The following is a 57,671-nucleotide window of genomic DNA, read 5'->3' on the forward strand; positions in this document are numbered from 1 at the left end:
TTTTTCAAGAAGATTCAAGAGCGGGATCCCCGCTGCGCGAGGATGACGACTCCCAAATTAATAAGCGATTTTCGACTCACCCCGATCAGCAGATATTTATTAATCCGAAATCGCTGCTAACTGATCTGCTTGGTACTCATTCGACAGCGGCTGGATAATGCCATCCAAATCGCCTTGCATTACTGCATCGAGCGAATACAAAGTCAAATTAATACGGTGATCTGTTACGCGGCCTTGCGGGTAATTGTAAGTGCGGATGCGTTCAGAACGATCTCCACTGCCGACAAGACTTTTACGCTCATCCGCCATGGATTTATGCGCAGCTTCTTCTTGCATGGCTTTCAAGCGCGATGCAAGTACACTCATAGCACGTGCACGGTTTTTATGTTGCGAACGTTCGTCCTGACATTCAACAACCAAGCCCGTAGGAATATGTACGATACGTATAGCCGAATCGGTTTTGTTAACGTGCTGACCACCTGCGCCCGATGAACGGAAGGTATCAATACGTAAATCCGCTTTGTTGATATTGATCTCTTCCATTTCATCCGCTTCGGGAATAATTGCTACTGTGCAAGCGGATGTATGAATACGGCCTTGAGTTTCTGTTGCGGGTACACGTTGTACACGGTGAGCGCCCGATTCAAATTTTAATTTTGAGTAAACACCGTTACCTGTAACCAAGGTAATAATTTCTTTGTAACCGCCGTGCTCGCCGTCGCTTTGGCTTAGCACTTCAACACGCCAACCTTGCGATTCAGCGTATTTGGAATACATGCGGAATAAGTCGCCGGAAAAAATAGCCGCTTCATCGCCGCCCGTACCGGCGCGAATTTCCAGGTAGCAGTTTTTCTCGTCGTTGGGATCTTTAGGTAAAAGTAATTTTTGCAATTCGAGTTGTGCAGGCTCAAGTTGAGCTTCACAATCGCGCAACTCTTCTTCCGCCATTTCTTTCATGTCGGCATCGCCATCCACAATTAAATGCTTGGCTTCTTCCATATTATCCAGCAGCTGCAAATAATTTTTGTAGCCAACCACAACCGGTTCCAGCTCAGCATATTCTTTAGAAAGCTCGCGGAATTTATTTTGGTTGTTAATCACATCTGCCTCAGACAAGAGCGCGCTCACTTCTTCGTAGCGTTCTTTAAGGCGATCTAACTTTTCTAAAATCGATGCTTTCATTAAGAATTATGTTCCGTTCCGGTATCGTCTAAATCGTTCGGATTAAGGTCGAACAAAGCGTGGGCCAATTGCACGACCTGAGTTTGGCCGTTGGCACTCGCTTCTTTTAAATGACTGGTGGGTGAATGAATTAATTTGTTCGTGAGGTTGCGCGCCAGTTGCTGCAATACCTGCTCAGGATTTGTGCCTGCTTCCAACGCGGCCATGGCTTTTTGCACTTCGGCATCGCGCAGGGTTTCGGCTTTTTTGCGATAGGCTTTTATAGTTGCCGTCGCATTCAAGGAACGCTGTTGGCGGCGATAAAGCTCTACACCTTCCGCAATAATATCTTCAGCTTTGTCGGCGGCAGCAACGCGGGATTTTTTATTCTCGTCAATCACCGCGTGCAAATCGTCCACGGTGTAGAGATACACATCATCCAACTCACCCACTTGTTCTTCAATGTCGCGCGGTACGGCGATATCGAGCATAAACATGGGTTTGTGTTTGCGCTTTTTCAGCGCTGTTTCAACCGCCCCCTTACCTAATAAAGGCAACTGGCTTGCGGTGGATGAAATAACTATGTCAGCGCGGTGCAAATGCTCTGGAATATCGGCTAGCAAAATCGCCTCACCGTTAAATTCGCGCGCTAAGCGTTGGGCGCGATCGAGCGTACGGTTGGCGACAATAATGCGGTGAATGCCGTGCTGCGCTAAATGACGAGCAACCAGTTCAATGGTTTCACCCGCACCAATCAAAAGCGCCGTGTCTTGTTTTAAATCCGAAAAAATTTGTTGCGCCAAACTCACCGCTGCATAAGCGACGGACACCGGGTTTTCGCCAATGGCCGTTTCAGTGCGCACGCGCTTGGCGATGCTGAACACTTGTTGAAAGGTAGCGTGGAGCTCACCGCCGATGGTGCCTGCATCGCAAGCGACCGAATAGGCAGATTTCATTTGGCCGAGAATTTGTGGCTCGCCGAGCACAAGCGAATCCAATCCGCCCGCTACTTTCATCATGTGGCGCACGGCTTCATCGCCTTGATAGCAGTAATAGCAATGGGCAAGTTCGTCGGGCTTGATTTGGGTATGCGCCACCAGCCATTCCGTCAGCTTTTCCAGCTCTGCGTCTGTTTTGGCGTAGATCTCGGTGCGGTTGCAGGTGGAAAGAATCGCTACTTCGGCCAAACCCGCTTGCTCCACCGCTGATTTCAGCGAGGATTCCACCACCTCTGGCGCAAACGCCATACGCTCGCGAACTGATAGCGAGGCCGTGGTGTGGTTAATGCCAAAAGCGAGTAACGTCATAGGGTCTAAATGAGGGCAGTAGCGCAAAGGGCGGTATTGTCCGGCTCCAGCCGGACTATGACAAGGGGGAATTGGGCGCTAGTGATAAAAAGGGAGGAGGAAATCCAGATCATTGAATTTCCGTATCTTTAGCAAACAGCTCTTTCAATTCCCGGCGACCATCTTCGGCGACTTTAATCATGGCCGCCAAATCGTGCTGTACCACGGACGATTTTTGCAGCATTTGCTCGTCATGCTCACGGAACAAGTCAATGGTGTTTTGCGATTGTCCCTCGGTAAACCCAAGCTCAATCAAGGTTTGGTTGGCGGCCACCAAGCTGGATTCGTATATTTCACGAATGGGGTTTTCCACCCCCAACTCAAGCAGTTGATACACGTGTGCACGGTCGCGCGCCCTTACAATCAGTGCCACATCCGGGTACTTCTCCTTCACCAAGCGAACCACCTTGAGTGATTCTTCAACCCCGTCAACCGCCACCACCAAAACCTTAGCATCGCGGATACCCGCCGCCTCCAGCAAATCGAGTCGCGCTGGGTCGCCGTAATAGCTTTGCACCCCAAATTGCTTGAGGAATTCTATGTGGTCGGCGTTTCTATCCAAGGCGTTATAGGGAATGTTATTGGCTGTGAGGATACGGCCAATAATCTGGCCAAAACGACCGAAGCCGGCGATGATGACCTCGGGCTTATGTTCCTGTGGTTGCTCCAAGGCGGCGAAGGATTCCTTGTGTTTCTCCATATCAGCCAAGGCCTTTTCTTGCAGAGTCGTACGCTGAATCAAGCGCTCAAAGCCAATCACCAATGGCCCGGTTAGCGCCATGGAAATACCCACCACCAGCACCACATAGTTGGTAATGCTTGTCGGCAGGAAGTTAAGCTCCTCGGCGGATGCCATCAATACAAACGCAAACTCACCGCCCTGCGCCAACATAATCCCCAGAAAAATGCCTTCGCGAACCACGCATTGGCGGAATTGAAGGATCAAGGCGATAACGGCGACCTTCACCGCCATCAATGCCAAGGCCAGCGCTAACACTAAAAATGGATGCTCGAACAACAACTTCAGATTCAAGGACATGCCCACAGCGATAAAAAACAACCCGAGCAGCAAGCCTTTAAAGGGTTCTATATCCGCCGCCAGCTGGTGGCGATAGCTGGATTGCGCCAAGAGCAAGCCCGCCAGAAAAGCCCCCAAACTCATGGACAAACCAACGGTTAGCATGAGGAGCGATACCCCAAGTACGATCAATAATCCCGCCGCCGTTAGAATTTCGCGGCTGCCGTATTTGGCGGCCAGTTTTAATAAGGGATTGAAGAGCACACGGGCGGCAACTACCATCCCTAAAACCGTAAGCACCCCCACCCACCAAGGTAAGCGTTCGCCGTGGTTGTTGGCCACCGGCGCCCAACTGGCGAGCAGAAGCAAAATGGGGATGACCGCCATATCTTGCGAAAGCAGTATGGAGAAGCCTTTGCGCCCCAGCGGCAAACCCATGATTTTTTGTTCTTCCATCATAGGGACTGCGAAGGCGGTAGATGACAAAGCCAAGGTCAAACCCAACACAAAGGCTTGTTGCTTGGTGAGCGACATTTCGGACGAAAACGAAAATATCAGCAGAAGTAAAGCAGCAATCGCCAGTGCGCTGAGCAATATTTGCGCACCACCCAATAAACCCACTTCGTAACGGCTCTTCCATAATTGCTCTGGGTTGAGTTCCAAACCAATGACGAAGAGCAACATCACCACACCGAATTCAGAGAGGTGCATGGCGGTTTCGGTTTCAAAAATCAAACCCAAAACCTGTGGGCCAATCACAACGCCCGCCACCAAATACCCCAAAATGGCGCCCAAACCCCAACGCCTGAAAACCGGTACTGCAACAACTGCCGCTAACAAATAGTAAATGGCATGCAGCAAAGTTTGATGATGATCCACCAATGACTCCCAATTCGTTTATAGTGAGAAAGGCTACAGAATATATCACTCGCGCTAAATCGCACGGATGTTTATTATGTGCGCCCTGTTCCACAGCCGAATTCGCACGCACCTGTGCAGCGCTTTTACGGCTTGCTGGCATTTGAATTCAGGTTGAAAAGTCTTCACATATTTCGATGAAACTGAGCCCAACGACATTGCTCACCTCGCTGCTCGGCTATGCCTGCGCATATAGCTTTAGTGCGGCAGTTTACGCGCAAACCGGTACAACACCTGTTTCACCCAGCAAACCCATCGAACGCAAATTTTCAGCCGATACGCTTTACTCCTTACTCGCTGCTGAAATTGCAGGTAGCCGTCAGCAATACGATCTAGCGCTCGCCAATTACACCCAGCAAGCCCGCGTCACACGCGACCCACAAGTTGCCGCACGCGCCACCATGATTGCCCGCTATTTAGGTGCAACACAAACCGCGCTGGAAATGTCACTGCTTTGGGCCGAACGCGCACCCAAAGATAAAGAAGCTTTAGCCAATGCATCACTCGGGCTTATGCAAACCAATCGTTTGCAGGAGGCCTTTGAAATGTCGCGTCGTTTGTATTTGGCGGGTGGCGAGCCGCTGTTTCAAAATATCGCAGCCAATGCAGAAAGTTTGACCAAACCCGCACGTGAACGCTTGTTGCAAAGTTTTAAAAATTTATTACCGCGCTACAACCGGGATGAACAATTGCTGGTTGGCATCGGCGTGCTTTTACAGCAGCAACATAGCTTTGACGAAGCTATGACTTACACACAAAAAGCGCTCGCACTTTACCCGCGCAGTATTCCGGCTGCTGTCTTAGAAGCTAATTTGTTGCACGAATTAAAACGCGACCGCGAAGCCATCGCAAAAATGGCTGAGCTGTTAACCTTTTATCCCGACAATATCAGCTTGCGCAATCAATACGCGCAGATTCTTACGCATTACGATTTAGCGCTCGCGCAGCAACAATTTGCCATTATTGCCAAGCAGCAACCTAAAAATGCCGACGCGGTTTTATCGCTCGGCATCATCGCCATGGAGCGCAAAGATTACAAAGCCGCGAGCCGTGCGTTTGAAAAGCTGTTGGATGAAGAACAACACTCCTCCACGGCGCATTATTATTTAGGCCGCTTGGCGGAAGCTCAGCAAAATTGGCAGGAAGCGATTTTTAATTATCTTCAAGTTGAACGCGGCAATGATTTTTTGTCAGCGACAATTAGTTTGTTGGATATTTTTATCAAACAGGGCGATTTCATTAGCGCGCAACAACATATAAACCGCGTGCGCATACGCTTCCCCGATCAAGCGGAAAGCTTGTATTTGCTGCATTCACAAGCGCTGATTAAACGCAATTATTGGGTAGAAGGCGAAAAAACATTAAACGACGCTTTAGCAACTCTGCCGAACAACAGCAAATTACTTTATGCGCGGGCGATGCTGTATATCCAACGCAATCAACGCGCGGATGCCGAGCGAGATTTACGCCAAATTTTACAAAACGAACCTGATAACGCCGTCGCACTCAACTCACTGGGTTACATGCTGACCGATGACAGCCAGCGCTACCGCGAAGCCGAAGAGTTACTCACCAAAGCGCATAATCTCAAGCCGGATGATCCGGTCATCATCGACAGCCTTGGCTGGCTACATTACCGTTTGGGCAATTACACAGACGCTATTCGCGAATTGCGTCAGGCTTACACCAGCTATCAAGAACCTGCCGTTGCGGCGCACTTGGGCGAAGTGCTCTGGGTGACGGGCGCGCGAGAAGAAGCGCGCGCCATTTGGCAGGAGGGCATCAAACAAGCGCCCGACGATCAAACCATTCCCGCGACCATGAAACGGCTTAAAGCCGAATAGAGTTATTAATGAAGGCTTTTTCCTCTTTCGCGTATCTGTTATTCATCTCTTTGCTTATTAGCGGCTGTGCGCACAAAGCACCACGCCCTATGCTCAGTGAAGATTGGCAAAGCCATGTCGAACAATTGTTACCGCTGCAAAAATGGCAACTCACCGGAAAGCTGGCTGTAAAAGTGCCCAACGATGGCGGCAGCATGAGCCTTTTGTGGCAACAGCAACCCAAAGAGTTCAGTTTGGATTTCACGGGTCCGTTTGGGCAAAACCTTCTGTCTATTAAAGGTCAGGGCAAAACCGTTACCCTCAGCGAGCCAGACCACGCACCTATCACCGCCGGAACCGCCGAAGAACTCATTCGCCGCAATACCGGCTGGCACATTCCCGTTAGCCAACTGACCTATTGGGTGCGCGGGCTGCCAGACCCAAGCGCACGCGTTCATTCGTTCGAAACCAATGCCCAAGGCCTGCCCGCGCAAATTGAACAGTTAGACTGGAAAATTACCTACAACGAATACATGAGCGTTCCTACGAGCAAGGGCGAAGTAACAATGCCCAAACGGGTTGTGGCTGAATACAAAGATATTCGCCTAACCATGGTTATCCGCGACTGGCAGATGGAAGCTGCGCTATGAGTCACGCCAATGTCTCAAAAGGAACGCTCGAACTGCTCTCCCCCGCCAAGCTCAACCTGTTTTTACATATTACGGGCCGGCGCCCGGATGGTTACCACAATCTGCAAACCTTGTTTCAACTGCTCAACTACGGCGACACCTTGCGTTTTAAAGTGCGTACCGATGGCGAAGTCACACTGACGCCTGCCATTCCCGGCGTTGCTTTTGAAGACAACCTCATTATTAAAGCGGTACGCATTTTTCAAAAATACACGGGATCAACCCAAGGGGTGGATATAGAGCTGGAGAAACGCTTACCCATGGGCGGAGGAATTGGTGGCGGCAGCAGCAACGCCGCCACCACTCTGGTGGCGCTTAATTACCTGTGGCAATGCGGTTTAACCGGCACCCAACTTCAGCAGCTTGGCTTGCAGCTGGGAGCCGATGTTCCCGTGTTTGTAAACGCGCAAACTGCATGGGCGGAAGGCGTTGGCGAAGCACTCCAACCCATTGAAATGCCTCAAAATTGGTTCTTAGTTGTGCAACCTGATTGCCATGTATCCACGCAGCAGATTTTTTCACATAAAGATTTGACAAGAGACTCGCCGAACATTAAAGTGGCGGCCTTTCTTGAGCAGGGTGGCGAAAATGCCTGCCAAGCCTTAGTTAGAAGGCTTTATCCGCAAGTTGATGAAGCACTAAACTGGTTTGCAGAACACGGCCACTCAGCAAAGTTAACGGGAACCGGCGCGTGCGTTTTTACGCAGTTCGCAACGGCAGAAGAAGCGCGAAAAGTGCTTCAATGTTTACCTAAACATCTGCCCGGTTTTGTAGCCCAAGGCGTAAATCAATCGCCGCTCTACAAACTGCTTCCCGGCAACGATTAATCAAGTACAACAGGGGCGTCGCCAAGTGGTAAGGCAGCGGGTTTTGATCCCGCCATTCGTAGGTTCGAGTCCTTCCGCCCCTGCCATTTTCTAGAGTCATTGTTCGGTATATACCCGTTCATCATGAAGCAACAACAATGATCTCATCATCTATATTCACCTACTCCAATTCAACATACGCAACTGAATTAGCGAGTAGCTCCCTGGAATCTCCAAGGGTAAAAAACTCTGATTCGCCTATGGCATTTCCTATGGCGATCAAAGCAGCCTCCATCGGCATAGCTATCCAATTCAACTCCAGCAATCACAAAGGTGTCTGACGTGACTGACTTCATGGTCTTTACCGGTAACGCTAACCCTGATTTGGCTCATAAAATTGTTAATGAACTCGGCTTAACGCTGGGTGATGCCTCGGTAGATCAATTCTCCGACGGTGAAATTGCTGTTGAATTAAATGTAAATGTGCGTGGTCGCGATGTGTTTGTGGTTCAACCCACCTGCGCGCCAACCAACGACAACCTGATGGAACTGATCGTGATGGTGGACGCACTGCGTCGTGCCTCCGCTGGCCGTATCACCGCTGTAGTGCCCTACTTCGGTTACGCCCGTCAGGATCGCCGCGTACGTTCAGCGCGTGTACCCATTACCGCAAAAGTGGTTGCGGATATGATGGTTGGCGTTGGTGTAGATCGTGTTCTGACTGTTGACCTGCACGCCGAGCAAATCCAGGGCTTCTTCGATGTTCCTGTAGATAACGTCTACGGCTCACCGGTTTTGCTCGAAGACATAGAGCAACAAAAATTTGAAAACCTGATTGTGGTATCACCCGACATCGGCGGTGTAGTTCGCGCACGTGCGGTAGCAAAACAATTAGGCATTGATTTGGCGATCATCGATAAACGCCGCCCACGCGCAAACGTGGCCGAAGTCATGCACATTATCGGTGAAATTGAAGGCCGCACCTGTTTGTTGGTTGACGACATGGTGGATACTGCAGGCACTTTGTGTAGCGCCGCTAAAGCTTTGAAAGAACACGGCGCAAAACGCGTAGTTGCCTACGCAACTCACCCGGTGCTGTCAGGTAAGGCCGTTGAAAATTTGAATAACTCAGTGCTGGATGAATTGGTCGTTACCGACTCTATTCCACTGAGTGATGCGATAAAAAGCTGTGCCAAAGTGCGCCAGCTGACTTTATCCAGAATGCTCGCGGAAGCTATGCGCCGCTTGAGCAATGAAGAATCCCTGAGCGCGATGTTTCGTTAAACTCCGCTTCGGTAAACCACCGCAAGACATTCGTCGCGCGGTTTTTAAAACCTGCCAAGTTCTGGTCGCGGATTTGGCAAATTGAGGAAGTAACCATGTCTCAAGAAGACTTTAAATTAGATGCAACAGCCCGTAACGACTTGGGGAAAGGTGCGAGCCGCCGCCTGCGTCGTTTGGCTGACCAAGTTCCAGGTGTTGTATACGGTGGCAATATTGCCCCAATCAGCATCAGCGTTTCTCACAACGAATTGTTGAAGCACTTGGAACACGAAGCGTTTTACTCACACATCATCAGCCTGAGCGTTGATGGCGTTGCGCAAGACGTAATCCTGAAAGACTTGCAACGTCACCCAGCCAAGCCAGTTGTATTGCACGCAGATTTCTTGCGTATCGATCGCAACACTCGCTTGACCACTCACGTACCTCTGCACTTCATCAACGAAGCAACCAGCAAAGGCGTGAAAATCCAAGGCGGTAAAGTTGTTCACAACATTACCTCTATCGACGTTTCTTGCTTGCCACACAACTTGCCTGAGTACATCGAAGTTGACTTGGCTAACGCTGAAATCGGCACCATCATCCACATCTCTGATCTTAAATTGCCAAGCGGCGTTACTTCTGTTGCTCTGTCTCACGGCGCAGATCACGATTTGGCTGTTGCCACTATCGTTAAGCCGAAAGGCGCTACTGAAGAAGCTGCTGCAGAGTAATTTTTCGGTTGCAGAAAAAGGGGCAGAGGATTTATCTTCTGCCCCTTTTTTTATGTAGAAAATTGGCGAGAAATCACAATGACCAACACCCCCATCCAACTTATTGTCGGCCTTGGCAACCCTGGTGCCGAATACGATCGCACTCGCCATAACGCCGGTGCGGATTTTGTTGCAGAGCTTGCTCGCCAAGCCGGAGTCAATTTGGTTGCAGATGGAAAATATTTTGGCCTTACCGCTCGCATTAATTACCAAGGCAAAGACCTTCGCCTGCTAATCCCTACCACTTACATGAACCGTAGCGGGCAATCTGTGGGAGCCATGGCAAACTTTTTCAAAATAGAACCCGCCGCAATTTTGGTCGCGCATGACGAATTGGATCTCGCACCCGGCGTAGCACGTTTTAAACACGGCGGTGGCCACGGCGGCCACAATGGTTTGCGCGATATCATCAGCGCCTTGGGCAATAACCAAAACTTTCCGCGCTTACGTTTGGGCATTGGCCACCCGGGTGCAGCACCGCTCGTTGCCAACTTCGTGCTAAAACGCGCACCGCAAGCCGAGCAGGAATTGATTGACGATGCCATCTACCGCGCAACCAAATGCTTGCCAGACGCCGTTAAAGGCGACTGGAATAGCGCCATGAAAAACCTGCACACAGAACCCAAAAAATAGCACCATCCAAAACCGGGGATTTTGAGCCAAGGGTTTCAATAATCCCCTGCCAACCATGTATAATCGCGCCCTCTCGTTTTACCCCCTTTTTCATTTCATAGCGGATCAGCATCATGGGCTTCAATTGCGGCATCGTCGGCCTTCCCAACGTCGGCAAATCAACACTGTTTAACGCACTTACCAACGCGGGTATCAGCGCTGAAAACTTTCCTTTCTGCACCATTGAACCTAACGCGGGCATTGTGACCGTACCCGATCCACGCATGGACGTTCTGGCGGATATCGTTAAGCCTGAAAAAGTCATCGCCACCACTATGGAGTTTATCGACATCGCCGGGATTGTGGCGGGCGCATCCAAAGGTGAAGGCTTGGGCAACAAGTTCCTCGCTAACATTCGCGAAACCGATGCAATTGCGCACGTTGTGCGCTGCTTTGATGACGATAATGTTATCCACGTTGCCAACGGCGTTAACCCAGCTGCCGATATTGAAGTGATTAACACCGAACTCGCGCTCGCCGATTTGGAAGCCGTTGATAAAGCACTCAACCGCTACGCCAAAGCCGCCAAAGGTCAAGACAAACATGCCATGGCAATGAAAGTGATTTTGGAAAAAATTCTGCCGCATTTGAATGAAGCAAAACCGCTGCGCTCTTTCCCGCTCGATAAGGATGAGATCGCCATGCTGAAAGAAATTAATTTGCTCACACTCAAACCAACCATGTACATCGCTAACGTATCGGAAGATGGTTTTGAAAATAATCCGCATTTGGATGTGGTGAAAAAAATCGCCGCCGAAGAGAAATCCGTTGTGGTTCCCATCTGCAACAAATTAGAGGCAGATATTGCCGAACTTGAAGGCGACGACAAAAAAGAATTCCTAGCCGAAATGGGCATGGAAGAACCGGGCTTGAACCGCGTAATTCGCGCAGGCTACCAATTATTGGGTTTGCAAACTTATTTCACTGCAGGCGTTAAAGAAGTGCGCGCCTGGACAATCCCTGTTGGCGCAACTGCGCCACAAGCAGCTGGTAAAATCCACACCGATTTTGAAAAAGGTTTTATTCGCGCGGAAACAATTGCATATGAAGACTTTGTGCAATACAAAGGTGAGCAAGGCGCTAAAAACGCGGGTAAAGCGCGTAAAGAAGGTAAAGAGTACATTGTGAAAGATGGCGATGTAATGCACTTTCTTTTCAACGTGTAATGATTTTCGGAAGCCGCACCTAGTGCGGCTTTTTTGTAACCGCTATTTTCATCACCCTATCCTGTTTTATTTATATCGGTGATTTTTTGAAACTCCTCGACGCCAGTCTCGCACAGCACATTGACTACAAACGCTTTTGGTATAGCCAGATTTTGTCGTTTATGGCCAACCAAATTGTAATGATGGCTCTGGGCTGGCATTTATATACCCTCACCCACAGCGCATTGAGCCTTGGTTATTTGGGGCTGGTGCTTTTTTTACCGCAAGTCTTATTGGTTTTAGTGGTAGGGCAAGTTGCCGATCGCTTTAATCGTCGCAAAATTATTTTGATTACCCAGTTTTTAGAAGCAACGATTTCATTAACACTCTGCGCGAGTGTTGTCTTTGGTATTGAATCCTCTCGCTGGATATTTGCCGCTGCTTTTTGTATTGGCAGCGTGCGCGCTTTTCAAGGGCCGGCGCTGCAAGCGCTCTTGCCTAACTTAGTGGGATTGGACTTGTTACCTAAAGCAATCGCGCTAGGTTCCGCTTCACGTCAATTCGCCACCATAGCCGGGCCGGCATTGGGTGGTTTGTTATTTTTAGGCGGCATTACTTTTGTTTATGCGTCGAGCGGTTTGTTTTTTATCATTGCCTTTACGCAAATATTTTCCATCAAGTATGTTGAACAACGCCCCCAAAACGCGCCCGTAAGGTGGCAAGTGTTAACCGCGGGCATTCAATTTATTTGGCAGCGTAAAGTTGTTTTGGGTGCGATATCGCTGGATTTATTTTCGGTTTTACTCGGCGGTGCAACGGCATTGCTGCCTATTTATGCCGAGCAAATTTTACACGTCGGTGCCGTTGGCCTCGGCTTTTTACGCGCTGGGCCTGCCATAGGTGCGCTGTTTCTCGCTGTGTATTTATCGCGCTACCCGCTGCAAAAAAACGCAGGCAGAACCATGTTTATTTGCGTGACGATTTTTGGAATCACGACATTAATTTTTGGTTTGTCGGAATGGTTTCTCCTATCGCTAACAGCGCTGATTGTTATGGGTGCCGCAGATATGGTGAGTGTTGTGATTCGCTCAACACTCGTTCAACTACAAACGCCTAATGACATGCGTGGACGCGTAGGCGCGGTGAATTCCATTTTTATTGGCGCATCCAATCAACTTGGGGAATTTGAATCTGGCGTAACGGCGGAATGGTTGGGCGTTGTACCCGCTGTGGTGGCGGGAGGAATTGGCACCCTGTTGGTGGTGGCTATGTGGCTTAAATTATTCCCCGAGCTTTATGCTTGGGGAAAGATTGAAGCCTCAGATAAAGCGAACTAGAAATGCCTTAGTTCACCTTTCTCTGATTATGACTCGATAGTAGTGGCTTGCCCTTCTGACTCCATTAACGCAGCAATTACCTCCGGCACAAAGGGGCGGCCGCGTTCATTCAAAGACGTACCTGTAATCTTGCCCGACAACATCAACTTGTGGTCTTTTTTGCGATAGATGTTTTGCAGAAAATCAAAACGCACACGCGATGATTGCACCACCACCGTGTCTACATAAAACTCATCACCACTCACCAGCGGCGCTTTGTAATCCAACTCGGCGCGCAGTACAACCAAATTAATTTTTTGACGCGTCAGCTCCGCAAAATCCACACCGCGCGACAATAAAAATTCGTGACGCGTGTGCTCCAAATAATTTTGGTAAACGCTGTTGTTCACTATGCCCTGCATATCGCATTCATAGTCGCGCACTTTAAAATCAAGGGTAAATATTGCCATTTTTAACACTCCTTTATAGCCAGGTATCGGCAGGAATAAAAACGGAGGCCGCAGCCTCCGTTAGATGTTGCTCATCAATATTTAACTAACGACAGATGCAAACACATCAAAATAGGTAGGGAAAGTTTTTGCAGTGCATTTTGGATCATTGATTCGCACTGGCACACCACCAAAAGTCGCGAGTGAAAAACACATTGCCATGCGGTGATCGTCGTAAGTATCAATCGCCGCATTGGGGGTTAATTTTTCTACCGGCGTTACACGCAGCCAATCCTCACCTTCCTCGACGATCGCACCCAACTTGCGCAGCTCGGTTGCCATAGCAGAAATGCGATCCGTTTCTTTCACGCGCCAACTGGCGATATTGGTGAGACGCGAAGGGCCATCGCAAAAGAGCGCAACAACAGCGAGCGTCATTGCCGCATCGGGAATATGGTTGAAATCGCGATCAAAGGCTTTAAGCGGTAAAGATGGTGCAGAAGCTTCAATCCAGTTTTCACCTTTAGTGATGGTCACGCCAATTGCTTCCAAAGCATCAGCAAAAGCAACATCGCCTTGAATACTGCTAGCACCCACACCTTGCACACGTACGGGGCCACCGCCTAGAGCGCCTGCGGCAAGGAAGTAAGACGCAGAGGAAGCATCGCCCTCAACAAACACAGTACCCGGAGTTTTGTAGCCTGCAGCGGCGGGAACCGTAAAGCGCTCCCAACCCTCACGCACCACATTTACACCAAATTGCGCCATCAACTTGAGAGTGATTTCAATGTAAGGCTTAGAGATAAGCTCGCTCACCATTTCAATGTGCGTTTCTTTGCCAGTCATAGGCAGCGCCATCAAAAGCGCAGTCAAAAATTGGCTGGAAACATCACCGCGAATTTTGATCACGCCGTTAGCAGCGATTGTCGCGGGCTTGATCAGCAATGGAGGAAAACCTTCTTCACCCAGATAAGTAATATCCGCGCCGATTTGACGCAATGCATCCACCAAATCGCCAATGGGGCGCTCGTGCATGCGCGCCACGCCATGAAGCTTATAAGTGCCACCACTCAAGGCCAAGGCCGCAGTCAGCGGGCGAAACGCCGTGCCCGCGTTGCCTAAAAACAAGTCGATTTCTTTATTGGGGACGCCACCGGCGCTTTTGTTAGGAAAGCTGCCGCCAGTACCCACGATGGAATAATCATGCTCGCCCGTTTTGGTCACGCCCACGCCCAAGGCTGTCAAAGCCTCAAGCATACGGTCGGTGTCGTCGGATTTAAGCAGGTCGCGAATTTCCGTGGTGCCTGAAGCCAAAGCCGCTAACAGCAAAGTGCGGTTAGAAATACTTTTAGAGCCGGGTAAATGAACCAAGCCTTTCGCTTTGCTGGCAGGATTTAAATCGAGAAATTCCATCGTGAGCCTCACCGAGTATGACGATTGATCATCCCCTCTGGAGAGTTCTACATGCAGGCTTGAGGGGCATAAAAAAAGGCCTGCCAGTATAACCAAGCAGGCCTTTTCCGAATATGGTAGCTAGAGGCGGACTTGAACCGCCGACCCCAGCATTATGAGTTCTGGCAACTAGGCCATGCTCCGCCATAATCGAATAAAAACAATAGGTTGCAACCATGATACCACACGGTAAACCACATAAAAACTCAAAATGTAGAGATTTTTAGGTGATTTTAATTGAATGGTGTTCCTGCGTCTCTGCATGCGTTGTTTCTGTGGTACATGTCTCCTGTTAGTTTTGATTTGTTATATTCTTCAATCCAAAACCTGCATGTTTCTGCTTTTTTTCGTTGGGCTTCTGCTGCGTTCTCGCTTTTTATTCTGTTTTCTTCTGCTATTCGTTTTTGTTGTGCTTGGTATTGTTCTTGTTGTCTCGCTATTTCAGCGTTTCTAGCTGCTAGGTTTTCTGCTTCTTTTTTCATTCTGGCTTCGGCTAGTGCTTCCTCCGCTTTTAGTTTTTTTTCTAATTCCTTGGCGGCTACTTCGCTTTTATACGTGACTATTTCCCATTCTATCCAGTCGCTAAAAAGGTGTGAGGTTGTTAGCGCTATAAATAGTGCTATTCCAAATTTTAGATAATTAAATTTTTCGGTTTTTTTAATGAGTTCGTCTAATTGAATTTCTGTGTAGCTGCTCATTTTCCCTTCCTCCATCGTGTGGCAACCTTGGCCGCTATTTTGTAGCCTTCCCTTGTTTTCCTAAGCTCTCTAATGACTTCTTTGTCATTGGGCTTATTTGTCCTGCTTCGGGTATTTCTTCCCCGTACGCTATCCAAAGCCTGAATTCAGGCCATGCTTTTCCGAGTGCTTCTATTTCTTCATGTCTGAGTTTTGCTTTTCTTTGTAGCGCATTCGTCCACCTCGTGTAATTGATTCCTGTTTTTTGGCTTAGCTGATCTCTACTTATTTTTTCGAGTTCAACTAATAAATTTATTCTGTCTATTACGTCTGTATTTTCCATAAGTATTTATTACTGGTAATAATTACCAGTAATTGTTACCCTTATATCGTAGAAAGTGTGGTTCATTGTGGCGCAACATGGTTTAAAAGCCAAGCCATGAACATAAATACGATAGGTCAATATATGGCTACTCCTGAAGTGATTTTATTAACCGCTGATGACGTAAAAATCCGCTTTACCTTTCAATCTTGTGGCTTCTTCACTGCTTCGCTTGTTCCTTCCTCTTTCGGTTGCGACCCCATTACTATTATTTCTGACGTTGCCCGAATTCAGTCTTCTACTGCTTCCCGTTTTGAAATTTATTTCGATAAAGCGCTGTTTGAATTTCCTCATTCTGAGTTAGAAAAATTTAAAGAGTTTTTATCAGTTGTAGAAGCTGTCAAGGATGCTGCGTAATGTCCTTCGATCATCTAACACCTTTGACTCTTTCTGTTATTCCTCCTGTTTGTTCTCAGGAACAATGCGCCGTTTTTCTCGGTGTTACTAAAGATACTATTCGCGGCTTTGTTGAAACCGATGCGCTTCCTACTGTGAAGATTGGTCGTCAGCGTTTCATTAATTTTCAAAAGCTTCTTTCTGACCTCCAAGCTGGAAAAACTCAGTTTACGCGGGGTGACTATGAATAAGTCTTCCGTCTTTGGCCGCTCACTGCATATGGACAATATGCGGATTGTTCGCAGTGTCGCGGCCTCTTTTTTCAAATTTGTTTTTTTAGCGCTCCGCTTACTCGGTGCTATTGCTCCTGCTGTTTTGATTTTCGTCGTCATTTTTTCATTCGGCATGGCTTATGCCGATTACACCTTAATCACTTCACTTTCTGAGCTTACAAGTCGGGGCTCCGAATTAAATCTTTGTCCGACTTTTTAATTGAGGATTTAAAAAATGCTACCTGATTCTGTAATGACTGTTGAACTTTATGGCGCTTCTTATTTTAAAGCTGAGAACGGCGAAGAATACGTGTCCGTTTTCCTCGGCCAACAAGTTCAAGACGAAAAATCCGAAAACGCTAAAGGCATCAACATCATGAAAATGCCTGCTGACTCTGGCGTTTACGAAGCCTTGAATTTCAAGTCTTACCCTGTGGTTGTTGATTTGTCGTTCCGCTTGAAAAAAGCAGGCGGCGGCAAGCTCGGCCAAGTGGCTACAAAAATTGTAGCGAAAAACCATTCTGTTGCTTCCGCTGCACCGGCTCCAAAGGTGTAAGCAGTGGCAACTTTTTTACGGTGCGAAGGTGAAATTCTAATCGTCGATGGTCAACCTTCGTGCTCCGCATGGCAATCCGTAACTGAGGAAGAATTGCTAAACCAAGCGCTCGCTAATCACTTGTTATCGAGAGATGACTTCAACCAGTTAAGTGCTTGGATACTAGCAATAATGATTGCAGCAATGGGGCTGCGATTGATCTTAAAAACCTTAAACATCGGAGAAAAACCAAATGAAAAAAATTAATTTTTCATTCATCAACAAAAAATTGGCCACGGCTTCTGCGGCTGTGGTTGGCGTTGTAGCGTCTGCGGGTGCTTCTGCTGCCTCTAACCTTCCTTCAACTTTTGCCGCCGATATGGGCGACGTAAAAGCTGACGTGTTGTTAGTGGGCGGTGCGTTGATCGGCTTGGCGTTGGTTGCTGTGGGTATCAAGTGGGTTAAAGGAACCATCCTTTCTTAATTCCCCTTGTGTCGCTAGGGGGCTTTCGCCCCCTTTTTTATTGGAGGCTTCCCCATGTTTTATGACCCGTATTTTTTAATGCTCATCGTTGAAATTATCGCGCTCAATATTATTGCGGGTGGCATCTAATGAAAAAATACCTTTTTTTAATTTTTGCGTTGTTATCTTCTATTGCTGTTGCTGATCCAGCTCTCCCGCCTGCTAATTTCGAGTGGCGCACTCAATTCTATGTTGTTTCTATGGGTTATTACGAAACTAATCAGGAATATAGAAATAATATTAATAATGCAGCTGATAATTTTAGTTGTTCGGGTGGTGAGACTGTTTTTATTGGTGTTGATCCCGGATATAACCAATACGGATTTTATTGTGATCACAATTCCTATTGTGCGGCTGATGAAGAAAAGATCATGCAAACTAATATCGGGCCACCTAAAACCGTTCAAGCTGTTTGTAGAAAAAAGTCATCCTCAAGCTCTTCTAGCTCAAGCTCCTTGCCGTGCGAATATACAGAAAGCTGTTCTTCGTCATCGTCCTCATCATCTTCTTGCCCTTCCGGTTTTATCCCCTCAAATATTCAGGGCAATGCTACGTGCGTTCCCGATTTAAACCCGTCTTCATCTTCTGCTGCATCTGCCTCAAGTGCGTCGTCGAGTGATACAAGTACTTCCAGTTCCCCTAGTTCTTCTGGTAGTGCCTCGTCCGTTGCGTCCGTTGGTAATTCCAGTTCTGCCTCTGGTGGTGACACTGGTAGCAGTGGTAGTGGTAGTAGCGGTGGGAGTTCTGGCGGTGGTGATAATCCCGCGGTTACTGCAATGCAAAATTGTGAATTAATTTTTGGCTCGGGCAAATGCTCCGTTCAAACTTCTCAAAATGCTTGTCCTAATTCTTATACTTCCGGCGGTGTTGTTTTTTGTGTTGCCTCTGGTGCTGGTTCAGGCTCGGGTAGCGGTTCTTCGTCTGGCAATGCTTCTTCTACGCCTTCAACGGCTACACCGTCTAATTGTTCATCCGCTCCTGCTTGTTCTGGTGATGCGATTCAATGCGCTCTTTTAAAACAAGCGTGGATAAACAATTGTGATGGTATTAATTCAAAAGTGGATATTAATGCCACTGCTGATAACACCGATATACAAGCGCAATTCGATAACTTAATTAATAGTTCACCTGTTCAAACAGAAGCTGATGGTTCAATTAAAGATATTCATAAAAATATCGATATCGGCAACATGTCTGACGTACAGGATTTAATGAACTCATTGGATTCTGCTGCATCCACACCATCCCATGGTGTTTGTCCTGCTCCGCGCCATATCCAATTGCATTTGGGTAGTTTCCAGCTTTCTTATCAACCTTTCTGCGATTTCGCCACCCAAGTTTCTTATCTCGTTTTATTTTTCTTTTCCCTTTCGGGTGTCTTAATTATTTATCGCACTGTTGAACGTGCGTAAGGAGTCGATGAAATGATTCAAGTCATTATGGTTGCCATTCAAGGCCTATACCTTCTCCTGCGAGTTTTCTTTTCAACCTTGTTCACACGGCTCTGGGCATTTATTTTGTTTGCCCTTCCTGTATTGCTCAAAAAAATATTAGGTTACTTTGGCTTAGGCTTCGCGTCATTCGTGGGATTTAATTTCCTACTGGGCAAACTCTCAACATTTTTATTCGCTCGTTTCAATTCTATACCTGCTGACGTTCTCAATATCCTGTTGTTAGCCAAAGTCGATATAGGCCTGTCGATTTTATTTTCTGCCATGAGTGTGGCAATTGCTATCAAGATTGCGACTCGTTCTGTATCTGTGGTTAAACAAGGGAGCATGACTGCATGATCCACTTAATAACGGGTATACCAGGCGCATCGAAAACCTTAAATACAATCGCCTACATTGATAGCAATCCAGACTTTGCCAATCGCCCAATTTATTACATACGAATTAAGGAACTCACCTTACCGTGGATTGAATTAAACGAAGACGGGATAAGAGATTGGCAGTCATTACCAGATGGCTCCATTATCGTTATCGATGAAGCTCAATATATTTTCCCGACCCGCGACCCAAAGAAACCTTTACCAGAATTCATCCTCGCGTTATCTGAGCATCGTCACCGTGGTTTTGACTTCTTTGTCATTACCCAATCCCCAATGCTCTTAGACGCGGGTTTCCGGCGGTTTGTCGGCAAACACACGCATTATGAACGTGTGTTTGGTATGCAATCAGCCAAGCGCTTTGAATGGGAAAAATGTCAAAGTGATGTAGACGATTTCTTTATTCGTAAATCGGCGGTGATCAGTCGTGTTTCCTTTCCCAAAAAATATTTTGGCGTTTATAAATCCGCTGAGATTCACACGGTTAAACGAAAAATCCCTTTTAAGGTATTCGCGCCATTTTTATTGTTGGCTTTGATCATCGGTGTTGGCTGGTATCACTTCCATGATCGCTTCGACCCGCCTTCTGTTGAACCTTTGAAAGAAAAGGTGAAAGAAATAACTGACGTTAACGCCTTCGCTTCAAACTCCATGAACGGCTCAAAACCAAAACGTCCCTTAACCCAGCAAGAATATATCGAACTACGCACACCTAGAATCGCTGACGTTCCTTCTAGCGCTCCAATATATGACGAACTCACTAAACCAAAGTCCTTCCCCAAAACGCAATGTATGCGCTCTGAGGCCACTCACATTTGTCAGTGCTACACCCAACAGGCTACCAAGCTCAACATCTCTGAATCGGTCTGCAATTCGATTGTTGATAGTGGCTATTTCGACGATACAAAGTCGGATTTGCCGGAGCCATCAGCCGAGGGCGCGGGCAAAAGCGAAGCGCCGCGCACGGCTGGCGGCTCCTTTACGTCCTTGTAACACGTAATTAATAAGGGGGGTGATCAAACACACACAACCACAAAGCGCCACACAACCTCGTTTTTTAACCGCTTTTTAAATAACAGGATTATCCGCATGAGATACGAAAATAAGTTTTGGCACCGTGAAGGTAACCATTTTTACAACCAATCCACTTCTGTTGATCTTTCAGGCTTGCGCTATCTTCATTGCGGCGTTGATACCATTAAGCAACTTTACAATTGCCTGCTCAATCAGGACGTTCTAGCGTACATTGCGCGCGAATACGAATCCTCCTCCCACTTCCTTACGGTCAATGATCGTGACTGGCTCATCACACGTTCCAGCAAGGCTTCCGGCTATCAGTACATTTTGAAAAATTTGGATTTGGGCTTTGTGGTTTTAATTAAGTCTTTCTACGCCGAACCGGATTTATCCGCTTCGCACTTAAAAATCGAATGCACTCCGCAACTTATCGCCGAACATACTCCACAATCACTGACTAAATTAATCAACGAGATTGCCTCTGATTTCGCTTATCAGCTCGTTCCTTCCGGTGTGAGTTGTCATATTGCTGTCGATGTGAAAGGCTTTCAGGTGCCTGCTGATTTTGAGTCTCGTTTGGTGGCAAAGGCTAAGCGCCAATTTAAATTCAATTCGATCTCAAATGCTCAAGCTGATTTGAATGAAACCGCTGTGATTTATGGTGCTGGTCAGTCTTACACCTTTGGCAGTGCTGGTGGTTTGCAATTTTGTGTTTATGACAAGGTGTCCGAATCTCTAAAAACCGATAAATATCAGTTCTGGTGTGATCAGTGGTCTAAGGTTCCTGCGGCTAATTTTGATGGGGATTTTTCTCAACAAAATATTTCTGAATTCCAACATGGCGATACTGTTCATCGTATCGAGGCTCGTTTCCATCACTCGGTTATTAATCAATTTTGTTGGGGCACCGTTGGCACAGACGGTAAAAACATCTCAATTAAAACGTACGCTGATTTAGCGCCTCATCTAACTGCACTCTGGCAATATTCCCTGAATAATTTCAGGCTTCAATATTCAACCAGCTATATCGATCCGGTGTGGCAGTATTTAATTGAGGACATTCAGTTTTTCTGCCCTTCTCCTGTCCTTGAATATTGTCGCAAGCCTAAACCTCCGTGTGAAAATTCCAATCGCAATGTCGCGTTCTGGCTCGGCAACCAAATTAGACTTTATGCTCGTAAACGTTTTAAAACTTCGTTTGTAGTTTCCAGAATTCTTTCCGCTGGGTTAGATGCTGAACTTGCAAATTATTTCGGGTGTAAACTATATGGTGAGTCTGAATTTTTGCATGAAGTATTAACCGAATTTGTCGATAAAAAACTTCGTCACCATATTTTGAACGGTGTGGCTGCATGATCCAAAAGCTTGAAGATGGTCGCTACAAATTAGATTTTTATCCTGCGGGTCGTAATGGCCCTCGCGTTGTTCGTATTCGTGAAACGCGTAAAGAGCTAAAGCAAATTCAGGCTGATTTTGAAGCGGCGGTGAAAGTTGCTCCGCTCAATTATGCGGCTGATAAACGTAAGCTTTCCGAACTGGTGAATCTTTGGTTTACATTGCACGGCGTCACTCTGCGGGATTCCAAAACACGGCTTGCACGTACCTTGGCCATTTGTACCGCCTTGGGTGATCCTGCGGTTAACCAATTTACGGCTGCTCACTTTTCCCGCTACCGTGAAAAGCGCTTAACTGAAGTGTCAGTGTCCACGGTCAATCATGAAACCCGATACCTGCGGGCAGTGTTCTCTGAGCTGATTCGCTTGGAGCAATACCACGGCAAAAACCCACTGGCTAAGATTCGCACTTTTGCTGAGCGTGAACGGGAATTATCGTTTTTGACTTCTGAGCAAATCGAGGTGTTGCTAAAGGCGTGTGATGAGTCCTCTAACAACCACTGTGGGGCTGTTGCTCGTTTATGTCTGGCTACCGGTGCTCGCTGGGGTGAAGCTAACGCATTGACCCGTAAATCGCTATTTCCGGATCGGGTGGTTTTCTCTGATACAAAGAATGGGAAAGTTCGTGTCGTGCCTATAACGCCCGATTTCAGCGCTTATCTATCGTCCCTCGCCTATCCCTTCGGACAATCCCTCTTTTCGAGCTGTAAGGGGGCTTTCAGGAAGGCTGTTGATCGTTCGGGTATCCAGTTACCTGACGGGCAATTAACTCACGTCCTGCGCCATACCTTTGCCAGTCACTACTTGATTAACGGTGGGGATATTTTGGCTCTGCAACGCATTCTGGGTCATTCCGATTTGAAAGTGACTATGCGGTATGCGCACCTTGCACCGGACTATATGGCTTCGGTAACCAAGCTATCGCCTATGAGTGGTTTTGGCTTTTAAGTGACAACCCTTTTTGTAAGGGTGAGTGTTCGCGGTGTCTGAATCTTGCGGCCAAAGTTTGTACAGTCGCCCTTACAAAAAGGGTTTTTTGAGGGAATGTAGTAGCTTTGTAGTAATAAATAAAAAAGGGTTACAGACGCTAATCCGTAACCCTTTGAAAAATATGGTAGCTAGAGGCGGACTTGAACCGCCGACCCCAGCATTATGAGTGCTGTGCTCTAACCGGCTGAGCTATCTAGCCATATCAAGGGCGCGCATTTTGGCTTTTGGGGCGGATATTGTCAACCCTAAAACTGCGGAAAGGCTTTAGCTGGGGAAAGCCAGCATACCTTCTCATCGTGTTGGTTTAATAATGTTCAAAATCTTCAAAGATACGAACCCTTTGACGCTTGAGTTAGGTACCTAACGGTTAAATAGCGCGTGTTTACATAAAATTAAATGATGACCTTTTACCTATGTGAGGTTTCCAAATGAATCACGCAGAAGCGATTTGCCCGCTATTGCAGGGCGCCAAAGAAGTTGGCACTGAGCTAATTAAATCCATCGAACCAGAACAAGATTTCGTACTGTCCCAACGTGAAGCAATAGCCGCGAGCCCGGAATACTTGGCGGTTTGTGGTGAGGAAGACCCCGGAGAAGGATTAGAGTTTTTGGTCACGTCGGATCCCGAGTTGCACTTTCAACATTGAAGGGAGTTGAAAATGCCTTCTACCAAAGAAAAAGATTATGAGCATGCGAATGATCGCCAGAATGGTCCAAAGGAACGCATGGAAGGCGGCGACCAAACGGATGATATTGATATCAATGATCCAGAAACGAGAGAAAAGCATTTGAAAGGAATTAAACATCAAGAGCGGAAAAATTTAGAGAAATAACCTCAGCTCTCGCGCACTTTATCAACACGAATATTCAAACAGACATCCCTGCGGCATGCATTATTATTTTAATTAACAACGCAATTACAGCCAAAGCGAGCACACTTGCCGCCCAAATGAATAAAAGCCAGCCCACACGAACCCACCAAGCGTGCTTGGGATTATCGTCAGTCTGAATGCCAATTTTTCTGTTCAACATTAGTGATCGTACCCCATACCCGGTTTTATTTTCCCGCGAAACACGTAGTAGGCCCAGAAGGTATACGCCAGAATAATTGGGATAATAAATAGCGCACCCACTAGCACAAACCCCTGGCTTTGCGGAGGAGAAGCAGCCTGCCAAATGGAAATATTGGGTGGAATAATGTGTGGCCACAAACTAATTCCCAAGCCGCTATAACCTAAAAAAACCAGACATAGCGTAAAAATAAATGGCTTAACGTGCGCACGCTGCTGAATAGCGCGAAGCAACAAAAAGGTAAATACACCTACCAATAAAGGAACAGGTGAAAGCCACAGAATATTTGGAAAACTAAACCAGCGAGCCGCAATTTTTTCATCTTGCAGAGGTGTCCACAGGCTAATAATTATGATGGTTGCTAACAATGCCCACACCAAATAACGCGTGATGACATGAGCACGTTCATGTAATTCCCCTTCGGTTTTAATAATGAGCCAAGTGCTTCCTAAAAGTGCAAATGCCACAACAAGCCCAAGCCCGGTAAAAACAGAAAACCAAGAGAGCCAATCTAAGGAACCACCAGCGTAGGTACGGTCAACTACAGGCAAGCCCTGAATATAGGCACCCAAAGTAACACCTTGAAAAAAAGTAGCAGCAATTGATCCACCTATAAACGCCTTATCCCAAAAGTGTCGCTCATGATCGAGCGCCTTAAAACGAAACTCAAATGCAACACCGCGAAAAATTAATCCAATCAGCATAAAAATAATCGGTAAATAAAGCGCACTTAAAATAACGGAATACGCAAGCGGAAAAGCTGCAAGCAATCCCGCACCGCCGAGCACCAACCAGGTTTCATTACCGTCCCACACTGGCGCAACCGTGTGCATCATAAGATCGCGATCTTCTTTGCTTTTAAAAAACGGAAATAAAATGCCGAGACCAAGATCAAAGCCATCCATAACGATATACATCATAATGGAGAACAAAATAATAACGGCCCAGATAACCGATAATTCAATGCCCATTATTTTTCTCCCCCGCTAACCGAATCACCTTCGCTTGCGTCATCGCGGTCAGATTTTTTTGCTGCAGATAAGGGCCGCATAGGCGTACGCATTTCGCCCACACCACCGTCAATTTTATCTTTACCCTCGCTTACCAATGGGCCTTTCTGAATTAGACGCAACAGGTAAGCGATGCCGGTGCCAAACACAGCAATGTAAACAACAACAAAGATAATAAGCGTTAAACCAACCTGTGTCGGATCAATACGAGAAACAGAATCGGCCGTGCGAAAAACGCCGTAGACAGTCCAAGGCTGGCGGCCAACTTCTGTGGTGAACCAACCGGCTAAAATCGCAATAATTCCGGCAGGCCCCATCCACATTGAAAAATGCAAAAAATGCCTCTGTGTATAAAGCGAATTTTTGTAACGCAACCACGCGCTCCACATACCAAGGATAATCATTAACAACCCGAGCCCCACCATTATTCGAAACGACCAAAAGACAATAGTGGAATTGGGGAGATCTTCTCGCGGATAATCTTTTAACGCTGGAATTTTTCCATCCCATGAATGGGTAAGGATTAAACTGCCTAAACGCGGCACTTCTACTTTGTAATGAACAGTCTCCTCCTCCATATCTGGCCAGCCAAATAAAATCAGTGGCGTACCCTGCTCGCCTTCATTCTCCCAATGCCCTTCGATCGCAGCGAGTTTTGCAGGTTGATGTTCCAGCGTATTTAAACCGTGGAAATCACCAATCACAGCTTGCACGGGAGCGACAATGAGTAACATCCACATGCTCATGGAAAACATTTTTCTAACGGGGCGATTATCATTGCCGCGCAATAAATGCCAAGCGGCTGAAGCACCGACAAGCAAAGCTGTTGCTAAAAATGACGCAACACTCATGTGCATTAAGCGATAAGGAAACGAGGGATTAAATATAACTTTTAACCAGTCAACAGGAACGGCGCGACCGTCAATAATTTCATAGCCCTGTGGCGTTTGCATCCAAGAGTTTGATGCCAAAATCCAGGTTGCTGAAACTAAAGTTCCCAAAGCAACCATAAGTGTGGACATAAAATGCAAACCGGGGCCAACACGATTCCAACCGAATAACATTACGCCCAAAAATCCTGCTTCCAAAAAAAATGCAGTAAGCACTTCATAGGTGAGCAGCGGCCCGGTAATACTGCCCGCGAAATCGGAAAAAAAACTCCAGTTGGTTCCAAACTGATAAGCCATCACAATGCCGGACACAACGCCCATACCAAAATTAACGGCAAAAATCTTTAACCAAAAATGATAAAGATCGCGATAGACCTCTCGCTTGGTGCGCAGCCAGCAAGCTTCCAGTACCACAAGATAACTTGCGAGGCCGATGGTTATTGCAGGAAAGATAATGTGGAAGGAAATAGTAAACGCGAATTGCGCGCGCGCCAATTCAAGTGCAGAAAACCCAAACATAATCCGCTCCGTTAACTCATGACCTACGCATAATGCGACACCTCTCACGAGGTGTCGCCAGACGATTATACGCTCGGTGGATCAGTTTCGCGCGCGTAAAAACGATGAGTGGCAAGTGCGGCTTTAAATTTTTCTAAACCCATATCAACTGATGATGCGTCGGTAAATATTAACGCTGGGTCTTCCATGCCATCCGCTAATATTGCGGACATTCCCACTTCGTCAATTAAATCTATCGCGGCACCTAAAGCCAGAATGGGCTTGCAGTGACGATATTGTTGGCGAACAAAATCTAACGCATCTGCATCCATCAATAAATCCTCAACCGATCCATCGCCATCTGCAATCACCAAGCCGTCATATAAAACAGATGGGCCTGCCTCTATGGAAATTTCAATATCCATAGCCTTTCCGTCAAGCGTAGCGATTTGACCCAAACGCGATGCAACAATGCGCGGCACCGCGCCTTCAGTTAATAAATCGGTGTAGATTGTTGCTACTGCTTCAGCGTTAATTTTATCGCCAACCAAAATCGCAACACGGCGCGTGCGGATTCCCTTTATACCTGGTCGTGAAAGTAACGATAAAGCTGGCGAAGGATCATATACATGCATAGGCAAATTTGCGTAAACAGGTGCAGGTGGTGGGAGCATTATGCCCAATCCATCTGCAACACCTTCTGCCAAAATTGGATCTACGTTAACGAGTAACGAGACGACCCGTTTCCTCACCGATAAAAATTGCACGCGCGATAACTCAAACCGGAAGGCAGCAATAATATGCATTTGCTCGGCCACCGTTTGGCTTTGCCAAAACAAGCGCGCTTGCGAATAGTGGTCTGCAAACAACTCCGGCTTACCGCGAACCTTATCTTCGGAAATGGTTTCAGGGAAACTGGTAAAGCCTGCAATTCCCGCTTGAAATGGGCAACCACCTGCTAAAGAGTTTGGCTCGTAATTTACGCGGCCACGGTGAATTGCTTGGCGATGAAATCCATCGCGCTGATTATTGAATATAGGCGCAACGGGTGAATTAATGGGAATTTCGTGAAAGTTAGGCCCGCCCAAGCGAGTCAATTGTGTATCCAGATAAGAATGAATGCGGCCTTGCAACAGTGGGTCATTGGTAAAATCAATTCCGGGAACAACATGTGCGGTACAAAATGCAACTTGTTCTGTTTCCGCAAAAAAATTATCGGGGTTTCTGTTTAACGTCATCTTGCCGATGCGTGTGACAGGAACCATTTCTTCGGGAACAATTTTAGTGGGGTCGAGCATATCAAATGGAAAAGTGCTAGCTTGTTCTTCTGTAAATAACTGAACACCTAATTCCCATTCTGGGAATTCACCAGCTTCAATTGCTTCCCATAAATCGCGACGATGAAAATCGGGATCTGCCCCACTTATTTTCACCGCCTCATCCCATACTAATGAATGCGTGCCTGCAAGTGGAGTCCAATGAAACTTACAAAAGATAGACTCACCTGCGGCATTCACGAAACGAAATGAGTGCACACCAAACCCTTGCATAGTTCGATAACTTCGAGGTATGGCGCGATCTGACATTTCCCAAAGCAACATATGCGTAGATTCAGGCGTAAGTGAAACAAAATCCCAGAAGGTATCATGAGCACTGGACGCCTGCGGCATGGCGTGGTGAGGTTCTGGTTTTAAAGCATGGACAAGATCAGGAAATTTCATCGCATCCTGAATGAAAAATACGGGAATATTATTTCCCACCAAATCCCAATTACCTTCATCAGTATAAAATTTTACAGCGAAACCGCGCACGTCACGAACTGTATCTGCTGAACCGCGCTCACCCGCCACAGTTGAAAAACGTGCGAACACAGGCGTACGTTTTCCCGCCTCCGAAAATAAATTCGCGCGCGTGACGTCTTGCAAAGATTCGTAGGTTTCAAAATAACCGTGCGCAGCTGAACCACGTGCGTGTACCACACGTTCGGGGATTCGCTCGTGATCGAAGTGCGTTAACTTTTCACGAAGAATAAAATCTTCCATGGCCGTTGGGCCGCGCAAACCAATTTTTAAAGAATGTTGATTGTCGGCAACAGCCACACCTTGATTAGTTGTTAATACTTGTCCTGTTGCGTCAACACGCACGCGATCAAGCGGATCTACGGTGGGATTTTCGCCTACGGCTGGTTCTCCGCTGCCTACTTTTTCAGACGCATTAATTTCGGACGACGTACTACCCGTAGCAGACTCGGATGTCGGCTCGCGGGTTGCTCCTGTGTAAGGGCAGCGAGATGCTTCACCATATTCCTGAAATTTATTTTCGTTAGTCAAGATCGCAGCAGATAGCTCTTTACCGGATGCAATTTTTTCCAGCAATCTATCTCCCACCTCACTCATCACACCAAGACCATCGGGGTTAGCTGAGGTTGATGGACCAGAAACAGTGCTCATTACCGAACCAGCACCCGCTAAATTTTCAGTTTTCTCTTGATCTGGCATGCTATAACTCCCGTGCAAAGATTAAAAAAGCAGAACGTAAAATCGGTGTTGATAAATTAATTTTCCGGCTTACCATCCAAAGGTTTTATTTTTGCCAATTGCGCTTCATCCAAACCAAATCCGGCGCCGATTTCATTGACATCAACAACACTTAAATCTTCATCCGCTGGCATATTTGCAGAATCTTCATGAGCGGAGCGCGCGCCATCTTCTTTGATAAGATCCTCTGGCTCCAGATCATCTGTGGGGCTTTGAGCCGCGCTGTCTTTATTGGCTATAACTTCAAGTTCACTCGCGTCAAACTCTGGTGAAAGTGTTGAAAACGAGGGTTCTTCCTCATCCGTAAAATCCAGCTCATCGTTTTCTACAGGAGGCTCTGAATCTGGATCAAAAGGTTCTTGCGGTAGTTGTTTCGGGTCTTTCATATTTTTCTCCTAACCAATTTAGAACCAATTGCTTGCAAACAGACGTAAGTTTTTTTTGGGGATTTTCCTTTTTCGCGTTTAGCTTCTAATTCGCCCATAAATACAAACCAAGACCCTAACAAGCGTGTTTGACGAGTATCGTTCGGCAGCGAACGGAAACAGAGAAGATTGGCGCGCAACCTTTCGATTGCACCTTATTGGCATAAAATTTATTTTTTTAAGTGCCATAAATATTTTGTACAGCGGGAGGAGTTATTTTAAATGCGTGGACACCACAGCTTCTTTAAACGAAATGGACTCCTTATTGTGTTTATGTCTTTCATGGTGTTGTGTTGGCTCGGACAAGCTTATACGGGATTCAAAGAAAGCAAGCAGGAGCGTTACGAAAAAGGACTACCACCCTTTTCATTTACCGAATATCTGGAATCAGGGCACTTCATTCAAGCAACCTTTGAAAATTGGGAGAGTGAATTTTTACAAATGGGCTTATATGTAGTTCTCACTGTTTTTTTATTTCAAAAAGGTTCCGCAGAATCTAAAAAATTGGATGGTAGCGAAGAAGTTGACCGAGAACCCAAAGTTCATGAGAAAGCACCTTGGCCAGTCAAAAAAGGAGGGATTTACTTAAAACTCTATAAAAACTCGTTAAGCCTAGCCTTCTTTTTATTATTTATTGTGTCCTTTTTTATGCATGCCTACGGCACCATGAAGCAAATTAACGAGGAAGAAAATAAGCATTTTACGTTACTTCAAACCATTTACGAAAATCGATTTTGGTTCGAGTCACTGCAAAACTGGCAAAGCGAATTTTTGTCTGTCGCATCAATAGTGTTACTTTCTGTCTACTTGCGACAAATGGGATCTCCAGAATCTAAACCTGTGGACACACCACACGATGAAACCGGTGGCTAACCCGCAATGTGCGCTCGAGTACGGAACTGGATTAAAGCCAACCCTAGTATTCACCGGCCAGTTTAAATTCAAGGAGAGCTTATGAGCGCGCTTATTTTTTCTCAATCTGCAATTTTCCGTTTACAGCAACTCGGCAGCCAGTATTATCACTACACAGGTGAACGCCACAAACTCGCAGAAGAAAACGGCATTCTCGATTTAATTCAGTGCAGCGCGATTATTCCTGACCGTAAAGTTCGCAGTGCCTATCATGCATTTCTCATGGAACTTAATAAATCACAAATTAACGCCTTACTTGAACGAGGCGTTAAACTTCGCTATCCCTATATGCTTCATTAACACTATAAATTTTGCAGCACATAAGTGTATATATCCACAACATGAATGGTGTTGTGTTGCCTATGACACGGGTTTAGAATCCCGTCTGTCTTAAGGAAAAATTACAAAAAGGAATTATCATGAAGAAATGGATTTTTTGTTTAATGGCTTTTGTGTATGCGTCACAAGCCTACGCTGCAGATTGCACTCAATTCAAAAAGCGAATTCACAAGCTTGAGGACTTACGACGCCATGGAGGCAGCTTAAAGCAAATGGAACGTTGGCGAATTCAGGCAGATGAGTTATCGACCAAACTTTCGCAATGCAATCGTGAACAGGCTATTCAAATTACTTCTGGAGCCAAAACCAAAGGCATTAACACTCCCGCCAGATCAAATCTAAAGCTGCGCAAAGCCAATAGTTCTGATCCGCAAATCCAGCGATTATTAGCCACCTGCAATTATTGGATTTCCGAGTTCAATAAAAACTCCAGTGCTACCAACGCCTCATTCAAAGATACCGCTTGCCGCGCATTGGATGACAAGCTAGCCTCCAATGAAACCTCATCGTTATCTGCCGAATCTGCGATAGTGAGAAGCTTGAGCGATTGCATTAAGCCCAATAACCTTATCGATAAAGACGTGCATGAATGCAGGCAAGGCCTGCGCAACCCTGTTTGGAAGAAATAATCATGAGTAATTCTCTGCAAGACCTTTTCGACAATCTTCCGCAGGTGGGCTGCATAACCTGGATTGGCATCCGCCCCGAGCGCAAGGCACCTATGGCTGAGCTTCAGAGTGTTCAAGCAATTGCAATGAAGGGATTACAAGGCGATCGCTACAAAAGTTTGAATGGCAAACGCCAAGTAACCTTGATTCAGGGAGAGCACTTGGAAGTTATCGCATCGCTATTGGGAATACCTGAGGTCCCACCGGAACTGCTTAGGCGTAATTTGGTTGTTAAAGGTATTAACCTGCTAGCCCTTAAAGACAAACGGTTTCGCGTGGGAAACTGCTTGCTGGAATATACGGGCTTGTGCCACCCCTGCTCTGCAATGGAAGCGACTTTTGGGCCCGGGGGGTACAACGCTGTTCGTGGCCACGGTGGAATTACAGCCAGAATTATCGAGAGCGGGGAGATCAGACTATCTGACCAAGTGTCGATTGTACAAAAAGATTAGTTGGGAGGGCGGATAAAAAACGAGTCAATGGAGCGCGCAAGGCCCGCTCCATTATTTATCTTAGAAACGATAATCTACAGTTGCACTGACTGAGCTGAGCTTGATGTCTTCTTCTTTGTCATTAGCTTTACCACCCTTGCCATTGGCAAGCACTTTATACTCCAAATTCAAATTGAATTTTTCGCTGATGACAAAACCAACACCCGCGCCATAAGACATGCCATTCAATGTATAGTCGCCGCTAAATGTATCAATCACAGCGTGAGAATAACCGAGCAACAAGTAACTCTTTCCAACCGAATTCGCGCTTTCCGTGCGGTAATAGAAGGATTCATAGTTAGTTATTTTGCTGTCACCCTCGAAAGAAGCGCCAACACGCACTTCTCCACCCACATAAGGATTTAGCTTGTAACCACCAAATAACTCTGCCGGGCTCCATTTGGTATCATCCAAATCGTTCCGAACACTCGAAACGCCACCACCTACGTAAAAACCGCTAAACGAACTGGTGTCTGCATAGGAGGTCGCAGCCGACAATGCGATCGCTGCTACAAGAATTTTTTTCATGTGGGTATCCTTTTATGGGAACTTTTTTAGAATTTGTAACTATGGTGAGATTCTACTCGCCCAAACAAGCCCATTTCAACCAAGCCGCTCACAACTCAAACATAGGTAGCATGAGTTATAGACGCTAAAGCCTACCTATACAAGTGTCTACCAGAGCGCAGCAGCTCCTTCATAGGTCAGCTTCAACCCAGCTATAAACAAAAAGCCATAGCTAATCCAATAAAATACCTGATCGGAAACACGATTATGCAGGTAAACCCCAAACTGCACTCCCAAGGGTGCGAGCGGTAAAAGTACAAGCGATGTCAGAAAGGACTCTGTATTAATCTGCCCCAGCCATGCGTACGGAATAAGTTTTATAAAATTGATAATAGAAAAAAATAAGACTGTGGTGCCGACCAAAACTGTTTTCGGCAGGTGCTGGGGAAGCAAGTAAATGGCAACAGGTGGGCCGCCCGCATGGGCAATATAGCTTACATACCCGGCAACGCTGCCCCAAAAGGTGCCGCGAACAGGGCTGGCTTGCTGCTGTTCGATTGACTCAAGAAAATGCCTACCCCAAAGGTAATGACACACAAAATAGATAGACAGTACACCGACTATCAATCGAATCATATCGGCATTAGTGATTTTAAAGGTGAGTGCGCCAGCGAGCGTACCAATCAAGGCACCGGGCATAAGAATTTTCAGATTGAGCTTGTCCCAAGTCCCACGAAAGCTCCACAGACTCACTGCATCCATACCACAAAGAATGGGAAGCAAGATTGCGGCAGCCAAACGGGGATCAATGAGAAGGGATAAAAAAGGAACTGCAAGCGTTCCCAATCCGCCCCCGAAACCGCCTTTAGACATTCCCACCAGCAGCACTACGGGCACGGCCAGTAAATAAAATGAAAGATCTGTTATCAATTTAGTTTAAAGTCACGCTGATTATGGAGCATGAATCATACGCATCCAGCGCTTAACTCACAGCGGAATTACATATTTTTATTTTTTATAGATTCCGGTCAGCCAAGATTTTTGTCCGCCACAAATGCATTGTGAGTACGCTCGTCACCAAAGGTCGACATGGGGCCGTGCCCGGGTATGAATTTTACATCATCCCCTAAAGGCCATAATTTCGTGCGAATCGAATTCACCAAATCCGTGTAATTACCCTTTGGAAAATCTGTTCGCCCGATAGAACCTTTGAACAATACATCCCCCACCAATGCCAATTTTGTTTCGGCGTCAAAGAAAATAACGTGCCCCGGTGTATGCCCTGGACAATGGTGAACGCGCAATTGAATATTACCAAACACCACCCGATCACCATCTTTCAAAAAACGATCGGGCCGGAAACTTTTTGGCTCGACAAATCCCATCATCTGCGCTTGCTGCGGAAGCATAGAGATCCAGAACGTGTCATCCTCATGCGGCCCCTCAATGGGCAACTTATTATGAAAAACATCGCACAAAGCTGCGGTTCCACCAACGTGATCTAGATGACCGTGCGTTAGCAATATTTTAACGAGCTGCAATTTCTGCTCTGCAATAAAGTTTAAAATTCGTTCAATATTGCCACCTGGGTCAACCACAGCGGCTTCACCGGTTTCATCACACCATAGGAGCGTACAGTTCTGTTGATAATGAGTTACCGGAATAATTTGATAGCGCAACACTGATGCCACCTTGAGTTTATTTATGTGAGAGCGCTAGCGCGCACTTTTTGATAAGATGCTGCCATCCTAAAACGGCAAAAAATACAGTTTAATGCAGGCTCCGCCATTATGAACGATAAATTATTTATTAAACTCCAACACTGGGTGCCGCAACATGCACTCTCACGTTTTGTGGGAAAATTTGCGAACAGCAAAAACCGTTTTATTAAGAATACCTTCATAGAATGGTTTATTAAGCGCTACCAAGTTGATATGTCTCTCGCCGCGGAGGAGAATCCTCGTGCCTATGCGTGCTTTAACGATTTTTTTACACGCGAACTTAAACCCGGCATTCGGCCAATATGCAATGAACCGAGCGCTATTGTATGCCCTGCAGACGGCTCTATAAGCCAATTAGGGAAGATTGTCGATGGCCGGGTTTTCCAAGCAAAAGACCAAGACTACACCGTTGAAGAATTATTAGGTGGCGATGCCGCCTTGGCTCAGGAGTTTGCCGAGGGTGATTTTGCAACAGTATATTTATCTCCGAAAGATTATCACCGCGTACATATGCCCTACGGCGGAAAGCTTCGTACTATGGTTTCTATCCCGGGAGATTTGTTTTCCGTTAATACAGTCACTGCAGGCCACGTTGCGCGCTTGTTTTCACGCAATGAACGTGTCGTCGCTATTTTCGATACAGATATAGGACCGATGGCAGTCGTACTTGTTGGTGCAATGATTGTCGCGGGCATAGAAACGGTTTGGGATGGCGAGCTTGCGCCCATGATGGGTAGTCGCGAAATCGAAGTATCAAATTACCCGTACCAAAACATTGTTTTAGACAAAGGTGCAGAAATGGGTCGATTTAAATTGGGCTCAACAGCGATTGTCCTGTTTGCCAAAAACAAAATTAACTGGGAACCGCAGTTTGCAGCAGGAACCACAACGCGCGTGGGCGTTAAGCTTGCGGAAAAAAAATAACCCTCACCTAAAACAAAGGCTTCCCTGGGAAGCCTTTGTTTTGTTCAACGATTATTCACTCTTAGCTGCTAACTTTTTTCTCATCCTGATGTTAATCATTTCTACGCCAAGCGAGAATGCCATGGCGAAATAAATATAGCCTTTAGGAACGTGAACATCGAAACCCTCCATAACCAAGGTGACACCCACGACGACCAAAAACGATAAAGCTAAGACTTTTACAGTTGGATGATTCTCTACAAACTCGCCAATGGATCTTGCAGCAAACATCATAACGCCCACCGCAATTACAATTGCTATCGCCATGAGCGTAATTTGGCTTACCAAGCCTACTGCAGTAATTACCGAGTCCAACGAAAACACTATGTCCAGGATTGCAATTTGCAGAATGACTACAAAAAAATTTGAACTACCGGTTTTAAGTTCAGCTGCTTCATCGCCACCTTCCACGCTTTGATGAATTTCGACGGTCGCCTTATACAACAGAAATAAACCACCACCGATTAAAATGATATCCCGCCCCGATATATCGTAACCAAAGGGGCTAATAAAAGGATGAGTCAAGCTCATCACCCAAGTTAAGGAAAATAAAAGCCCCAAACGAGTCAGCATTGCAAAACCCAACCCAAGCGTGCGCCCTAATGCACGTTGATGCTCGGGTAGGCGCCCCACTAAAATGGATAGAAAAATAATGTTATCTATACCTAAAACAATCTCTAATGCAGTTAAGGTTGCCAAAGCAACCCAAGCCTCAGGACTTGCAATCCACTCAAACATCGTAAAAGTCTCTACCAAATAATTAAAAGATTAATGCGTAATGCGCGAGATTGTACCCTGTCCACCATAGCGCTGAGCAATTAGTTTTAGATTGATGCTGGATATTCAGCACGTCAGTGCTTTTCCGCACCTAATTGACTGTTACTAACGAAAGCCACGTAACGGCCATCTGATGACCAGGATGGAACGTTAATCGTACCCTGCCCACCGTAAAGATAAGCAACAATTTTGGCCTCACCACCATCTATAGGCATCATGCGTAAATACACCTGCTTATAGTAAGGGTGTAACACAGGGTCTATATCCGGCATGTAGGATAAAAATAAAATGCGTTTTCCGTCCGGCGAAATATGTGGAAACCAATCATTGTAATTATCGAAGGTAACCTGCTTTGGATTTTTACCATCCGCATCCATCCGCCACAAACGCATTGCCCCGCTGCGAGAGGAGTTAAAATAAATATGTTTTCCGTCCGGCGTATATTCAGACCCGTCGTCCATACTGTTGTTATTCGTTAACTGTAACTCGTCGCCTGTACCATCGCTGTTTGCACGATAAATTTCAAACTGACCATTGCGACGTGAGGTATACAAAATATAGCGTCCATCAGGAGACCAACTGTGTAAATAAGATGGAGTAACAAAAGTTAACCGCTGCGGCTCACCGCCATTAATGGGGAGCTTATAAACCGACCAGTTATCAATAATATCCTTATCCATATGAGTAATACCTAGGATCTTTCCTTTAAATGACACTATGTGGTCATTATTATTTTTGGCTTCAAAGCCCGTATTAAAAAGGGATATTTTTTTGGTCGGAAGATAGAGTTTATACACTCGCCCGGACGAGTTATAAATAATGGTGTCACCGTCCGCTGTCCAGTTAGGTGCTTCTATTCCAGCGGCAGTTTCGTAAATAACTTTTCGTTCTCCCGTCACCACATCCAGGATTTCCAAACGGCTTCCCAGAAAATGATAATAGGGAATAAAATTTTTCCAAGCTGGAATAACCCAGCGCAAATTTTTTAGTTCAAGAGTACTTTTATCGTGCAAAGAAAAATCGCGATAAATACCTACGTGCAAATTTTGCAGTTTGGTTAAGTTATAACGCGCAATCACTTTTAAAGGCTTACCATAATTGGCGGCGGAAAAAATAATTTCCTTGTCGACCTGCTCCACTTGAAAAACATCGGGGTTCTTGACGAAGCCTTCACGCTGTAAGAGCGTCTTTTTGGAGTCTTGCAGTTCGACCGCAAGATTTGAATGACTATCGAACTTGGTCTTTAGTGACCCCCCTTCATCGGGTAATTCAATTTGCAATCCAAAATTACAAAAAGCCTGGCTTTTTAATTGAACAGTTAAGATAAATTCTCCGTAGAACTTACGGTAAGCAAACCCATTGCCTGTGCGAGTTGATTCTGAATCGCCAGCCTTCCATAAATGTAGTGTCTGGTTGGGATCAATGGAGAGTTCGCCGGCATCACCTTTTATACCGTCAAATATAGCGGTGTTGTTTTGTTGTGTTTCAAATGAGCTAGCAGAGGCTTGCAATGAAAATACAAAGCTCAGCAGCACGCCACATTGAAAAAGCACACGCAGAAAACGAACCATGAATAAACCCTGAAGGACGCGCATCTAAAACCTAACTTAACAGCAGTCTGCTACCCAATAACGCCCCAAAACGAGCTAATTTTAATAACTTTACATTGTACACAGACACCGGGATGCACAGATTTACAAGGAAGCTGGCTTTAAGGTTTACGCACAAAGCATTTCATAAAAAAGCCGCCATCAGCTGGGCTGATAGCGGCTTCGATAATTCAACATACATCTAGCCTTTAAGGCGGCTCAATAAACCTAACAAACCTGTCTTTTCAGTTTTCATCAAGTATTGATCGCGAATTCCAGAAATATCCACATCATAACTGCCCGGCTCAAGATCGCGTGCAATTTCAATTTTCTCAACTTCGTAACGCGTCTTTTTTCCGGAGTCCAGCAATGCTTGCTTGCGCTTGTCATCTTCAGCGAGATCGAGCAGCACTGATTCTTCCATCTTCTGCTTTAATGCATCCAAAACCACCATGACTTTTGGTTTCAAGCGGCGCTCAAAATTTTGTTCTACAACTACAGCAACTTCCCCAGTGCTAAGCTCTACCAAGGTACCAGTGGGATACAAACCTATAGCTCGAATAAACTCTACAACCAGTTCTTCCTGAAATTGAATATTACGCAACTCATAAAGCCGCGCAACAGCCTTGGAAGGCGCGATAGGATGACGAGAGCCGCGCGGGTTTGTAACATAATCATAGAAAGTCACAATGCCCGCAATTTTTCCTAACAGGGGAATTTTGTCGCCCACTAAATGCTGTGGAAAACCACTTCCGTTTAAGCGCTCGCAATGCGTTTTTACAACACTAATAACACGCGGTTCAACGCCGTGAGTTTTACGTAGAATTTCACATCCCAGCTCAACGAAAGTTTCGTAAACGGATTCTTCTTCCGGGTTACGATCGGCCTTCACCAACAAGGCTTGGTCAAGCATTACCTTACCAACATCTTTCAAGAGCACACCCAAGGCAAGTACGTCGAGATCGCGCTTGGGCAAGCCTATATGGCGACCAAACAAAATTGCCCAAACAGATGAACGCACGGCGTGGCTGTAGGTATATTCGTCTTTTTCTTGCACACGTGACAACCAAGTGAATGCATCGGGATTGCGCAACACGCTATCCACCATTTCACTCGCAACTTTCTTGGTTTCACCGAGGGAGATATTTTCAAGCTGCTTGTTTTCAAGCAGCTCAATCACTTCTACAACAGCGCCGTACACTTTCTGGTGCAGTTGTTTAGCTTTTTTAACTTCTTTTTGAAGCGGCTGAATTTCACGATAGAGATTGCGCTGGATTTTTAGTGGCGCTATGGGCTCGTTAATAACAGCATTTTCACGCTCACGACCGGTAACTTTGGTCTTACCAAACTTACTATCCAGCTTTTTCAAATTGGCGGCGATGGGACCACGACCACGTTCAACATCGATATAAACATAATTACAGAGACTTTTCAGTTGATTAACTTCTTGCAAATCACGGAGGTAAAAGCCTTGTAATGGAAAGGGAGTTTGCGACCATGGCCGATCAAGGCCGGACACATACATGCCCAGACTCAGCTCGTTCACATCGACCTTAACCTGCTTGATACCCAATGCTACGCCTCGCCTTATATTTTAAAATCAATTCCGTCTTACAGATGCTGGCTATATTCAAACACACATAAGCACGAGTGTAATGAAGAATAGCCGAACAAACCAGAGCCGCCGAGTGTAAAAAGCTCTCAAGGGATGTTATCGCCCGCCGAACGGCACCTTATTGGTGATAAGCGCTAGACAATTCATGAACGGCGTTGATAAATGCGCCTGCGTGCGCTGGATCTACCTCTGGCGTGATACCGTGGCCGAGGTTAAACACGTGGCCTGAACCTGCACCAAACGATTTTAGAATTTCGCCCACTTCAGTGCGAATTCGGTCTTGCGACGCATACAAAATACTCGGATCCATATTGCCTTGTAATGCAACTTTATCGCCAACCCTACTGCGAGCAGCGCCTATATCCGTTGTCCAATCCAAACCTAAAGCAGTGGCACCTGTGTTAGCCATGGATTCAAGCCATTGCCCGCCACCTTTCGTGAATAGAATAACTGGCACTTGGCGGCCTTCATTTTCTCGAATCAAACCGCTCACGATTTTTTGCATGTAAGCCAGCGAAAACTCTTGATAAGCGCTGTGGGACAAGGCGCCACCCCAAGTATCAAAAATTTGCACGGCTTGGGCGCCCGCTTTGATCTGTGCATTCAAATAAACCGTAACCGAATCCGCCAGTACCGATAGCAACTTATGCATTAACTGAGGCTGGTTGTAGAGCATTTCCTTAGCGCGACGGAAATCGCGGCTGGAACCGCCTTCGATCATATAGGTGGCTAAGGTCCAAGGGCTGCCAGAGAAACCGATCAAGGGAACTCGACCGTTCAGTTCGCGGCGAATGGTTTTCACCGTGTTAACGACGTACGGCAAATCCTGATCTGGATTTATGACATTCAGTGCATTGATATCCGCTTCAGTACGAACGGGTTTACGAAATTTCGGACCCTCGCCTGTTTCAAAATAGAGCCCTAGACCCATGGCATCGGGGATAGTAAGTATGTCTGAAAAAAGAATAGCGGCATCCAGACCTGGATAACGATCCAAGGGTTGCAGCGTAACCTCGCAGGCCAATTCGGGATTGGTACAAAGCCCCATAAAGTCGCCTGCGCGCTCGCGCGTTGCCCGATATTCTGGCAGGTAGCGACCGGCTTGGCGCATCATCCACACAGGGGTTACATCAACAGGCTGCTTGAGCAGAGCGCGTAGAAAACGGTCATTTTTTAATTCAGTCATCTTTTTTCCTCTGGCAGAAACAGTCCTGCCTAAAATGCACTAGCCCCGCAGAAGCGGGGCTAGATGGACAATATCAACAACTACATCAATTAAACAGCAAGGTAATCCAGAATTCCTTGGGCTGCCTCGCGGCCTTCCCAAATAGCGGTGACCACCAAGTCAGAGCCGCGCACCATATCACCGCCCGCAAATACCTTAGGATTGGTGGTTTGGAACTTGAACTGCTGTTCTTCCGGAGCATGCACACCGCCCCATTCGTTCACCTTCACACCGTTAGTTTCGAACCAAGGCTGTGGATTTGGACGGAAACCGAAAGCAATCAGCACCACGTCAGCAGGCAGAATTTCTTCTGAACCTTCAACCACGACAGGGCTGCGACGACCTTTTGCATCAGGCTCACCAAGTTTGGTAGTTACAACTTTTACGCCTTCAACTTTACCATTGCCCACAACCGCAACAGGTTGACGGTTGAACAGGAATTCAACGCCCTCTTCGCGCGCATTAGCCACTTCACGCTTGGAGCCCGGCATGTTTTCTTCGTCACGACGATACGCACAGGTCACGCTATCTGCACCTTGGCGAATTGAGGTACGGTTACAGTCCATCGCCGTATCGCCACCGCCGAGTACAACAACTTTCTTGCCTTTTACACTGATAAATTCAGACGCATCCTTCTCGAAACCGAGGTTGCGATTTACGTTGGCAACCAAGAATGGCAATGCATCGTAAACACCGGGTAAATCTTCGCCTGGGAAGCCGCCTTTCATGTAGGTGTAAGTGCCCATACCCATGAATACTGCATCATAATCGCGCAGCAATTCTTCCATGGTCACGTCTTTACCCACTTCAGTATTCAAACGGAATTCGATACCCATCTCAGTGAAAATCTGGCGACGACGACTCATCACAGATTTTTCGAGCTTGAATTCCGGAATACCGAAGGTCAACAGGCCACCGATCTCTGGATATTTGTCGAATACAACTGGCTTAACACCGTTACGAACCAATACGTCAGCACAGCCAATACCAGCTGGGCCAGCACCAATAATCGCCACTTTTTTGTTAGTCCAAACCACTTTGGACATGTCTGGCTTCCAGCCCATGGCGAAAGCCGTATCGGTAATGTATTTCTCTGCATTGCCGATGGTTACCGCACCAAAACCGTCGTTAAGCGTACAAGCGCCTTCACACAAACGGTCCTGCGGGCACACGCGGCCGCAGACTTCTGGCAACGAGTTGGTTTGATGGCTCAACTCAGCCGCTTCAAAAATATTGCCTTCAGAAATTAACTTCAACCAATTTGGGATGAAGTTGTGTACTGGGCACTTCCACTCGCAGTAAGGGTTACCGCATGCGAGACAGCGGTGCGATTGGTTCTCTACCTCTTCTTTGGCGAATGGCTGATAGATCTCCACAAACTTGTGTCTGCGAGTTTCTATGTCTTTCTTGGTGGGATCTTGGCGACCCACATCAAGAAATTGGAAATCATTGTTTAAACGTGCAGTCATGATATTTCTCCTCTCGCCTTATTCGCCGCGCTTGCGGAAACTGACGAGCAGCCCACCCAAAGCGGCTGCTTTGGGTTTGACCAGCCAGAACTTGCCAATGTAATCATCGAAGTTGTCGAGCAGGTACTGACCCCACTCACTCTCGGTTTCAGCAACAAACTCTTCGATGGTTGTGCGTAAATGGTGACGATGAGCTTCCAAGGCTTCGGTGTTGATGCGGTGGATATCCACCAACTCGTGGTTGTAACGATCCACGAAGTCGTTAGCCTCATCGAGTACATAGGCGAAACCGCCGGTCATACCCGCACCGAAGTTAACACCGGTTTGGCCCAACACAGTCACTACACCGCCAGTCATATATTCACAGCAGTGGTCGCCCGCACCTTCTACCACAACGTGCGCGCCAGAGTTACGTACACCACAGCGCTCACCCGCGATACCGGCCGCAAACAACTTACCACCCGTTGCACCATACAAACAGGTGTTACCCATAATACTGGTGACGTTTGACTTGAAGGTAGAGTTACGTGGCGGACGCAATACCAGCTTGCCGCCAGCCATGCCCTTACCAACGTAATCGTTAGCATCACCTTCCAAATACATTTCCAAACCGCCCGCGTTCCACACACCGAAAGACTGACCAGCAATACCGGTCAATTTCAGCTTGATAGGCGCATCTTCCATACCCAAGTTGCCGTAGCGTTTGGCGATTTCACCGCTGATACGAGCACCGATTGAACGGTCACAGTTGGTGATATGGAACTCAAATTCGCCGCCTTTTTTGGCTTCGATGGTTGGCAACAACGCGCGAACCATAGCTTCAGCGGTTTCACCCTTATCGAACGGCTCGTTTTTGGCAACCGCACACAATTGTGGCTTGGTCGCCAAGTAATCATCGGTATAGATGATGGGTTTTAAATCAAGTTGCTGTTGCTTGGTGGTTTCACCTTCGAGGATTTGCAATAAATCCACACGGCCAACCAATTCGCCCAAAGAGCGAACACCCAAACGCGCCATCCACTCACGGGTTTCCTCAGCCACGAACTTGAAGAAGTTCATCGCCATTTCAACGGTGCCGATGTAATGGTCTTTACGCAGCTTGTCTTGTTGGGTAGCAACACCGGTCGCACAGTTGTTCAAGTGGCAAATACGCAGGTATTTACAGCCAAGCGCTACCATGGGGCCCGTACCGAAACCGAAGCTTTCCGCACCGAGCATGGCTGCCTTAACCACATCCAAACCAGTTTTCAAACCACCGTCGGTTTGAACGCGCACTTTATCGCGCAAATCGTTTGCACGCAGGGTTTGATGGGTTTCGGACAAGCCTAACTCCCATGGAGAACCCGCATATTTAATAGAGGTTAACGGACTTGCCGCTGTACCGCCGTCGTAACCGGAGATGGTAATCAAATCGGCGTAAGCCTTAGCCACACCCGCAGCGATAGTACCTACGCCTGGGCGAGATACCAGCTTCACAGAAACCAGCGCATCAGGGTTAACTTGCTTCAAGTCGAAAATCAGCTGAGCCAAATCTTCGATCGAGTAAATATCGTGGTGTGGTGGTGGTGAAATCAGGGTAACGCCAGGCACTGAGTGACGCAGACGCGCAATCAGGGCGTTTACCTTACCACCTGGCAACTGGCCACCTTCACCCGGTTTAGCGCCTTGGGCGACTTTAATTTGCAGCACTTCCGCATTCACCAAATAAGCAGGTGTCACACCGAAACGGCCAGACGCCACTTGCTTGATTTTTGAAGTCTTGATAGTGCCGTAACGCGCTGGGTCTTCACCGCCTTCACCTGAGTTAGAGCGACCGCCCAAACGGTTCATAGCTTCAGCCAAGGATTCGTGCGCCTCAGGCGACAAAGCACCGAGCGACATACCTGCTGAGTCAAAACGTTTGATAATACTTTCAATAGGCTCAACTTCTGACAGCGGAACCGGCTTGCAGGCATCCTCACGAATCGCCAACAAGTCCCGCAGCATGGATACCGGACGCTTGTTCACCAAATCCGCATAGTTGCGCCATTGCGCGTAACTGCCGCTTTGAACGGCCTTTTGCAGGGTTTGCACCACATCTGGGTTGAACGCGTGATATTCAGAGTTGTGAACGTACTTCAACAAACCACCCTGAACGATTGGCTTGCGCTCAATCCACGCGGTTTGCGCAACAATTTTCTGATCAGCTTCCAGATCTTCAAAACGAGCACCGCCAACACGAGACGGAGTGCTATCGAAGCACATGGAAATCACTTCTTCGGACAAGCCAATCGCTTCGAACAGCTGAGCACTGCGGTAAGAAGTAACGGTTGAAATACCCATCTTAGAGAGGATTTTCAGTAAGCCTTTGTCGATACCTTTGCGGTAGTTTTTGTAGGCAGAATCCACATCCACCAACAACTCGCCAGTCTCAATCAAATCGTTGAGCACGTAGTAACTAAGGAATGGATAAACCGCTGTTGCGCCGTAAGCGATCAAAGCCGCGATTTGGTGCGGATCACGCGCGGTACCTGTTTCAACAATAATGTTGGAGTCGCAACGCAAACCGACGTTGGTCAAATGCTGGTTAACGGCACCTACCGCCAAGAGCGCATGAATTGGCAACAAGCCTTGTTTGAAGTCGTTATCGCTCAACACCATCAAGACCTTGCCAGATTTAACCGCTGCGGCAACATCGTCACACAGCTTGGTTAATGCGGCTTTCAGGTTGGTGGCGCTTGGGTCGTAGTGCAATGAGAAAACAGCTGCTTCATAGCCTTTGCGGTTCAAATTCATCAAACCGCGGAATTTGGCTGGCGATAACACGGGCGAACTCAAAATCACGCGATCAGCGTGCTCCGGAGTTTCGTCATAAACCGGCAATTCGCGACCAAGGCAAGTCTCAAGCGACATAACAATCGCTTCACGCAATGGGTCGATTGGCGGGTTGGTTACCTGTGCAAATTGCTGACGGAAATAGTCGTACAAGGAGCGCTGCTGGCGAGACAAAACGGCCATAGGGGTATCGTCACCCATGGAGCCCACAGCTTCCTGACCACCTTCTGCCAATGGACGCAACAATTGATCGCGCTCTTCAAACGACACTTGGTACATTTTCATCGCCGCTTTCAAAGCAATGCCTTGCAAGCCGTTTTCTTTAGCATCGGCTTCCAAAGTTGATTCAATACGCAAAGCGCGCTCTTTCAGCCATTGCTTGTAGGGCTGGGTTTCTTTGAGCTGATTGTCTACGTCTTGAGTGCGGTGTAATTCGCCGGTCAAAGTATCGATAGACATGATTTGGCCTGGGCCAAGACGACCTTTGGCAACAACGTTAGCTGGATCGTAGTTGTATACGCCCACTTCTGACGCCACAGTAATGATGTCATCGTTGGTAATTACCCAACGAGAAGGACGCAAACCGTTACGGTCAAGCGTACATACGGCGTAGCGGCCGTCGGTAATTACCAAGCCAGCGGGACCGTCCCACGGCTCGATGTGCATAGAGTTATATTCGTAGAACGCACGCAAATCTGGGTCCATATTTTCCACGTTCTGCCACGCAGGCGGAACGAGCATACGGATCGCACGGTGCAATTCCATACCACCCAAGGTCAGGATTTCCAGCATGTTATCGAGACTGGAAGAGTCAGACCCAGTGCGGTTTACCAGAGGCTTAACGCTTTGCAGTTCTGGCAATAACGGAGTTACAAATTTAGGAGTACGCGCCACAGACCAGTTGCGATTACCCACAACGGTGTTGATCTCACCGTTATGCGCCAACATACGGAAGGGTTGCGCTAATGGCCATACAGGCATTGTGTTAGTGGAGAAGCGTTGGTGGAATACGCAGATAGCGGTTTCCAAACGCTCGTCCGCCAAATCGGCGAAGAAACGTGGCAAGTCCACGGGCATCATCAAACCTTTATACGACAAGGTGCCTGTGCTCAAGCTTGCTACATAGAAGGCTTTATCAGCTGCAAGACGCAATTCAGTCTTACGACGAGCCATAAACAGTTTGGCGTCTACTTGTTGCAGAGTTAAATCTTTGCTGTTTACAAACAAATGATTGAAGACCGGCAAAGAGCGCATGGCGATTGGACCAAGGCAACTTGGGTCAACAGGGATTTCACGCCAGCCCGCAACGATCAAGCCTTGTGCGGTCAACTCTTCGGCAAAAATAGCGCGCGCAGCTTCAGCTTTGTCGGCTTCGCGGCTGAGCATAATGGAGCCAACGCCATAGATTTCGGTCAACTCAGCATTGCAAGACTCTTTTGCGACGGCACGCAAAAAGCTGTCCGGCTTTTGAATCAACAGACCACAACCGTCACCGGTTTTACCATCGGAGTTAATACCGCCGCGGTGCGTCATGCACGTCAATGCTTCAATTGCTGTTTTGAGCAGACGATGGCTGGTTTTGCCCTTCAAGTGTGCAATCAAACCAAAACCGCAGTTATCTTTGAACTCGTCTATCTGGTAGAGGCCAGTGGTCATAGGCTGAATCTCAATAAATCAATCAATATCAAGGAACTTCACAGTATTTTTGCGCGCAAACCTTGTTACATACAAAAGACGCGCCACCTCACATCCCAGACAAAAAAGCCCCTGAGGGTTTTAGGGGCTGCGGACAAATGGGCGCAGGATATTACCCGCTTACCCCATAAATGGCAAGCAACCTGACCTGTTTTACAGCAAGGAATTCACGTACAAAAAACCAACAATACGGCTCATTCAGACAGAGTAAAATCATCTAAAAAATCTAGAATTGATGCTAACAAGTGAGGCTAACCCCATAAAAATGCTAAAGAATGCACATTTAGCGATTTATATTACGGAAGCGCGCATTTTTCCGATGAACAGACTTTAACATTGCCGAGATATAGGCTAACTTAAGATATTGACCGAACAAGATTTGCTCCGTTTGAAAACTCAAATGCCGCAATTTATATTTCAATAATGTACCGCTTCTAACTCTCGGGAAATTAGGACGACACCATGCAGACAAAAACAACATTTACCCTTTTAAGCGCTTCGTTTTTAAGCTTGGTGCTGTCGGCTTGTGGTGGAGGAGAGGGCACCTCCACGCTCGATAACTTTAACAATAGCTCTTCAATCGGGAGTGGCGGTAATACCACCCTAAAAATCGGCAGCGGCTCAGGCACGAACTTCGTCTCAGGTGCTATAGCCAGTACCGCATCTGCCCCGACTCTTTTCGAAGGTGACAAAACCCAGCTAAGCGTGACCGTTGTTGATGGGCAGAATGTCCCGACAGCAAGCAAGTTGAAAGTTAAATTTGATTCTCCCTGCCTCGCAGCAAATCTATCGTCTATAGCAGGTGATAGCACCGTAGAAACCATCAACGGAACTGCTACAGTTCAATACACCGTGGGCAAATGCGATATCGATGACAAAGTAACTGCAAGCATGGTCGTCGGCTCTTCGACGCTGGATGCGTTCGTCACCCTTCCGATCAACACTAGACGCATAGGGTCAGGTACTGGCTCCACGTTTGTTAAAGATAAGTTAGAAGTGGGTATTGGCGATAACACCCTATCCGCGGGAGGGACTACCTCTATTGCGGCATACATAGTTAACTCGGCCGGCGAACTGGTGTCGGACACCATGGAAGTAACCTTCTCCTCTCCGTGCCTCTCAGCTAACAACGCCACCATTACAGGAGGGAATACAGTCAACACCGTAAATGGAAAAGCAGAGGTCAGCTACGTATCTAAAGGCTGTGCTGGGGTCGGCGGTGCCGATTTAGTGAAGGCCACAACCACATTTAGAGGTGCTGTTTTAACTGCAACTGCAAATGTGTTTGTCAAATTAGATACTGTACAAACCATTGCATTTGCGGATGCCTCCCCCAAGCAAATCAGCCTAAAAGGAACTGGGGGGCTTGAGACTTCAACTGTTCGTTTTCGTGTGCTAGGCCAAGCAGGCTCTCCAGTTAAAGGGGTTTGCGTTAGTTTCGAGCCTAGTACGACTGTGGGAGGCCTAACGCTAGTAGAGGGAAAATGCGGCGTTTCAAGTCCAACAGCCTTTAACGCACTGACAGATGCTGACGGCTACGCTTCGACTACCGTTCAGGCTGGCACGGTCCCTACGCCCGTCCGCATTACCGCGAGCGTTGGTGAAGTGAAAACGCAATCCAGCGTGTTGGTGGTCACCACGGGGATACCCGATCAAAACAGTGCAAGCTTGTCATTGAGCGATCTTGCTCCAAACAGCTGGACAAAGGATGGTGTAACAAGTACTGCGACCATCAGACTGGCAGATGCATTTAATAACCCAGTTCCAGATGGAACTGCAGTGACCTTCACGACCAGCGGCGGAGCTATTGAGGGAAGCTGCACCACCTCTGCTGGAACCTGTCCTGTAGAATGGCGCAGCCAAAACCCCCGCCCTGTGCCAGCAGGCACAGTATCATTCTCTAACATTACTGAAACCTCATACACCATGGCCTGCTCCGATGGTTCCAAGGAGTGCCGCAAAGGACGAGTACAAATACTCGCCACTGCTGTTGGCAACGAGTCATTTATTGATGGCAACAGCAACGGCGTATACGATGATATTTCCAAGGATATTTTTGTTAACAGTAACGGCATCTATTCTGCGGCAAATAAGGGATTGCCTATTTCAAATACAGCCCTGTGCTCTCCAAACGCGCCCCGTTCGTCGGCTGCTTACGGCACAGCAAACAGCTGTGACGATTTACGTGAGGCCTACGTCGACAAGAATTTCAATTTAGATAGGGATTTAATAGAGGAATTCCTAGACTTTAACCAAAACGGTAGCTTTGATCCCTTACCAAACGGAAAATACGATGGCGCCCTGTGCTCAGGAACCGCAAAGGCAAACGGCGATTGCACCACAAACAAAGTGAACGTGAGACAAGAAGCTACTTTGGTTATGTCATGCGGCGAAAGCCCTATGGTTGTTGGTCTTTCCAGCTTTACTATTGCAGCAGGTGAAACCAAACGAATTCCAGTTCTGGTGGCTGACTGCAACGGGAATGCTATGCCCAAGGGTACCAGTGTAACCGCTGTCACTACTGATCTGGTCGACGCTACAGCGTCCTTAAACATTAGTGGTGGATTACCAATGTCGACCAATCCATCCGTTATTGTTTTGATTGTTAAGGCTGACGCTGTCAAAACCCCTAAAGGAGCTACCGGCATACAAGTTGGCGTTGCGGGAGGAGGAAGTGTCTCCTTTACAGTGAACGTAAACTAGAGATAGGATTTAGAGCTTTAAAAAAATGCCCCTTAAATGGGGCATTTTTTTGTCTCACTTTTTGCTCAGTCCATTTTGAAACCACAAAAACAAAAAACTTACCGTTGCTTAATCTCTTGCTGAATAACTTTAATCTCCCTTGGCCACGGTGCTGCTTTTCTTTGCGCCTCAGTTAGCTCCTGCACAGCCTGTCGAGCCTTTGAGGATGACGCATACCGCCCCGTTACAACCACAAACCAATCTTTACCTGCACGTCTACTCTTAAACAAAAGTAACTCTTTTTTATTGGGTTGCGCGGCGATAAATTCGTGAGCAGCTTTTTCATTGCTAAGCCCAACAAGCTGCAAGGTATACCCAGTAGCGTCCCAACCCAAAATTGCTTTTTCTTGATCTGAATAGGTATCCGCGCTCTTAGACTTGCCAACAAGTGTGGGGTCGGTTTCAGCTTTAACTGTAATTTTTGCGAGCTCGCTAGAGAGTTCTGCTTTTTTTGAAGATTTCAACGAAGAAACACTACTCGATCGGCTCTGCTTCGCTGCGCCATTTTCCGTCTCATTACTCTGAACCAAATCACTCGTTTTAACCAAAGGAACTACGCTTTCTTTCGGCTTTGGCTGAGCAGCACTTAATTGCGAAGCTGAGGAGGAGCTAGCCAGACTCTGGGCAGCCTCCGAACTTATTAGCGCTGCCGAATTGGGAGCGGCGATAGAGCTTGCTTGAACTGAGACGGCTTGAGATGAAATCACACCAGCCTGCTGAGGAACAACCGGAATTGACGATGTAACTTTTGCATCCTCCAGTTTTGAGGCATCACGGTCTTGATATAAAAACCAAAAAAATAGCCCCCCAACCAGGGCGGAAGCAGCAACAATATGAGGAATGGGTAAACCCCGCTTCTGCGACAGATACGAGCGAGAACGCTGGGGTTTAGACACCGCCTCTAATAAACTTTGGTGTGCATGTTCGTGCAATTGAAGCAGTTGGCCTTGCGACTGTCGCCACCAGGATTCAACCTTTGATTCAACAAAAATCTCAGGCCCCAGATAATCCGCCATCTCCATGCGAAAGTTCAGATAGTCCACGGCCTCAATTAACGAAAATTTTTCCAACGAAAAATCCGTTAACACTACATCCGGAACGTTGATCGCTTCAAGGCGACTCAGAAGATGAGGCTCCGCAAAGAGCACCAAATGCAAGCGCGACTCAGTACCTTCCCTCAAAAGTTCAATTAGATCGAGAATAACCTCGTCAGAAAGGTGGTGCGCATTATCGACGATCAGAACAACCAAACCATCTTGCCCGGATTTTTGTAGGCATAAATGTGTAAAAGCGTCACGATCAACCAGTTCTAACTGTTCACAAACGTCCGCCAGAATGGAATCGATGTCCGAATTAATTTGTCCTTCAACAAAACAAATGTCATCCGCATCATCAAGCGCATCAATCAGTGCTTGTGCCATCCGCGTTTTACCCACGCCATAATCGCCGGTAATCAATAATAGGTTTTGGCTAAATTGGCAGAGATGCAATAATTGCTCGAGAATTTGACGACGCTGCGCACCTTGATAAAACGGAAAATGCGGATCGTCTACAAAAGGGTCTGTTGATAAGCCATAACGCTGACGATAGTCAGCCACTAACGACGAGTCTTGATCAAAACGTGAACTTAGCGCATTTACCGATGGATCAGTTTCACCCAACGGATTGTCGGAGTCTTCAGAAAAAGACGGCTCAGTCCTCATAGCAATTTCTCTCTCGATGATTTAACGACAAGCGGCAAAAGTTTCCATCAACAGCTTTGTATCAATATCGCTGGTAACTATCGCATGTCCTATTGATTTAAGGAGTACCAATCGCAAGCGGCCATCCAAAACTTTTTTATCTACACCCATCAGATCCACGAATTGTTCCGGTGTCATGTCGGCGGGGGCTTTAGTTGGCAACTTAGCTCGCTGAAGTAAAGTAATTATTCGCTGTAAATCTCCTTCGGAAATATCTCCGCAACGCATGGATAAATCGGCAGCCATTACCATCCCTGCAGCAACAGCCTCGCCGTGCAGCCAGTTACCATAGCCTTGCGCGGTTTCAATGGCATGCCCAAAAGTGTGCCCCAAATTTAGAATCGCTCGGATGCCACCTTCACGCTCATCCTGTGCAACAACATCTGCTTTATTTTGACACGAACGTAACACAGCGTAGGTTAAAGCGGTTTCATCACCACTCATCAACAGCTCAATGTTTTGCTCAAGCCAATCAAAAAAATCTGCATCGGATATAAGCCCGTATTTTATGACTTCAGCCAAACCCGCGGAAACTTCACGAGCGGGTAAAGTTTTTAGCAAAGATATATCTGCCACAACCGCTTGTGGTTGATAAAAAGCGCCTATCATGTTCTTACCCATTGCATGATTGACGCCGGTTTTTCCACCAACAGATGAATCCACCATGGACAATAACGTTGTGGGAATCTGAATAAAATTAACACCGCGCTGATAACATGCCGCCGCAAAACCCGTCATATCCCCCACGACACCGCCACCTAGGGCGATCAATGTAGTTGTACGATTGTGCTTTTCTGCTAGCAAAGTTGTAAATATGTCGTTGAGTGTTGAAAGATTTTTATACGACTCGCCATCAGGTAAAACTACGCAGCTCATTTGCGAGGCACTCAAGCAATTCTTTAACTGCTCAAGATAAATCGGAGCTATCGTTTCATTAGTGACAACACAAACTTGCTTACCGTGGATGTGGGGGGTATATAAACCCACCTGCGATAGCAAATTGGAACCGATATAGATGGGATAGGAACGCTCTCCAAGAGCAACGGTAAGTGTTTGCATAACGAGACTCAACCAAAAATATTGGGCGCTACTTTACCATATAGCGCCCGATATTTTTGACGAAATTATGAACGGTACTTGCTTTTAACGTGCGGAACTAATTAACGCAGAAATTTCTTGCGCAACAGTTTTGGGAGATCTTCTGTCTGTATTGATAACAAAATCTGCGGTCTCACGGTAAAGCGGATCACGCAATGCAACCAAATCAATTATTTTTTGACGAGGGTTTTCGACTTGCAACAAAGGGCGCTTCTTGTCGCGGGCAGTACGTTCTACTAACTGATCTATGGAGGCTGTTAGATAGCACACATAACCAGACGCTGTCATGACTTCGCGATTTTTCTGCCGCAGAATAATCCCGCCGCCAGTGGCTATAACTGCACCTTGACCACTCGCCAACTCCTCAAGCACGGCAGACTCGCGATCACGAAACCCCTCTTCGCCTTCCATGTCGAAAATCCACGGAATGTCAGCACCAGTTCTGTCTTCAATTACTTTATCGCTATCACGGAAGTCCAAATGAAGCTCGGCCGCGAGAACGCGGCCTATTGTAGACTTGCCAGCCCCCATCGGGCCGACAAGGTATATATTGCGCTTGTGCATCAGTTGGTCAGTTTATCCGCAATGATTCTCGGGGTAATAAATATCAGCAGTTCCGTTTTGGATTCTGCTCTCAGGGTACGCTTGAATAAACGCCCAAGGTAAGGCACATCACCCAGCACAGGCACCTTAACATCAGTTTTCGTAGTATCCAACCCGAATACCCCCCCTAAGACGACTGTTTCACCATTGGGGACAAGAACCTTAGTGTCAATCTGGTTAATATCGATCGCCAAGCCGCCTGTCGAAGTTACTTCGCCCACCGAATCTTTGGTAATAACGAGATCCATAATCACGTTATTATCTGGCGTTATCTGAGGAGTCACCTCTAACTTTAAAATAGCCTCTTTGAAGCTAGTACTCGTTGCCCCGCTAGCAGAGGCCTCTTGGAACGGAATCTGTTTACCCGATTTTATCGAAGCGGTTTTCTTGTCGCTTGTAACCACTCTAGGCTGGGAGACTATTTCCGCGTAACCCGCGTTTTCAAGTGCTGTCAGCTCCATATCTAGATAAGAGTTGTCTGTTAAAATACCGGCTGCCAAGCTGCCTGCGGCTTTACCTGTCGTAGCCAAATCCACCACCTTATCAGCAGCGCTAGGCACTGGTAACACTGGTGAATTGTTTAAGATCTGCGCAGGATTTGGATTCGCAACACCATTTAAAGTACCTGAAGCTTGGATAAGCGAATTATCTGACTTGCCGTATGTAATCCCTCCCCAACGAACCCCCAACTCTCGACGGAAGTTTGAGTTGGCAATAACCAAGCGCGCCTCAATCATCACCTGACGAATAGGAATATCAATTTGATCCACTAATCTTTTAAACTGTTCAATTCGGTCTGCAGTATCGGTAACGATGATTGAATTAGTTCTCTCATCAACGATAGCCTGACCTCGTGCTGACAGAACGCTTCCAGTGGATTGACTACCACCGTTTGCACCATTTGCACCTGTTCTTCCACGAAACAATTCAAACATGTCTTTTGCATTGGCATAACGAACACGTAGATATTCAGTTCTCAAAGGTGCTAACTCTTCCAATTGCTTCTTGGTTGAAAGCTCTTGACGCTCACGCTCCGCGATTTCTGCAGCTGGGGCGACCATCATTACATTGCCGTCCAAGCGCTTGTCCAACCCCTTAGTTTTAAGTACAAGCGCCAATGCTTGGTCCCAAGGTACGTTTTCTAATCGCAAAGTAATACGCCCCTGAACTGTATCACTAGCCACAAGGTTGAAGTTCGAGAAATCAGCCAGAATTTGAAGAATTGCTCTCACCTCCATATCTTGGAAGTTGAGCGATATTTTTTCACCGTTAAATTGGAAATCTTTTTTCTTTTCGATTTTCTCTTGCTCGGTGAGCGGCTTGATGCTCAATACATATTCGTTATCGGTTTGATAAGCCATGTAATCAAAATCGCCCTTGGCTGATACGTTCAAAACAGAAGTAGCTCCGTCTTGAGATGTATTGACCATAGTGACAGGAGTTGCGAAATCAACAACATCTAAACGGCGACGCAACTCTGCGGGTGTCGACACGTTGTTAAATGATAACTTTACTCCAGCTCCAGTCGTTGCTAGATCAGCACTGACGTGGGGATCGGTGAGCGATACGATGATTCTGCCTTCGCCATTTTGCCCACGCCTAAAGTCAATATTAGAGATTGCTTTTTGACCTGCACCAGCTGCGGTTGGCGCAGGCTTTTTGCTCGGCAAATCCAAACTTTTTGCAGCTACACTTTTGCCATTGGCATTAGCTGCTTTATTTGCACCAACCTCAACAACGAAGGTATTTCCATCTTTTCTGGTGGAATAAGACGTCAGCTCATTAAGATTTAAAATCAAACGTGTACGACCTTCCGTTGTCAGCAACATAGCGCTTTGAGCATTATCAAAAGCCAACGGAAAACGGCGATCCTTAAGTTCGCTAACCGACTCTGGAAAATCCAATACAATTCGAGCAGGCTTTTCTATTGTGTATCCTTTAGGGTCAGGCGGAGTATCGCTAAACTGAACTCGAACCTCAAAACGCTCGCCGGGTAGCTCTGCGGTATTGAATGCGCTTATAGTGTTCGCCCAACTTAAGGGTGACAACAAGCAAAGTATTAATAGAATGTTATTGCGCATATTTAACCCCAATAAGAACAGAATACGCATTGCTGATTATTCCTTCGTCACTAACTTAATAATTCTTGGGCGTTCGACCCAGCCATTTGAACCATCAGCAACAATTTCCATCACCTCTATTTGAGCCTTGTCGGTGGAGATTATTTTGCCGAAATTCTTTCCCATGTAATTTCCAACGGTAACCGGAGTAACCTTGCCCTGACCATCATCTATGAGCGCAAAAAGCTTACCTGCCTTATACAAAGTGCCAACCATATTCAAATTCACAATGTTAAAGTTTTCGAGATACTCCTTCTCCCGCGTAAAATCTGGCTCTACAGCTCGCCCGCCTTTTGTTTCTTTATCTTTGGGAGCTGGACGCTCAAATGGACTGCGCATCGTCATCGCACTGTAAGTAAAGGATTGATATACCTGAAAAGGAGGCAATGGCTCAATTTGCCCTTGGGGACGACGCTTTGTTTCAGCCATAAAGTCTTTCAGATCTTGTTGATCTGATGACGAGCTACATGCCGATAAAACTAACGCAAAAATAAATATTTCAACAACCAACAGGATAGTCTTCATTTCACTTTACCTGCGCTTTATATTTATAGGTTTTGGCAGAGATTTGCATATTCAGCATAGAATCTTTTTTACGCGTGATAGTGTAGTCATGCAAAGTAACAATACGCGGCATAGCTGCGATTCCGCTAACAAACCCACCCATATCATGGTAGCCGCCATCGGCATTTATACGAAAAGGAACCTCGATGTAAAACTCAGCAGCTCTTTCAGGCTCCATTGTTGTTGCATTGATAGTCAGGCCGCTCTCTCTACCTCTAGCACCTATATCATCCAGCAGACCGGGAACTTGTGCATCACTTGGCAAACGACTCAACAAAGACTTAAAGGTTTTATCCATTTCATCCATCTGAGCGCGATAAGCATCGAGATTTGCAGCTTCAAAACTTTTAGTTTCGTAGGTTTTACGAAGGGTTTGCTCCTTAGCCTTTACAAGCTCCAAATCATCATGCAATTCACTTATTTTTAGGTAAAAGGTTAAAGAGAAAATGATGATAGCCAATAAAACAAGAACGAATATTTTGGCAGGCAAGGGCCAAATTCCCATTTTTTCAAAATCGATATTATTGGGATCGAAATTTTTAATTTGTTCCAGGGTTTCATTCATTGACATAATTATTTACTCCCCACGCTTTTAGCCGAAGGGTTATTTTCATTTTTAGCACTTTGCTCCGTAGGTACTGAAGTGCTTACTGTCATTTTGAAAAATTGTGCCTGTTCCCCTTCGTTGGGAGCTGCAACCACCGAGGTAAGATTCGGCCCCGCAAACCAATCCGACGCATCCAAGTTACGCATAAAAGTTGCAACACGGTTATAGGATTCGGCGACTCCTTCTATGCTTAAAGTCGTACCTTGAAGTGAAACCATCGAAACGAACACACCATCAGGAATTGACCGTGCAAAGTCGTCAAAGTATCGAACAATCAAAGGGCGTGTACCCTGTAAATCCTGAATAATTTTTATACGGGCTAGAAGATCGTCACGAACCTTTTTCAGGTCTGCAATTTCTTTAACTTGTTTCTCCAAGTTCGCTATTTCGACTTCTAGCATCTGATTTCGAGCCTGTTGGTTCTCAATAGCAGACTCCGCACTCGCAATCCATAAGTATGAAATCAAACCAGACAACAAAACCACCCCGCCGATAACAGCCAAAAACTGTTCTTTCTTCTCTTTGCGATAGGCTTCGCGCCACGGCAATAAGTTAATCTTTGCCATTAATCAAAACTCCTCATCGCAAGGCCGGTCACAATCATAAGTGACGGCGCATCGTTTGCTAAAGCCACGGCGTTAACTCGAGAAGAAACCGACATGCGCGCAAATGGGTTTGCCACAACGGTTTGAGTGCCCAATTTTTCCTCGATCAAATTAACCAACCCTTCCAGCGAAGCAACACCACCCGCGAGGATAATGTAATCCACATCGTTGTATTGACTGGCAGAGAAGAAGAATTGAAGAGAGCGAGTTACTTGTTGCACAACGGCTTCTTTGAACGGAGCCAAGACTTCCGATTCATAATCGTCAGGCAAACCGCCCTGCTTCTTCGCTAAACCTGCTTCTTCACGCGACAAGCCATAACGGCGCTGAATTTCTTCAGTCAGTTGCTTACCACCGAAAAGCTGTTCACGTGTGTAGACCGTTTTGCCATCAACCAACACACTAAGAGTTGTCATGGTGGCGCCTATATCGATAACAGCCACAACTTGTCCTTCTTGGTCCTCAAGCTGCTCAGAGATGAGCTCGAAAGCCCGCTCCATACTGTAGGCTTCGATATCGACTTTTTCAGGAAGAAGGTCAGACAGCTGCAGAACGTTAACTCGCATTTCCACGTTTTCACGACGGCATGCCGCGAGCAGAACTTCTACCTGTTCAGGATTGCGGGGCGATACTCCCTGAACTTCAAAGTCGATAGCAACTTCTTCCAAGGGGAAGGGAATGTACTGATCGGCCTCCAGTGAAATTTGGGTTTCCATGGCGTCATCACTCAAACCTGCTGGCAGATCGATCATCTTGGTGATCACCGCCGAACCCGCTACAGCAACCGCAGCGTGCTTGAGTTTGGTTTTGGATTGCTTGACCATGGCTTTCACAACTTCAGCGACAGCCTCTGGATCATTGATATTTTTCTCTACCACTGCGTTGGGAGGCAGTGGTTTAACGGCATAAGTCTCTACACGATAGCGATCACCGTGACGGCTTAATTCCAACAATTTAACCGAGGTCGAACTGATATCCAGCCCAATTACCGGTTTCGCTTTTTTTTCGAGGAAGCTTAAAATGCCCATTTTTCTATCTATATCCGTAACTTAGACGTTGTTTATGTTATAGCACTTTAACTTAAGCCTGCAACAAACAGATGAATATGTAAACAGGCAAAAAGCTCGTATAATGCCGGCCGCTTGGCCCAAATCCGCTAACTCATTAATTCCCTTGGAAAAAATGCTAAATAAAAAATCCGTCTTCAGTGTTATTTTTTGGCTGTTACTCGCAGGCGTAAGCGTTACCGCGGTTACATTTGCCGGGCTTTACTTATATTTGAGCCCTAAATTGCCGCCGGTTGATAGTTTGCGACAAGTTAAATTACAGACCCCGCTTAGGATTTATTCAAGTGACGGGAAACTTATTGGTGAGTTTGGTGAACAGCGTCGCACCCCGTTGAAATATAACCAAATTCCGCCGCTGTATTTAAAAGCATTGTTGGCGGCAGAAGACGCAGAATTCTTTGAACATCATGGCGTTTCCTTAAAAGGCATGTTGCGCGCAGCTTCACAAATATTGAAATCTGGCGAGATCCAGTCGGGCGGAAGCACGCTTACACAGCAATTGGCGCGCGATTTCTTCTTAACGCG

Annotated in this window: 57 protein-coding genes and 2 tRNA genes (1 of these 59 running past the window's edge); 29 read left to right on the plus strand and 30 right to left on the minus strand. The window is 46.7% G+C overall.

From position 1 onward, the window contains the following. Window positions 1–99 precede the first annotated feature (99 nt). The 3 genes from prfA to U1F02_RS14910 form a co-directional block, all read right to left on the minus strand. Window positions 100–1,182 (minus strand): peptide chain release factor 1, encoded by a 1,083-nt coding sequence (gene prfA, locus U1F02_RS14900; protein WP_409991206.1) that lies wholly within the window; start codon window positions 1,180–1,182, stop codon window positions 100–102. After that, entirely contained in the window at window positions 1,182–2,468 is a 1,287-nt protein-coding gene (gene hemA / locus U1F02_RS14905) for a glutamyl-tRNA reductase (protein ID WP_409991207.1), read from the minus strand. The genes prfA and hemA overlap by 1 nt, the downstream gene beginning before the upstream one ends. A gap of 109 nt (window positions 2,469–2,577) precedes the next feature. Next, window positions 2,578–4,404, minus strand: a complete 1,827-nt coding sequence (locus tag U1F02_RS14910; RefSeq protein WP_409991208.1) for a cation:proton antiporter — start codon at window positions 4,402–4,404, stop codon at window positions 2,578–2,580. 176 nt (window positions 4,405–4,580) lie between these two features. On the opposite strand from U1F02_RS14910, the gene U1F02_RS14915 reads away from it, so the two are divergent. From U1F02_RS14915 to U1F02_RS14955, 9 genes are all read left to right on the plus strand, one after another. Further along, on the plus strand, window positions 4,581–6,287 hold the full coding sequence (locus U1F02_RS14915) for a tetratricopeptide repeat protein (protein ID WP_409991209.1): 1,707 nt from the start codon (window positions 4,581–4,583) through the stop codon (window positions 6,285–6,287). A gap of 8 nt (window positions 6,288–6,295) precedes the next feature. Next, complete coding sequence (lolB, locus tag U1F02_RS14920) at window positions 6,296–6,916, plus strand: lipoprotein insertase outer membrane protein LolB (protein ID WP_409991210.1); 621 nt, start codon at window positions 6,296–6,298, stop codon at window positions 6,914–6,916. After that, entirely contained in the window at window positions 6,913–7,782 is an 870-nt protein-coding gene (gene ispE / locus U1F02_RS14925; protein WP_409991211.1) for a 4-(cytidine 5'-diphospho)-2-C-methyl-D-erythritol kinase, read from the plus strand. The genes lolB and ispE overlap by 4 nt, the downstream gene beginning before the upstream one ends. Window positions 7,783–7,793: 11 nt before the next feature. Beyond that, window positions 7,794–7,868, plus strand: a tRNA-Gln gene (locus tag U1F02_RS14930). Between the two features lie 235 nt (window positions 7,869–8,103). Beyond that, the gene (locus U1F02_RS14935) at window positions 8,104–9,045 is read left to right on the plus strand and encodes a ribose-phosphate pyrophosphokinase (protein ID WP_409991212.1); all 942 of its coding nucleotides are present in this window, start codon (window positions 8,104–8,106) and stop codon (window positions 9,043–9,045) included. A 95-nt stretch (window positions 9,046–9,140) separates the two neighbouring features. Continuing rightward, complete coding sequence (locus U1F02_RS14940; RefSeq protein WP_409991213.1) at window positions 9,141–9,755, plus strand: 50S ribosomal protein L25/general stress protein Ctc; 615 nt, start codon at window positions 9,141–9,143, stop codon at window positions 9,753–9,755. Window positions 9,756–9,833: 78 nt separating this feature from the next. After that, a complete protein-coding gene (gene pth / locus U1F02_RS14945) occupies window positions 9,834–10,427 on the plus strand; it encodes an aminoacyl-tRNA hydrolase (protein WP_409991214.1) in 594 nt (197 codons plus the stop codon). A 113-nt stretch (window positions 10,428–10,540) separates the two neighbouring features. Beyond that, window positions 10,541–11,632: a redox-regulated ATPase YchF gene (ychF, locus tag U1F02_RS14950; protein ID WP_409991215.1), complete on the plus strand. Its 1,092-nt coding sequence runs from the start codon at window positions 10,541–10,543 to the stop codon at window positions 11,630–11,632. Window positions 11,633–11,718: 86 nt separating this feature from the next. Beyond that, on the plus strand, window positions 11,719–12,948 hold the full coding sequence (locus tag U1F02_RS14955) for an MFS transporter (protein ID WP_409991216.1): 1,230 nt from the start codon (window positions 11,719–11,721) through the stop codon (window positions 12,946–12,948). 26 nt (window positions 12,949–12,974) lie between these two features. Here the strand turns inward: U1F02_RS14955 and U1F02_RS14960 are convergent, their stop codons facing one another. The 4 genes from U1F02_RS14960 to U1F02_RS14975 all read right to left on the minus strand — a co-directional run bounded on the left by U1F02_RS14960 (window position 12,975) and on the right by U1F02_RS14975 (window position 15,848). Continuing rightward, entirely contained in the window at window positions 12,975–13,397 is a 423-nt protein-coding gene (locus tag U1F02_RS14960; protein ID WP_409991217.1) for an acyl-CoA thioesterase, read from the minus strand. Between the two features lie 81 nt (window positions 13,398–13,478). After that, the gene (gene aroA / locus U1F02_RS14965) at window positions 13,479–14,789 is read right to left on the minus strand and encodes a 3-phosphoshikimate 1-carboxyvinyltransferase (protein ID WP_409991218.1); all 1,311 of its coding nucleotides are present in this window, start codon (window positions 14,787–14,789) and stop codon (window positions 13,479–13,481) included. Window positions 14,790–15,061: 272 nt separating this feature from the next. Next, the gene (locus U1F02_RS14970) at window positions 15,062–15,526 is read right to left on the minus strand and encodes a hypothetical protein (protein ID WP_409991219.1); all 465 of its coding nucleotides are present in this window, start codon (window positions 15,524–15,526) and stop codon (window positions 15,062–15,064) included. A gap of 34 nt (window positions 15,527–15,560) precedes the next feature. Then, complete coding sequence (locus tag U1F02_RS14975) at window positions 15,561–15,848, minus strand: hypothetical protein (protein WP_409991220.1); 288 nt, start codon at window positions 15,846–15,848, stop codon at window positions 15,561–15,563. A gap of 123 nt (window positions 15,849–15,971) precedes the next feature. Here U1F02_RS14975 and U1F02_RS14980 point away from each other — a divergent pair, with 123 nt between their 5' ends. The 11 genes from U1F02_RS14980 to U1F02_RS15030 all read left to right on the plus strand — a co-directional run bounded on the left by U1F02_RS14980 (window position 15,972) and on the right by U1F02_RS15030 (window position 22,740). Then, complete coding sequence (locus tag U1F02_RS14980; protein ID WP_409991221.1) at window positions 15,972–16,244, plus strand: hypothetical protein; 273 nt, start codon at window positions 15,972–15,974, stop codon at window positions 16,242–16,244. Beyond that, window positions 16,244–16,474, plus strand: coding sequence for a hypothetical protein (locus U1F02_RS14985; RefSeq protein ID WP_409991222.1), 231 nt, complete (start codon window positions 16,244–16,246; stop codon window positions 16,472–16,474). Before U1F02_RS14980 ends, U1F02_RS14985 begins: the two co-directional genes overlap by 1 nt. Then, window positions 16,467–16,715: a hypothetical protein gene (locus U1F02_RS14990; RefSeq protein ID WP_409991223.1), complete on the plus strand. Its 249-nt coding sequence runs from the start codon at window positions 16,467–16,469 to the stop codon at window positions 16,713–16,715. The genes U1F02_RS14985 and U1F02_RS14990 overlap by 8 nt, the downstream gene beginning before the upstream one ends. A 15-nt stretch (window positions 16,716–16,730) precedes the next feature. After that, a complete protein-coding gene (locus U1F02_RS14995) occupies window positions 16,731–17,051 on the plus strand; it encodes a hypothetical protein (protein ID WP_409991224.1) in 321 nt (106 codons plus the stop codon). 3 nt (window positions 17,052–17,054) lie between these two features. After that, a complete protein-coding gene (locus U1F02_RS15000) occupies window positions 17,055–17,297 on the plus strand; it encodes a hypothetical protein (protein WP_409991225.1) in 243 nt (80 codons plus the stop codon). Further along, window positions 17,284–17,514, plus strand: a complete 231-nt coding sequence (locus U1F02_RS15005) for a major capsid protein (RefSeq protein WP_409991226.1) — start codon at window positions 17,284–17,286, stop codon at window positions 17,512–17,514. Before U1F02_RS15000 ends, U1F02_RS15005 begins: the two co-directional genes overlap by 14 nt. 128 nt (window positions 17,515–17,642) lie before the next feature. Then, window positions 17,643–18,965, plus strand: a complete 1,323-nt coding sequence (locus U1F02_RS15010; protein WP_409991227.1) for a virulence factor TspB C-terminal domain-related protein — start codon at window positions 17,643–17,645, stop codon at window positions 18,963–18,965. A gap of 12 nt (window positions 18,966–18,977) precedes the next feature. Further along, window positions 18,978–19,343: a DUF2523 family protein gene (locus U1F02_RS15015; protein WP_409991228.1), complete on the plus strand. Its 366-nt coding sequence runs from the start codon at window positions 18,978–18,980 to the stop codon at window positions 19,341–19,343. Further along, window positions 19,340–20,374, plus strand: a complete 1,035-nt coding sequence (locus U1F02_RS15020; RefSeq protein ID WP_409991229.1) for a zonular occludens toxin domain-containing protein — start codon at window positions 19,340–19,342, stop codon at window positions 20,372–20,374. Before U1F02_RS15015 ends, U1F02_RS15020 begins: the two co-directional genes overlap by 4 nt. A gap of 351 nt (window positions 20,375–20,725) precedes the next feature. Further along, window positions 20,726–21,754 carry a hypothetical protein gene (locus tag U1F02_RS15025; protein WP_409991230.1) on the plus strand — a complete coding sequence of 343 codons (1,029 nt, stop codon included), beginning with the start codon at window positions 20,726–20,728 and terminating at the stop codon, window positions 21,752–21,754. Beyond that, the gene (locus tag U1F02_RS15030; protein WP_409991231.1) at window positions 21,751–22,740 is read left to right on the plus strand and encodes a tyrosine-type recombinase/integrase; all 990 of its coding nucleotides are present in this window, start codon (window positions 21,751–21,753) and stop codon (window positions 22,738–22,740) included. Before U1F02_RS15025 ends, U1F02_RS15030 begins: the two co-directional genes overlap by 4 nt. Window positions 22,741–22,904: 164 nt before the next feature. Here U1F02_RS15030 and U1F02_RS15035 read toward each other — a convergent pair. After that, window positions 22,905–22,981 (minus strand) — tRNA-Met (locus tag U1F02_RS15035). A 229-nt stretch (window positions 22,982–23,210) separates the two neighbouring features. On the opposite strand from U1F02_RS15035, the gene U1F02_RS15040 reads away from it, so the two are divergent. Both U1F02_RS15040 and U1F02_RS15045 read left to right on the plus strand, forming a co-directional pair. Continuing rightward, window positions 23,211–23,429 carry a hypothetical protein gene (locus U1F02_RS15040; protein ID WP_409991232.1) on the plus strand — a complete coding sequence of 73 codons (219 nt, stop codon included), beginning with the start codon at window positions 23,211–23,213 and terminating at the stop codon, window positions 23,427–23,429. Between the two features lie 12 nt (window positions 23,430–23,441). Continuing rightward, complete coding sequence (locus U1F02_RS15045) at window positions 23,442–23,615, plus strand: hypothetical protein (protein ID WP_409991233.1); 174 nt, start codon at window positions 23,442–23,444, stop codon at window positions 23,613–23,615. Window positions 23,616–23,649: 34 nt separating this feature from the next. Here the strand turns inward: U1F02_RS15045 and U1F02_RS15050 are convergent, their stop codons facing one another. The 5 genes from U1F02_RS15050 to U1F02_RS15070 all read right to left on the minus strand — a co-directional run bounded on the left by U1F02_RS15050 (window position 23,650) and on the right by U1F02_RS15070 (window position 29,174). After that, window positions 23,650–23,814, minus strand: coding sequence for a DUF2474 domain-containing protein (locus U1F02_RS15050; protein WP_409991234.1), 165 nt, complete (start codon window positions 23,812–23,814; stop codon window positions 23,650–23,652). Next, on the minus strand, window positions 23,814–24,824 hold the full coding sequence (gene cydB, locus U1F02_RS15055; protein ID WP_409991235.1) for a cytochrome d ubiquinol oxidase subunit II: 1,011 nt from the start codon (window positions 24,822–24,824) through the stop codon (window positions 23,814–23,816). Before cydB ends, U1F02_RS15050 begins: the two co-directional genes overlap by 1 nt. After that, window positions 24,824–26,272 carry a cytochrome ubiquinol oxidase subunit I gene (locus U1F02_RS15060; protein ID WP_409991236.1) on the minus strand — a complete coding sequence of 483 codons (1,449 nt, stop codon included), beginning with the start codon at window positions 26,270–26,272 and terminating at the stop codon, window positions 24,824–24,826. Before U1F02_RS15060 ends, cydB begins: the two co-directional genes overlap by 1 nt. Before the next feature lie 65 nt (window positions 26,273–26,337). Continuing rightward, window positions 26,338–28,749 (minus strand): catalase, encoded by a 2,412-nt coding sequence (locus tag U1F02_RS15065; protein WP_409991237.1) that lies wholly within the window; start codon window positions 28,747–28,749, stop codon window positions 26,338–26,340. 56 nt (window positions 28,750–28,805) lie between these two features. Then, a complete protein-coding gene (locus tag U1F02_RS15070) occupies window positions 28,806–29,174 on the minus strand; it encodes a hypothetical protein (protein ID WP_409991238.1) in 369 nt (122 codons plus the stop codon). Window positions 29,175–29,435: 261 nt separating this feature from the next. Between U1F02_RS15070 and U1F02_RS15075 the strand changes: the two genes are divergently transcribed. From U1F02_RS15075 to U1F02_RS15090, 4 genes are all read left to right on the plus strand, one after another. Next, a complete protein-coding gene (locus U1F02_RS15075; RefSeq protein ID WP_409991239.1) occupies window positions 29,436–30,086 on the plus strand; it encodes a DUF6766 family protein in 651 nt (216 codons plus the stop codon). 81 nt (window positions 30,087–30,167) lie between these two features. Further along, complete coding sequence (locus U1F02_RS15080; protein ID WP_409991240.1) at window positions 30,168–30,425, plus strand: hypothetical protein; 258 nt, start codon at window positions 30,168–30,170, stop codon at window positions 30,423–30,425. Between the two features lie 119 nt (window positions 30,426–30,544). Next, a complete protein-coding gene (locus U1F02_RS15085) occupies window positions 30,545–31,093 on the plus strand; it encodes a hypothetical protein (protein ID WP_409991241.1) in 549 nt (182 codons plus the stop codon). Window positions 31,094–31,095: 2 nt separating this feature from the next. Then, window positions 31,096–31,584 (plus strand): MOSC domain-containing protein, encoded by a 489-nt coding sequence (locus tag U1F02_RS15090; protein ID WP_409991242.1) that lies wholly within the window; start codon window positions 31,096–31,098, stop codon window positions 31,582–31,584. Window positions 31,585–31,644: 60 nt separating this feature from the next. On the opposite strand, the gene U1F02_RS15095 is transcribed toward U1F02_RS15090, so the two are convergent. The 3 genes from U1F02_RS15095 to U1F02_RS15105 all read right to left on the minus strand — a co-directional run bounded on the left by U1F02_RS15095 (window position 31,645) and on the right by U1F02_RS15105 (window position 33,812). Next, a complete protein-coding gene (locus tag U1F02_RS15095) occupies window positions 31,645–32,151 on the minus strand; it encodes a porin family protein (protein ID WP_409991243.1) in 507 nt (168 codons plus the stop codon). 147 nt (window positions 32,152–32,298) lie between these two features. Then, a complete protein-coding gene (locus U1F02_RS15100) occupies window positions 32,299–33,027 on the minus strand; it encodes a sulfite exporter TauE/SafE family protein (protein ID WP_409991274.1) in 729 nt (242 codons plus the stop codon). Window positions 33,028–33,158: 131 nt separating this feature from the next. Next, a complete protein-coding gene (locus tag U1F02_RS15105; protein ID WP_409991244.1) occupies window positions 33,159–33,812 on the minus strand; it encodes an MBL fold metallo-hydrolase in 654 nt (217 codons plus the stop codon). Between the two features lie 108 nt (window positions 33,813–33,920). On the opposite strand from U1F02_RS15105, the gene asd reads away from it, so the two are divergent. Continuing rightward, the gene (gene asd / locus U1F02_RS15110; RefSeq protein WP_409991245.1) at window positions 33,921–34,775 is read left to right on the plus strand and encodes an archaetidylserine decarboxylase; all 855 of its coding nucleotides are present in this window, start codon (window positions 33,921–33,923) and stop codon (window positions 34,773–34,775) included. A gap of 51 nt (window positions 34,776–34,826) precedes the next feature. Here asd and U1F02_RS15115 read toward each other — a convergent pair whose 3' ends face one another. The 6 genes from U1F02_RS15115 to gltB form a co-directional block, all read right to left on the minus strand. Continuing rightward, on the minus strand, window positions 34,827–35,552 hold the full coding sequence (locus tag U1F02_RS15115) for a TerC family protein (RefSeq protein ID WP_409991246.1): 726 nt from the start codon (window positions 35,550–35,552) through the stop codon (window positions 34,827–34,829). Between the two features lie 113 nt (window positions 35,553–35,665). After that, on the minus strand, window positions 35,666–37,162 hold the full coding sequence (locus U1F02_RS15120; RefSeq protein WP_409991247.1) for a TolB family protein: 1,497 nt from the start codon (window positions 37,160–37,162) through the stop codon (window positions 35,666–35,668). Between the two features lie 220 nt (window positions 37,163–37,382). Continuing rightward, window positions 37,383–38,753 carry an HD-GYP domain-containing protein gene (locus tag U1F02_RS15125; protein WP_409991248.1) on the minus strand — a complete coding sequence of 457 codons (1,371 nt, stop codon included), beginning with the start codon at window positions 38,751–38,753 and terminating at the stop codon, window positions 37,383–37,385. A gap of 160 nt (window positions 38,754–38,913) precedes the next feature. Further along, complete coding sequence (hemE, locus tag U1F02_RS15130; protein ID WP_409991249.1) at window positions 38,914–39,981, minus strand: uroporphyrinogen decarboxylase; 1,068 nt, start codon at window positions 39,979–39,981, stop codon at window positions 38,914–38,916. Between the two features lie 89 nt (window positions 39,982–40,070). Then, the gene (locus U1F02_RS15135; protein WP_409991250.1) at window positions 40,071–41,489 is read right to left on the minus strand and encodes an FAD-dependent oxidoreductase; all 1,419 of its coding nucleotides are present in this window, start codon (window positions 41,487–41,489) and stop codon (window positions 40,071–40,073) included. Window positions 41,490–41,507: 18 nt separating this feature from the next. Continuing rightward, window positions 41,508–45,959: a glutamate synthase large subunit gene (gltB, locus tag U1F02_RS15140; protein WP_409991251.1), complete on the minus strand. Its 4,452-nt coding sequence runs from the start codon at window positions 45,957–45,959 to the stop codon at window positions 41,508–41,510. Window positions 45,960–46,460: 501 nt separating this feature from the next. Between gltB and U1F02_RS15145 the strand changes: the two genes are divergently transcribed. Continuing rightward, on the plus strand, window positions 46,461–48,701 hold the full coding sequence (locus U1F02_RS15145; protein WP_409991252.1) for a hypothetical protein: 2,241 nt from the start codon (window positions 46,461–46,463) through the stop codon (window positions 48,699–48,701). Window positions 48,702–48,799: 98 nt separating this feature from the next. On the opposite strand, the gene U1F02_RS15150 is transcribed toward U1F02_RS15145, so the two are convergent. The 8 genes from U1F02_RS15150 to U1F02_RS15185 form a co-directional block, all read right to left on the minus strand. After that, window positions 48,800–50,443, minus strand: coding sequence for an AAA family ATPase (locus U1F02_RS15150; protein ID WP_409991253.1), 1,644 nt, complete (start codon window positions 50,441–50,443; stop codon window positions 48,800–48,802). 21 nt (window positions 50,444–50,464) lie between these two features. Then, window positions 50,465–51,541 (minus strand): 3-dehydroquinate synthase, encoded by a 1,077-nt coding sequence (gene aroB / locus U1F02_RS15155; protein ID WP_409991254.1) that lies wholly within the window; start codon window positions 51,539–51,541, stop codon window positions 50,465–50,467. A gap of 84 nt (window positions 51,542–51,625) precedes the next feature. Next, the gene (gene aroK, locus U1F02_RS15160; protein WP_409991255.1) at window positions 51,626–52,144 is read right to left on the minus strand and encodes a shikimate kinase AroK; all 519 of its coding nucleotides are present in this window, start codon (window positions 52,142–52,144) and stop codon (window positions 51,626–51,628) included. Then, window positions 52,144–54,294: a type IV pilus secretin PilQ gene (locus U1F02_RS15165; protein ID WP_409991256.1), complete on the minus strand. Its 2,151-nt coding sequence runs from the start codon at window positions 54,292–54,294 to the stop codon at window positions 52,144–52,146. The genes aroK and U1F02_RS15165 overlap by 1 nt, the downstream gene beginning before the upstream one ends. Before the next feature lie 6 nt (window positions 54,295–54,300). Next, window positions 54,301–54,828 (minus strand): pilus assembly protein PilP, encoded by a 528-nt coding sequence (locus tag U1F02_RS15170; protein WP_409991257.1) that lies wholly within the window; start codon window positions 54,826–54,828, stop codon window positions 54,301–54,303. Window position 54,829: 1 nt separating this feature from the next. Next, complete coding sequence (locus tag U1F02_RS15175; RefSeq protein ID WP_409991258.1) at window positions 54,830–55,438, minus strand: type 4a pilus biogenesis protein PilO; 609 nt, start codon at window positions 55,436–55,438, stop codon at window positions 54,830–54,832. 2 nt (window positions 55,439–55,440) lie between these two features. Continuing rightward, window positions 55,441–56,040 carry a PilN domain-containing protein gene (locus tag U1F02_RS15180; protein WP_409991259.1) on the minus strand — a complete coding sequence of 200 codons (600 nt, stop codon included), beginning with the start codon at window positions 56,038–56,040 and terminating at the stop codon, window positions 55,441–55,443. Further along, window positions 56,040–57,107, minus strand: a complete 1,068-nt coding sequence (locus tag U1F02_RS15185; protein WP_409991260.1) for a pilus assembly protein PilM — start codon at window positions 57,105–57,107, stop codon at window positions 56,040–56,042. The genes U1F02_RS15180 and U1F02_RS15185 overlap by 1 nt, the downstream gene beginning before the upstream one ends. A gap of 103 nt (window positions 57,108–57,210) precedes the next feature. On the opposite strand from U1F02_RS15185, the gene U1F02_RS15190 reads away from it, so the two are divergent. Next, window positions 57,211–57,671: the beginning of a penicillin-binding protein 1A gene (locus U1F02_RS15190; RefSeq protein WP_409991261.1), read on the plus strand. It continues 2,017 nt past the right edge of the window; 461 of the gene's 2,478 nt are visible here — the first part of the coding sequence; it begins with the start codon at window positions 57,211–57,213; the stop codon falls past the right edge of the window.

Origin of the sequence: Cellvibrio sp. (assembly GCF_046347455.1) — a bacterium.
Classification (GTDB): Bacteria; Pseudomonadota; Gammaproteobacteria; order Pseudomonadales; family Cellvibrionaceae; genus Cellvibrio.

Coding starts and splice junctions, on each gene's coding strand:
- U1F02_RS14970 (WP_409991219.1), bottom strand. CDS start 15,526: ATGAGCAGCTACACAGAAATTCAATTAGACGAACTCATTAAAAAAACC.
- U1F02_RS15085 (WP_409991241.1), top strand. CDS start 30,545: ATGAAGAAATGGATTTTTTGTTTAATGGCTTTTGTGTATGCGTCACAA.
- prfA (WP_409991206.1), bottom strand. CDS start 1,182: ATGAAAGCATCGATTTTAGAAAAGTTAGATCGCCTTAAAGAACGCTAC.
- U1F02_RS14940 (WP_409991213.1), top strand. CDS start 9,141: ATGTCTCAAGAAGACTTTAAATTAGATGCAACAGCCCGTAACGACTTG.
- U1F02_RS15050 (WP_409991234.1), bottom strand. CDS start 23,814: ATGTTGAACAGAAAAATTGGCATTCAGACTGACGATAATCCCAAGCAC.
- lolB (WP_409991210.1), top strand. CDS start 6,296: ATGAAGGCTTTTTCCTCTTTCGCGTATCTGTTATTCATCTCTTTGCTT.
- U1F02_RS14980 (WP_409991221.1), top strand. CDS start 15,972: ATGGCTACTCCTGAAGTGATTTTATTAACCGCTGATGACGTAAAAATC.
- U1F02_RS15040 (WP_409991232.1), top strand. CDS start 23,211: ATGAATCACGCAGAAGCGATTTGCCCGCTATTGCAGGGCGCCAAAGAA.
- asd (WP_409991245.1), top strand. CDS start 33,921: ATGAACGATAAATTATTTATTAAACTCCAACACTGGGTGCCGCAACAT.
- U1F02_RS15120 (WP_409991247.1), bottom strand. CDS start 37,162: ATGGTTCGTTTTCTGCGTGTGCTTTTTCAATGTGGCGTGCTGCTGAGC.
- U1F02_RS14995 (WP_409991224.1), top strand. CDS start 16,731: ATGCTACCTGATTCTGTAATGACTGTTGAACTTTATGGCGCTTCTTAT.
- cydB (WP_409991235.1), bottom strand. CDS start 24,824: ATGGGCATTGAATTATCGGTTATCTGGGCCGTTATTATTTTGTTCTCC.
- U1F02_RS15165 (WP_409991256.1), bottom strand. CDS start 54,294: ATGCGTATTCTGTTCTTATTGGGGTTAAATATGCGCAATAACATTCTA.
- U1F02_RS15015 (WP_409991228.1), top strand. CDS start 18,978: ATGATTCAAGTCATTATGGTTGCCATTCAAGGCCTATACCTTCTCCTG.
- U1F02_RS15145 (WP_409991252.1), top strand. CDS start 46,461: ATGCAGACAAAAACAACATTTACCCTTTTAAGCGCTTCGTTTTTAAGC.
- U1F02_RS14985 (WP_409991222.1), top strand. CDS start 16,244: ATGTCCTTCGATCATCTAACACCTTTGACTCTTTCTGTTATTCCTCCT.
- U1F02_RS14960 (WP_409991217.1), bottom strand. CDS start 13,397: ATGGCAATATTTACCCTTGATTTTAAAGTGCGCGACTATGAATGCGAT.
- U1F02_RS15080 (WP_409991240.1), top strand. CDS start 30,168: ATGAGCGCGCTTATTTTTTCTCAATCTGCAATTTTCCGTTTACAGCAA.
- U1F02_RS15065 (WP_409991237.1), bottom strand. CDS start 28,749: ATGCCAGATCAAGAGAAAACTGAAAATTTAGCGGGTGCTGGTTCGGTA.
- U1F02_RS15075 (WP_409991239.1), top strand. CDS start 29,436: ATGCGTGGACACCACAGCTTCTTTAAACGAAATGGACTCCTTATTGTG.
- U1F02_RS14975 (WP_409991220.1), bottom strand. CDS start 15,848: ATGGAAAATACAGACGTAATAGACAGAATAAATTTATTAGTTGAACTC.
- pth (WP_409991214.1), top strand. CDS start 9,834: ATGACCAACACCCCCATCCAACTTATTGTCGGCCTTGGCAACCCTGGT.
- U1F02_RS15045 (WP_409991233.1), top strand. CDS start 23,442: ATGCCTTCTACCAAAGAAAAAGATTATGAGCATGCGAATGATCGCCAG.
- U1F02_RS15095 (WP_409991243.1), bottom strand. CDS start 32,151: ATGAAAAAAATTCTTGTAGCAGCGATCGCATTGTCGGCTGCGACCTCC.
- gltB (WP_409991251.1), bottom strand. CDS start 45,959: ATGACCACTGGCCTCTACCAGATAGACGAGTTCAAAGATAACTGCGGT.
- ychF (WP_409991215.1), top strand. CDS start 10,541: ATGGGCTTCAATTGCGGCATCGTCGGCCTTCCCAACGTCGGCAAATCA.
- U1F02_RS15060 (WP_409991236.1), bottom strand. CDS start 26,272: ATGTTTGGGTTTTCTGCACTTGAATTGGCGCGCGCGCAATTCGCGTTT.
- U1F02_RS15070 (WP_409991238.1), bottom strand. CDS start 29,174: ATGAAAGACCCGAAACAACTACCGCAAGAACCTTTTGATCCAGATTCA.
- U1F02_RS15170 (WP_409991257.1), bottom strand. CDS start 54,828: ATGAAGACTATCCTGTTGGTTGTTGAAATATTTATTTTTGCGTTAGTT.
- hemA (WP_409991207.1), bottom strand. CDS start 2,468: ATGACGTTACTCGCTTTTGGCATTAACCACACCACGGCCTCGCTATCA.
- ispE (WP_409991211.1), top strand. CDS start 6,913: ATGAGTCACGCCAATGTCTCAAAAGGAACGCTCGAACTGCTCTCCCCC.
- hemE (WP_409991249.1), bottom strand. CDS start 39,981: ATGACTGAATTAAAAAATGACCGTTTTCTACGCGCTCTGCTCAAGCAG.
- U1F02_RS14915 (WP_409991209.1), top strand. CDS start 4,581: ATGAAACTGAGCCCAACGACATTGCTCACCTCGCTGCTCGGCTATGCC.
- U1F02_RS15115 (WP_409991246.1), bottom strand. CDS start 35,552: ATGTTTGAGTGGATTGCAAGTCCTGAGGCTTGGGTTGCTTTGGCAACC.
- aroA (WP_409991218.1), bottom strand. CDS start 14,789: ATGGAATTTCTCGATTTAAATCCTGCCAGCAAAGCGAAAGGCTTGGTT.
- U1F02_RS15030 (WP_409991231.1), top strand. CDS start 21,751: ATGATCCAAAAGCTTGAAGATGGTCGCTACAAATTAGATTTTTATCCT.
- U1F02_RS15005 (WP_409991226.1), top strand. CDS start 17,284: ATGAAAAAAATTAATTTTTCATTCATCAACAAAAAATTGGCCACGGCT.
- U1F02_RS15135 (WP_409991250.1), bottom strand. CDS start 41,489: ATGACTGCACGTTTAAACAATGATTTCCAATTTCTTGATGTGGGTCGC.
- U1F02_RS15010 (WP_409991227.1), top strand. CDS start 17,643: ATGAAAAAATACCTTTTTTTAATTTTTGCGTTGTTATCTTCTATTGCT.
- U1F02_RS15175 (WP_409991258.1), bottom strand. CDS start 55,438: ATGTCAATGAATGAAACCCTGGAACAAATTAAAAATTTCGATCCCAAT.
- aroK (WP_409991255.1), bottom strand. CDS start 52,144: ATGCACAAGCGCAATATATACCTTGTCGGCCCGATGGGGGCTGGCAAG.
- U1F02_RS14990 (WP_409991223.1), top strand. CDS start 16,467: ATGAATAAGTCTTCCGTCTTTGGCCGCTCACTGCATATGGACAATATG.
- aroB (WP_409991254.1), bottom strand. CDS start 51,541: ATGCAAACACTTACCGTTGCTCTTGGAGAGCGTTCCTATCCCATCTAT.
- U1F02_RS15150 (WP_409991253.1), bottom strand. CDS start 50,443: ATGAGGACTGAGCCGTCTTTTTCTGAAGACTCCGACAATCCGTTGGGT.
- U1F02_RS15185 (WP_409991260.1), bottom strand. CDS start 57,107: ATGGGCATTTTAAGCTTCCTCGAAAAAAAAGCGAAACCGGTAATTGGG.
- U1F02_RS15180 (WP_409991259.1), bottom strand. CDS start 56,040: ATGGCAAAGATTAACTTATTGCCGTGGCGCGAAGCCTATCGCAAAGAG.
- U1F02_RS15090 (WP_409991242.1), top strand. CDS start 31,096: ATGAGTAATTCTCTGCAAGACCTTTTCGACAATCTTCCGCAGGTGGGC.
- U1F02_RS15020 (WP_409991229.1), top strand. CDS start 19,340: ATGATCCACTTAATAACGGGTATACCAGGCGCATCGAAAACCTTAAAT.